The sequence below is a fragment of the Burkholderia sp. MSMB1498 genome (assembly GCF_001526245.1).
Taxonomy (GTDB): Bacteria; Pseudomonadota; Gammaproteobacteria; order Burkholderiales; family Burkholderiaceae; genus Burkholderia; species Burkholderia savannae.
The window spans coordinates 1-57,671 of record NZ_LOYJ01000103.1; the positions used below are offsets into that span (position 1 = coordinate 1).

The window sequence follows — 57,671 nt, forward strand, 5'->3', positions numbered from 1 at the left end:
GACGCGTTGGACGCGTTGGACGCGTTGGACGCGTTGGACGCGTTGGACGCGTTGGACGCGTTGGACGCGTTGGACGCATCGGACGCATCGGACGCATCGGACGCATCGGACGCATCGGACGCATCGGACGCATCGGACGCGTTGGACGCATCGGGCGCGTTGGATACGTCACGCGCATCGGGCACGCCGTACGCCGAACCCACTCGAATGGCGTCGGCCGATCCGGCCGGCTCGACCGCGCACCTCGTCTCGGCCCGACCGCCCGCCTCTGCCAAGCCGCCCCCATCGCCCGCGGTTTCCGCCCCGCGACGAAGACGCCCGCCGTCCGCATCGCGCATCGGATCGCGCCCCGTCGCCCCGAACGCGCGCCACACGATCGCCGACAGCACCGCCGACGCCGCCGCGAACCCGATCCAGCCGAGCGCCGCACGCTGCCCCGCCAACGCGGAGCCGATCAGCCCCGTCACGACGATCCCGATCCCCGGCCCGGTATAGATCACGCCGCCCCACGCAGGCGCGCCGCGCTCGGCGACGCGCCTCAGGCCCCACTGCGACGCGAACACGAACGTCCACGCGCTGACCGCGCCGCTCGCGAAGCGCACGAGCGCCCACACCCAGAACGGGCTCGCGACTCCCATCGCGAGCGTCAGCGCGACCGTCGCCGCGAGCCCGGCGCGCACCATCCGCGCCGGATCGACGGCGATGCGCGCGCAGGTCATCGCGCCGACGAAATAGCCGGCGTAGTTCGCGGACGCGAGCCAGCCGCCGTGCCGGATGTCGAGCTCGCCGCCCGCGAGCATCAGCGGCAACAGCGGCGTGAACGCGAAGCGCCCGACGCCGAGCGCGACCGCGAGCGCCGCCGCACAGGCGAGCGCCGCGTCGCGCGCCGCGCGCTCGCCGGAGAATGGATAGTCGGCCGCGCCGCGTGAAGGAGAAAGGGAGCGCATCGTTTCGAGGGCGACGCGGCCGATTCGAGGGGTCGGAAGCGTCGCGGATTAGCCAAAATCGAATCGATGCTAGCTTGACCAACCGTTCTCGAAAAATGAATAATTGAGATTCGATCCATCCCATGGAGAGAATCATGGATCTGGCGGCGCTGGCGATCTTTCGCGCGGTCGTGCGCGAGAACGGCGTGACGCGCGCGGCCGCGAAGCTCAATCGCGTGCAGTCGAACGTCACGACCCGCATCAAGCAGCTGGAGGAACAGCTCGGCGCACCGCTTTTCGTGCGCGACGGCCGCCGGCTCGTGCTGACGCCCGCGGGCGAAACGCTGCTGCCGTACGCGGAGCGCTTGCTCGCGCTCGCCGACGAGGCGCGCCACGCGGTCCGCGAGAACCGCCCTCGCGGCCGGCTGCGGCTCGGCGCGATGGAAAGCACCGCGGCGAGCCGTCTGCCCGCTTTTCTCGCGCGCTACCATCAGGCGTGGCCCGACGTCACGCTCGAGCTCGTCACCGGCACGACCGGCGAGCTGATCAGCCTGGTGCGCGAATTCGAGCTCGACGCCGCGCTCGTTGCGACACCGGCCGGCTCCGAGGCGCTCGGCGAGCCGTTCGAGACCGCGCCCGCCTTCACCGAGGAACTCGTGCTGCTGACGCCGCGCGGCCATCCGTGCGTGCGCACGCCGCGGGACGTGCTGCTGCCGACGCTCGTCGCGTTCGAGCGCGGCTGCGCGTACCGCGGTTGCGTCGAGCGCTGGTATGCCGCATACGGGCTCAAGCCCGGGCGCGTGCTCGAGCTCGGTTCGTATCACGCGATCGTCGCGTGCGTCGCGGCGGGCGCGGGCGTCGCGGTCGCGCCGCGCTCGGTGCTCACCGTCCAGCGCGAGCCCGACAGCCTCGGCGTGCATCCGATCGACGACATCGCGCCGATCGACACGATGCTGGTCTGGCGTCAGGGGCATTTCTCGGCGGCGCTCGCCGCGTTGCGCGACGCGTTGCGCGATGCGGCCGCGGCGGCGAACGCAACCGACATCGCGACGAACGAAACGGCGAAGGCCACGCGCGGGCGCACGCGGCGCGGCACGGCGGACGAAACGCTGGCCGTCTGACGTGCGCGATGCGCGCGTGCATAGCCGGCTCGCCGTGCGGCGGCGCTGCGTCACGCAACGCGAGGCAAGGCGAGGCAACGCGACATGACGCGCGCCGACGCCATGCGCGCACCGCGCACCGCCGCGCCCGTCATCGAACCCGAAAGCAAAACGGCCCAGCCGGCGCAAGCCGATTGGACCGTTTCGGTCGTTCGATCATCCGATTTTTGCCGCGACGCTCGCGGAAGTCGAAGAAGCGAAGCGCGCCGGCATCGCCGCAAGCTCATCGTCCAAGCCCGCGTTCCGCCGCGCGGGCGCACCGCGCACCGCGCCGATACGCCCCCGAAATCGCGTCACCCGCCGCCGCCGTGCGGCCGCCGTTGCGACGAGAACGGCGCGCCGAATCTCGTCGCGCCGCCCGGCCGCGTCACAGCCGCGCTTCGACCCAGCCCTTGACGCCCGCGAGCGCCGCCGGCAGATTCGCCGGCTCGGTGCCGCCCGCCTGCGCCATGTCCGGCCGGCCGCCGCCCTTGCCGCCCACTTGCTGCGCGACGAAGTTGACGAGCTCGCCCGCCTTCACCTTCTTGCTCGCGTCCGCCGTGACGCCCGCGATCAGGCTCACCTTGCCGCCGTCGACGGCCGCGAGCACGATCGCCGCGCTCTTCAGCTTGTCCTTCAGCTTGTCGACGGTCTCGCGCAGCGTCTTCGCGTCGGCGCCGTCGAGCGTCGCGGCGAGCACGTGCACGCCGCCGATTTCGACCGCCTGCTGCGCGAGCTCGTCGCCCTGGCTCGACGCGAGCTTCGACTTCAGCGCGGCGAGTTCCTTCTCGAGCGATTTCACCTGATCCTGCACCTGGCCGATCCGCTGGATCAGCTCGGACGGCTGCGCCTTCAGCGCCGCCGCCGCCGCGTTCACGCGCGCGTCGAGCGCCTGCACGTAGCGCACCGCGTTGTCGCCCGTGATCGCCTCGACGCGCCGAATGCCCGCCGCGACGCCGCCTTCCGCGACGATCTTGAAGAGGCCGATGTCGCCCGTGCGATGCACGTGCGTGCCGCCGCAGAGCTCGCGCGAGAAACCGAGATCGAGCACGCGCACTTCGTCGCCGTACTTCTCGCCGAAGAGCGCCATCGCGCCGCCCTTCACCGCGTCGTCGTACGGCATCACGCGCACGATGCCGGGCGCGTTCGCGAGCACCTGCTCGTTGACGATGGCCTCGACGCGGCGGATTTCGTCGTCGGTCAGCGGCGCGTTGTGCGCGAAGTCGAAGCGGGTCTTGTCCGCGTCGACGAGCGAGCCCTTCTGCTGCACGTGCGAGCCGAGCACGTCGCGCAGCGCCTTGTGCATCAGGTGGGTCGCCGAGTGATTGCGCGCGGTGCGCGCGCGGCGCTCGGCGTCGATCTCCGCGCGAACGACGTCGCCGATCTTCAGCGTGCCCTGCTCGAGCGTGCCGTGGTGGCCGATCACGTCGGCCTGGACCTTCAGCGTGTCGGCGACCGCGAAGCGCGTGGCCGCGTTCGCGAGCACGCCCTGATCGCCGACCTGGCCGCCCGATTCCGCGTAGAACGGCGTGTGGTCGAGCACGACGACCGCGCTCTCGCCCGCCTTCACGGCGTCGACCGACGCGCCGTCGACGTACAGCGCGACGACTTTCGCGTCGTCGAACGCGATTTCCTCGTAGCCGTGGAAGGCCGTCTTCGCGCCCGAGTAGTCGAGGCCCTGCGCCGCCTTGAACTTGCCCGCCGCGCGCGCCTGCTCGCGCTGGCGCGCCATCGCGTCGTCGAACGCAGGTTCGTCGACCGTCACGCCGCGCTCGCGGCACACGTCGGCCGTCAGATCGAGCGGGAAGCCGTACGTGTCGTGCAGCTTGAACGCGAGTTCGCCGTCGAGCGTCTTGCCACCCGCGGCGTCGAGCTCGCCGAGCGCGGCGTCGAGAATCGACATCCCGTGCTCGATCGTCTCGAAGAAGCGCTCTTCCTCCTGGCGCAGCACGTCGGTCACGCGCTGCTCGGCTTCCTTCAGCTCCGGATAGGCCACGCCCATCTCGGCGACGAGATCCGCCACGAGCTTGTGGAAGAACGCCCCCTTGCGGCCGAGCTTGTAGCCGTGGCGAATCGCGCGGCGCACGATCCGGCGCAGCACGTAGCCGCGGCCTTCGTTGCCGGGGATCACGCCGTCGACGATCAGGAACGAGCACGCGCGGATGTGATCGGCGATCACCTTCAGCGAATTGTTCGCGAGGTCGGCCACGCCCGTTTCGCGCGCCGACGCCTTGATCAGGTTCTGGAACAGGTCGATCTCGTAGTTGCTGTGCACGTGCTGCAGCACGGCCGCGATCCGCTCGAGGCCCATGCCGGTGTCGACGCACGGCTTCGGCAGGCGCGTCATGTTGCCCTGCGCGTCGCGGTTGAACTGCATGAACACGAGGTTCCAGATCTCGATGTAGCGGTCGCCGTCTTCCTCGGGGGACCCCGGCGGGCCGCCCCACACGTCCGGGCCGTGGTCGTAGAAGATTTCCGAGCACGGGCCGCACGGGCCCGTGTCGCCCATCTGCCAGAAATTGTCCGACGCGTAGCGCGCGCCCTTGTTGTCGCCGATGCGGATGATCCGCTCGGCCGGCACGCCGACTTCCTTCGCCCAGATGTCGTACGCCTCGTCGTCGTCGTGGTAGACGGTGACCCAGAGCTTGTCGGCGGGCAGCGCGTAGACGGTCGTCAGCAGTTCCCACGCGTAATGGATCGCATCGCGCTTGAAGTAGTCGCCGAACGAGAAGTTGCCGAGCATCTCGAAGAACGTGTGGTGGCGCGCGGTGTAGCCGACGTTCTCGAGGTCGTTGTGCTTGCCGCCCGCGCGCACGCTGCGCTGCGAGGTGGTCGCGCGGGAGTACGGGCGCGTCTCGGCGCCGAGGAACACGTCCTTGAATTGCACCATCCCCGAATTGGTGAAGAGCAGCGTGGGGTCGTTGCCCGGGACGAGGCTCGACGAGCGGACGATCGTGTGGCCCTTCGATTCGAAGAACTTGAGGAATTTCTCGCGGATTTCGGCGGCGTTCATAGCGTGCGGGGACGGGGTCAGGCCAAAACTGGGTTGAGCGCCGGCCGCTTCGACTCGGCGGACGGCGGCTGGATTCTGAAACGATCAATTATACGGGATAGATCCCCGCTCGCGGCCCGTGGGCGTTGGGGTGGGCGTTGGGGTGGGCGTTGGGGCGGGCGTTGGGCGAACGTTCCGTGGACGGCGTCGAGGGCCGGCAGCGGGCGACGCGGCCGACTCGGCGTAAGATCGTCGCGGTCCGGAAACGTCCGACGCGCTAGTCGAGGACGGCCGGCAAAGCACGCGAAATCCACGCCGGAAACACGCGGCCGAGCTCGAACGACGGGTTTGGGGCGACGGGTTTGGGGCGGCGGGTTGGGCCAATCGGCCAGGCCGAGTCGAGCCGCGGCGAGCTGAACTCGGCCGTGACCGGGACCAGAACCGGCGAGTCCGGTCGAGCCGAACGATCGCGCGCGATACGAGCGCGCCGCGACGGCCGCATGGCGACGCGTCGAACCCAATGTGGACGATACGCCCGACACGCCGACAATCATGCCGCGGCCACCCCCGAAAGACGCCCGGCCGCCGCGCCATTACCGACCGTTCGGAGCCATTCGGAGCCATTTTTCGAGGCCGTTGCCGGCTTCCCGGCCGTGAGCAGGCCATTGCACCGTTCGAAGCCGTTGCCGAGCGCTCGAGCGCCGTGCTCGAGCGCCCCGTCGGCTCTCGCTCGACGTCGCAACACGTTCACATCGGCATCTCGTCGGCTTTCGACCGAGCGCATCGAAGCCGCATCGGGGCCGCATCGAGACCGCACCCAAGCCGCGCCGGAACCTCGCCCCCAATCCGCTCCGCCGAAGCAGCGCCACGCGGCGAGCGGTCACAACCGCGCCGCGGGCGCTCGCGGCGGCGGCGCGCGCCTGCATCCGGCCCCGCCGCCCTCGCGTCACCGCCCTCGCGCCGCCCGCCTTCGCGACAGCCGCACCCGAATCGCTTTAAGATGCGGCGGGAGACGACCAACCGGACACGCGCCCGCGTGGCCGCGCCCCGATCGGCGCGACGCCCCTGGGCCGCGCGCCGATCGATAGCACCACCAACAGAGGAGACTGAACGAAGATGGGAGCCCTCAGCCATATCCGCGTCCTGGACCTGAGCCGCGTGCTCGCGGGCCCGTGGTGCGCGCAGACGCTTGCCGATCTCGGCGCCGACGTGATCAAGGTCGAGCGCCCGGAGAGCGGCGACGACACCCGGCACTGGGGCCCGCCGTACCTGAAAACGCCCGACGGCGCCGACACCCGCGAAGCCGCGTACTACCTCGCCGCGAACCGCAACAAGCGCTCGGTGACGGTCGACATCGCGACGCCGGAGGGCCAGCGGATCGTCCGCGAGCTCGCAGCGCAATGCGACGTCGTGCTCGAGAACTACAAGGTCGGCCAGCTCGCGAAATACGGGCTCGACTTCGAATCGCTGAAAGCCGTGAAGCCCGATCTCGTCTACTGCTCGGTGACGGGCTTCGGCCAGACGGGCCCGTATGCGCATCGCGCGGGCTACGACTTCATCATCCAGGGAATGGGCGGCTTCATGAGCATCACGGGCGAGCGCGACGGCCTGCCGGGCGGCGGCCCGCAGAAGGCGGGCGTCGCGATCGCCGATCTCGCGACGGGCCTCTACTCGACGATCGCGATCCTCGCCGCGCTCGCGCACCGCGACCGCACGGGCTGCGGCCAGCACATCGACATGGCGCTCCTCGACGTGCAGGTCGCGCTCCTCGCGAACATGAACACGAACTTCCTCGCGAGCGGCAAGCCGCCCGTGCGCTGGGGCAACGCGCATCCGAACATCGTGCCTTACCAGACGTTCGAGACGAGCGACGGCTGGATCATCGTCGCGGTCGGCAACGACGGGCAGTTCCGCAAGTTCGTCGAGGCGGGCGGCCGCGCGGCGCTCGCCGACGACGAGCGCTTCGCGACGAACCCGGCGCGCGTGCGCCATCGCGACACGCTCGTGCCGATCATCGCGGAGATGACGAAGACGCGCACGAAACGCGAATGGCTCGACGCGCTCGAGGCGCTCGGCGTGCCGTGCGGGCCGATCAACGATCTCGATGAAGTGTTCGACGACGAGCAAGTGCGCGCGCGCGGCATGCAGGTCGAGCTGCCTCATCCGAGCGGCGCGACCGTGAAGCTCGTGCGCAACCCGATCCGGATGAGCGAGACGCCGCCCGACGCGCGCAGCGCGCCGCCTCTCCTCGGCGAGCACACGGACGCGGTGTTGCGCGACATGCTCGGCTACGGCGACGCGGCGATCGCGGCGCTCAGGGACAAGCGCGTCGTGTGAGCGCGGCGCATGGGTGCGATGGCGGGCGGGCGCGCGGCTTCGATTGTGCGCCCGCGTTCTTTCTCTCGAGTGTTGGTTCTTCGCCCCGTCGCCCGCTCGCCGTTTCGCCGGTTTGCCGGTTTGCCGGTTTGCCGGTTTGCCGGTTTGCCGGTTTGCCGGTTTGCCGGTTTGCCGGTTTGCCGGTTTGCCGATTCAAACTCGCGAACTTCTATAGCTTCAAGGCTTCGGGCTTCGGCTTCGGACGTTGAGCATCGACGGTTGAACTTTTGCGTTGAGCGTTGAGCGTTGAGCGTTGAGCGTTGAGCGTTGAGCGTTGAGCGTTGAGCGTTGAGCGTTGAGCGTTGAGCGTTGAGCCCCGAGCCCGAGCTTCGAACTCCGCATTTCGCGCGCCGGAACTTGCCCCCCCTCGAAAGCCCGAAATATCCGCGTGCCGCAACCCGGGATCTCGACGCGCGGCCCGCCCCGTTCACCGCACGCGGCACCCGGCAAGCGCACCCGGACATCGACGTCGGCTTCACGTGGGATCTGCCGACGATCGCCGCCGCGCGGATCGATCGCATCGTCGCTTACGGCTTCGGCAACCGCGCGAACGCGGCGAGCGGCAACACGCCGACGAACGGCGCGAACCAGACCGCGCTGCCCGATCCGGGCCCTGTCAACGAGGCGCTCGCGGACGCGGTCTACGCGATCCGCCGGTTGAAATCCGTCAAGGTCTACGCGCAGTGGGAGATCGCGCGCTTTCTCGCGTCGAAATACCAGATGGCCGACGTCCATTCGATCGAGCCCGTCGTCGCGGCGGACGGCTCGATCACGTACCTGAGCACCGACGGCGTCGCGGCCGCGATCGTCGCGCTGGAAGGCGGCGGTGCGGCGATGGGCGGCGTCGCGGTCGTCGGCCATCGCGATCATGCGAAGCGCTGCATCCAGACTTCGCGGGCGCGCGGAATGGCCGCGGCCGCGGTCGCGGAAGTCCCGCTGCCGACGCTGTACGAACCGCAGTCCGGCCAGGCTTGGACGCGCCGCCGCGACCTGTACCTCGTGCACGACATGTACGCGCAGTTCGCGACGCTGCGCGCGAACCTGATCGCGGCCGCCTATCCGAACGGCTGAGCCGGCAGCGACCGCGACCGAGACGCCGCAGGCCGAACGCGCAGCGCCGCATGCCGAATGCTGGACGCAGTGCACGAACGCCGTCGTACGAAGGTCGAAGAATCGCAAAGCCGCAATACGGGAATCGCAGGAATCGCGGGGATCGCGGGGATCGCGGGGATCGCGAGGATCGCGAGGATCGCGAGGATAGCGGGGATAGCGGGGATAGCGGGGATAGCGGGGATAGCGTGAAGAGCAGGAGAACAGGAAAGCGGGATAGCGGGAAAGCGGGATAGCGACAGGAATGATCAACGCCCGACGTCGACCGAAAAACCGCGAACACGAGCGCGTCGCTTCGGCCGCCGACACCCGAAACGGTGCCCCCGAACAAACCAGCCGGCGAAGATGCCAATCGCGAGCCCTCGTCGAAGGGCCCCAAAACCCGACGAAATCGTGCCCGCCAACAAAACGGGCGCGCCTATGGCGCGCCCTGCTGTCCGGCTTGCGACGGGCTGACACATGCATTCGTGCAACGAAGCTGACGAAGGGCGCGAAACCGGCTAATTCGACGCCCCGGATCTACGATCCGGCACCGCCCCCGGCATTCGCCCGCGCCACCTGCTCGCCAGGAGCGCCGTGGCGGCCCCGTCCACCGCTCGGCCGCCGCGTCGAATGCCCTTTAATGCCCTTCTGCGCCCTTTAGCGCACGCCCGCGCCGACGAGGCCGCCCGCCGCCGCGCCCGCGACGGTGCCGATCGGGGCGCCCGTGATCAGGTAGCCGAGCGCGCCGCCCGCGGCCGCGCCGATGCCGGCGTTGCGCTGCGTGCGGTTCATCGCGCACGCGCTCAAGCTGGCGAGCGCCACGGCGATGACGGTGGCGCGAACGAGAAAGCTGGTTTTCTTCATCATGATGCTGCCTTCGAAACGTTGCCGCGCAAGGCACGGCGCGGCGGCATGAAACCTGTGTGAGCGCATCTTAAAAAAGCGCGATCCGGCCAGCAAGGCGATTTACCTCCCGTTACAGCGGCAACACATGCCGCACAAATGCCGGAAAAACGCGCCGCGCCGCCCGCCGCAAGGTGCGCCGCTCCTCAGGACGCTCGTCCGTCAGGTAGAATTGACGAATTCGAGCGGCGCGGCACGCGCCCTCCCCCTTTTTCTTCCCTGTTCCGCATGAGCACCGAACGCAACGACGCCACCGCGCCTTCCAATTTCATCCGCAACATCATCGACGACGACAACCGCGCGAGCAAATGGAGCGGCCGCGTCGAAACGCGCTTCCCGCCCGAGCCGAACGGGTATCTGCACATCGGCCATGCAAAGAGCATCTGCCTGAACTTCGGCGTCGCCCGCGACTACGGCGGCGTGTGCCACCTGCGCTTCGACGACACGAATCCGGAAAAGGAAAGCGTCGAATACGTGAATTCGATCATCGACGCGGTGCGCTGGCTCGGCTTCGACTGGCAGAAAGACGGCGTCGACCACCAGTACTTCGCGAGCGACTATTACGACAAGCTCTACGAATTCGCCGAGCTGCTGATCCAGCGCGGCAAGGCGTACGTCGACAGCCAGAGCGCCGACGAGATGCGCACGAACCGCGGCTCGCTGACCGAGCCGGGCACGCCGTCGCCGTTCCGCGACCGCTCGCCCGAGGAGAACCTCGACCTGTTCCGCCGGATGAAGGCGGGCGAGTTCAAGGAAGGCGAGCACGTGCTGCGCGCGAAGATCGACATGGGTTCGCCGAACATGAACATGCGCGACCCGGTGATCTATCGCATCCGCTACGCGCACCACTACCGCACGGGCGACGCGTGGTGCGTGTACCCGATGTACGACTACACGCACTGCATCTCGGACGCGATCGAGAACATCACGCACTCGCTCTGCACGCTCGAATTCGAGGATCACCGCCCGCTCTACGACTGGGTGCTCAACGAGCTCGCCGACGCCGGCGTGTTCGCGCGGCCGCTGCCGCAGCAAATCGAGTTCTCGCGCCTGAATCTCACGTACGCGATCACGAGCAAGCGCAAGCTGCTGCAGCTCGTGACGGAAGGCCACGTCGACGGCTGGGACGACCCGCGGATGCCGACCATCGTCGGCGTGCGCCGCCGCGGCTTCACGCCGCAGAGCATCCAGCTCTTCTGCGAGCGGATCGGCGTGACGAAGGTCGATTCGTGGATCGACATGAGCGTGTTCGAAGGCGCGCTGCGCGACGACCTCGACGACAAGGCGCCGCGCACGGTCGCCGTGCTTGATCCGCTCAAGCTCGTCATCGACAACTATCCGGAAGGCCAGACCGAGGAATGCACGGCGCCCGTGCACCCGCACCATCCGGAGCGCGGGCAGCGCACGTTCCCGATCTCGCGCGAGCTGTGGATCGAGCGCGAGGACTTCAACGAGAGCCCGCCGAAGGGCTATTTCCGACTGTTCCCGGGCAACAAGGTGCGGCTGCGCTACGGCTACGTGATCGAATGCACGGGCGCCGACAAGGACGAAAACGGCAACGTGATCGCCGTGCACTGCAACTACTATCCGGACAGCAAGTCGGGCACCGAAGGCGCGAACAACTACAAGGTGAAGGGCAACATCCACTGGGTGAGCGCGCCGCACGCGTGCCCGGCCGAAGTGCGGATCTACGATCGCCTGTTCAAGGAGCCGCACCCGGACGCGGGCGGCCGCAACTTCCTCGAGGCGCTGAATCCGGATTCGAAGAAGGTCGTCCAGGCCTACCTCGAGCCCGGCGCGCGCGACGCGACGCCGGAGGCGCGCTATCAGTTCGAGCGCCACGGCTACTTCGTCGCGGACCGTGTCGATTCGAAACCCGGCCAGCCGGTGTTCAACCGGATCGTCGGCCTGCGCGACAGCTGGGGCAAGCCGGCCTGACGGCCGCTTCGGCGCGCTCCGTTACTCGCGCCGCGCAAAAAATGAAATGCCCGGCTCAGGCCGGGCATTTTCGTTTGATGTCCGAGCCGGGATGGCAGCCGAGTCGGCTTTCGGCCCGCCGACCGGTCCGGATTGCCGCGGCGCGTGCGGCGTCCGGCGCGCAGGCGCGCGTGACACCGAACCTCGCGCGGACGAATCGGCCGGGCGTCGCACGCCGGGCGTCGCACGCGGGGGATCGCGCGCCGAGGCTTGTCATCATGCAACGTTCGTCATCGGCGACGGGCGGCAAGGCCGTCGCGCACGCGCGGCGCTTACCCCGGCAGCGTCCGATGCAATTGCGCGAGCGACAGCGTCGTCGCGAAAAGCCGCGCGAGGCTGCGGCTCGCGTACGCCTCCACTTCGCCCGGCTCGGTCCAGCGAAACGCGTCCATCTCCGGAATCATCGTCCCGTCGCGGCGGCTCGGGAACATCGACGTGCACGTGCAACGCGACAGGTCCGTCTCGTGCGCGGCGGCTCGCGCGGCGAACAGGTGCAGATCCTTGTCGTGCCGGTAAGCGAACAAGCCGAGATCGGTCAGGCGCGCGGGATCGAGCACGATGCCCGTCTCCTCGACCAGCTCGCGCAGCGCCGCCTGCTGCGCGGTCTCGCCCGGCTCGCCCTGGCCCTTCGGGATGTCCCAGTGCGCCGTGTCGGTCGCGTGCGCGAGCAGCACGCGGCCGGCGAAATCGAGCAGCACGACCCCGCAGGACACCGTGCGCGGCCGGCCGCGCGGCTTCATCGCGCTCATCCGCGCGTCAGGCCCGCGTCAGCGCCTCTGCAACTGCCACTTGCCGGCCTCGGTCTTGCAATAGAGCGGCCGCAGCGTCATCGACTGCCCCTTCGCCTCGATTTCCGTCTTGATCTCGCGGCACGTGCGGCCTTCCTGCTCGGTCGTGCTCGGCGTCAGCTTCGCCGCGAGCTTCGTGCCGCGGCCTTCGTTCATCCAGTCGACGGTTTCGCCGTCCTTGCCTTCGTCGCGAACCTTCTGCACGGCCTTCGCGAGCGACGCGGTGTCCGCCTTGCTGAAATAGCTGATCGGCGTGTCGTTCAGGAAGTTCAGGTTGTTCTGCGCGTGCGCGGCAAGCGCGGCCGCCGCGCACGCGGCGCCCGCCAGCGCGCGCGACAGGATCGAAACACGGGCTCGCATCGTCATGTTGTTCTCCTTTGGAAGCGATCGAACGTCCGGCGCGCGGCTTCGGCCGCGCGCCGCAAGAGCGCTCAAGGATAACTGCAACGAACGGTATTTGAAACCGATCCGGCAGCACGACGCGGCCTCGCGTGGGCCGCGCCTCAGAAAATCGACGGCGAAACCGCTTCGGGCGGCGCGCGGCGATCGGCCGCGCCGCCAGCCGCGCGCATCGCCGCAGCGCCGCGTCGCGGCCGGCGCTCGGCTCCTCAGTACTGCAAGCCGAAGCCGCGCGAATAGCGCAGCGGCCCCGTCGATCCGTCCGCGTTCAGCGCATGCACCGCGACCGGCAGCTTGCCGACCGGCCGCTCGACGCCCAGCATCGCGTCGACGGCGGCGAACAGCGACGGGCCGCGCAGCCCGCCTTCGTAGCCGTAGTACGCGTACGTCGCGAGCGTCGCGTCCGCGACGTCGTCATAGCTGATCACGTCGTACGGCGCACGCATCGTCACGTGAATCACGGTCTTGCGCCGCGCCTTCGCGTAATCCATCACGTCGCGCATCTGCTGCGCCTCGTTCGGCACCGCGACGGCGAGCACGCTGCGGCGGGCGCGGACATCCGCGCCCGCCCCCGCGCCCGCGTCGACGTGATCGAAGATCACCGAGCCCGCCTCCTCGCCGTTCGCGGGCGCCGTCTGCCGCATCAGCGCGGGCGCGGGCGGCACGATGCGCGCGCTCGGATCGCCGTTGTGCTCGACGGGCGTGACGCCCGTCGACAGCGTGCCGACGATCACGACATCCGCCGCGTCGATCGCCTGCTGCTGCTCGGGCCACGTGATCGCGCTCAGCTTCGCGCCCGTCACGAGCGGATGGCCGAGCTCGGCGAAACGGCGCCGCATCGCCTCCGCCTGCTCGCCCCACGGCGTCAGGATGAAGATGCGCCGGCCCTGCGCCTGCAGCGGCAGCGTGCCGTTCTCGTTGCGCAGCAGCGTGATCGACTTGCGCGCGATGTCGCGCTCGACCGCGCGATGCGCGGGCCCGCCGATCGACGCCAGTTCGTCGATCGGCCTGCCGCGGTCCGCCGCGACGATGCCGTTGCGCAGCTTGGTCAGCACGATCCGGCGCACCGAGCGATCGAATTCGGCGCGGTCGATCCGGCCCGCATCGACGGCTGCCGCGACGCGATCGACCAGCGCCGTCAGCCGGCCGGCGTCGGCCGCGGTGCGAAACTCGACGGGCATCAGCGCGATGTCGACGTCCGCCTGGAACACCTTGACGACCGCATCGTCCTCGTCGAAGAAATCGGCGATGCCCTTCATGTCGAGCGCGTCGGTGATCGTCACGCCCTGATAGCCGAATTCGCCGCGCAGGATGTCGTGCTGGATGCGTCGCGACATCGTCGCGGGCGCGATCATCTGCTCGCCCGTGCGCGTCGCGACGCGCGTGTCGTCGAGCGACGGATACTGGATGTGCGCGGTCATGATCATGTCGGGCGCCTCGCCCGAGTCGATCGCCTGCCGGTACGGCGCGAGATCGATCGCGTACGCGTCGGCGCGCGACTTGATCACGACGGGCAGCCCGTAGTGCGAATCGGTGTCCGTGTCGCCGTGCCCCGGGAAATGCTTGAACGTGCCGATCACGCGCTCGCTCTTCATTCCCTGCACCATGCGCCGGCCGAGCAGGCCGATCGTCGCCGGATCGTCGCCGAACGAGCGCACGTTGATGACGGGGTTGAGCGGATTGCTGTTCACGTCGACATCCGGCGCGAAGTTCACGTTGAAGCCGACCGCCGCGATCTCCGCCGCGAGCACGCGGCCCATGTCGTATGCGAGCCGGTCGTCCTTCGTCGCCTCGTAGGCCGCGCCGAGCGCCATGTTGCCGGCGAACGCCGTCGCCTCCACGCGCGGCAGGCGGAACACGTTGCCGCCCTCCTCGTCGATGCCGACCATCAGGCCGACCGGGCTGTCGGCCGCGGGCGCCGCGCGGATTCCGTCGATCAGCCGGCGCGTCTGCTCGATGCCCGTCAGGTTGTTCGAGAACAGGATCACGCCGCCGATGCCGTTCTCACGCAACGCGTCGCGCGCGGCGTCGGGGAATTCGGTCATGCCGCTCGTGCAGGCCGGCTGCCCGTCCGGGCACCAGTACCGGAACGCCATCATGATCTTCTGGCCGACCTTCTGCCGGGTCGACATGCGCTCGACGATCGCGTCCGCGCGTGATTCGATCGTCGCGTCGTCGTCGCCCGACGAGCAGGCGCCGAGCGCCGCCGTCACCGCCAGCGCGACGGGGAAATGAACCAAGCTTTTCTTGCGCATTTTCACCGAGTCCTTGCCGCGCGCATTCGCGGCATTTACGTCATTTGATTCGTGATCCGGAATTCCCTTCGGCTTTCGGTTCATCGGTACTCCGGAACTTCATGCATATCCATTCACTCTGAATTCGCATGCATCGAATTCGTCAAATCAGTGATCGACATGCGACTTCTGCCGCGAACATTCGCGCCGATTCGGCAGTGCGCGCAGCATAGCACGGCCCTTTTCACGCTGCTTTCGGTTTTCGGCACGACCAATGCGATTGCCGATATCAACCGAATCACGGCCGCGCAATGCGCGAATATGCATGCCGAACGCGTAATGAGCGATCGTTCGCCGGTTCAATGCGGACGATTGAGAAACGTGTCGTTCGATTACGTGAATTTCGACGGCCAAACACAAAAAGGCGAAGTCGTCGTGCTCGATGCGGTTGCCGAGCGCGTGCAGACGATCTTCGACACGCTCCGCCGGATGCGCTTCCCGCTGAACAAGGCCGTGCCGATCGAGCGCTATCGCGGCAACGACGTCGCGTCGATGAACGACGACAACACGTCGGCGTTCAACTCGCGGCCCAAAACGGGCAGCGACGAGTGGTCGATGCACGCGTACGGCGTCGCGATCGACGTCAATCCTTTGCGCAACCCGTACGTGTCGTTCGGCGGCGACGGCGGCGCGCGCGTGCTGCCCGAGTCCGCCGCGAAGGCGTCGATGAACCGGCTCGACGAACGGCCCGGCAAGCCGCCGAGGCCCGGCATGGCCGAGCGCGCCGTCGACGTGTTCGCGAACAACGGCTTCCTGCGCTGGGGCGGCTATTGGGACGACCCGATCGACTATCAGCACTTCGAAGTGGGCTCGCGCGCGCTCGTCGCGCAGATGGTCGGCGCGCCGCCCGATGAAGCGCGCGAAATGTTCGAGCGTTACGTCGCGTCGTATGTGGATTGCCTTACGGATACGACGCACGAGAATCATGCGGCGGCGCGCGCCGCGTGCGTCGAAGACGCGCTGCGCGAGTGACGCCGGGCGGTGGCGTCGCGCAGCCCGCCCGTTGCGCGCGTCTCAGCGATTGCCGAGCGCCGGCTTCGCTTGCGCGTCGTAGCCGTCGGTGAGCGTGCCGAGGAACGCGATCACGTCCTTGATCTCCGCGTCGGTCATCGCGGGCGGATCGCCGCGCTTGCGGTCGAACGGCGGCTCGTCGTTCAGGTTCTTCCAGTAGCGCTTGGGCAAGTCGTCGAACTTCTGGACGACGCCGTTCTTCACCGGATAGAACTTCTCGGGATGCGTGTCGCGTTGCGCGTAGAAGCGCATCACGTCCTCGAGCGAGTGATAGATGCCGTTGTGGAAGAACGTCTTCTTCAGCGCGACGTTGCGCAGCGTCGGCGTGCGGAACAGCCCGCAGAACTCGTCGCGCCCCTTCAGGTCCCGGCGTTCGGGCCCGCATGCGCCGAGATCGTGGAACGCCGGATTCCGGTTCACGGCGAGCTCGCGATTGCGCGGCACGCCGAGCGCGATCAGGCCGAAATCGCTGAACTGCGGCGGCGTGCCGTCGAGTCCGCGCCGGCTCACGTGGCAGCTCGCGCAGTTGCCCTTCTTCTCGTCGTTGAAGACCTGCAGCCCGTGCAGCTCGGCGCTCGTGAGCTGCGCGCGGCCCGCCAGATAGGCGTCGTACTTGCTCGTGTACGGATAGAACACGTCGGGCGTCTGCTCGAACGTGCCGAGCGCCTGCAGCACCGCGTCGAACGTCGCGCGGTCGTCGTCGAGCACGCGCGAGCCGAACGCGCGGCGAAACGCGTCCGCGTACGGCGCGGCCCGCACCGCGCGCGCGACCTTCGCGGGCGTGCCGTTCATCTCGAACGGCGACGTGAGCGGCACGCGCGCCTGCTCCGCGCCGCTGTCGACGCGGCCGTCCCACGTGAGGCCGCCCGTCGGACCGGCGTCGACGCTCTCGTCGCCCTCGTCGTCCGACTCGTGATAGTGCTCGCTGAACGCGGGCACCTTCTGCAGGTACTTGAGCGTCGGCACCGCGCGAAAGCCCTGCTGGCGCAGATCGTCGCCGCCGAATTGCGCGGGCAGCGCGTTCGGCGGCCCGAACGCGTGCTGCGGGCTGTGACACGACGCGCACGCGAGCTTGCCGCTGCCCGACAGCGACGGATCGAAGAACAGCTGCCGGCCGAGCGCCGTCATCTGCTTCACAGCTTCGTACACCTGCGCGCGCGTCTGCGGCCGGCGCTCGACGACGGCGGGCGCACCCGCCTGCGCGGCGGGCGCCGAAGCGGATACCGCAGCGGGCGCCGAAGCGCGCGTCTCGGCGGGGCCGTTCGCATCGCAGGCGGCGACGCTTGCCGCGAGCGCGGTCGCCGCCGCGAGCGTGCGCAGCGCGGCGAAGGTCGAACGATTCCGGGTGGCGTGTCGCAGCGGGCGGCGCATCATCGATTCGGCGGTGTCGAGTGGGAAAGGCGCGAGCGTATGTCACGAGAATGACAAATCGATGACGGTAAATCGACAGCTGAACGAAAGCATTACAACATGTTGCTGTCAAACGCTCCTTACACAATCCGCGCAGCCGGCTGTCAAAGCACATTCATGCCGCACGCCGCTTCGCGCGACGCGCGCCGGCCGGCCCCTCGATACCCACACCCCTCGTGCGACAAGAGAGATAACGAATGAACAAGCATTGGATTCGCGTGACGCCGATCGCGCTGGCGGCCGCCTTCGGCCTCACCGCGTGCGGCGGGGACGACGTCACGTCGCCCGGCCTGTCGGCAGTGAAGAACGTCGTCGTGATCTATGCGGAAAACCGCAGCTTCGACAACCTGTACGGCAACTTCCCCGGCGCGAACGGCCTGCAGAACGCGACGGCCGCGAGCGCGCAGCAGGCCGACCGCGACGGCACGCCGCTCGCGACGCTGCCGAAGATCTGGAACGGCCTGACGGCGGCGGGCGTGTCGCCCGCGGTGACGGAGGCGATGACGGCGAACCTGCCGAACGCGCCGTTCGCCATCGACGATCCGAACGGCTTCAACACGCCGATGAGCGTGACGACGCGCGACCTCGTTCACCGCTTCTACGAGAACCAGATGCAGATCGACGGCGGCAAGAACGACAAGTACGCCGCGTGGTCCGACGCGGGCGGCCTCGTGATGGGCCACTACACGGCCGATCCGTCGAAGCTGCCGCTCTGGAAGCTCGCGCAGCAATACACGCTCGCCGACAACTTCTTCATGGGCGCGTTCGGCGGCTCGTTCCTGAATCACCAGTACCTGATCTGCGCGTGCGCGCCGTATTACCCGAACGCCGACAAGAGCCCGGCCGCGAGCCAGATCTCGGTGGTCAACCCGGACGGCGTGACGCTCACGACGGCCGCGAATTCGCCCGCTTCCGCGCTGTCGGGCCCGCCGAAGTTCGTCAAATCGGGCGGCCTCACGCCGGATTTCTACGCGGTCAACACGATGCAGCCGCCGTATCAGCCGAGCGGCAACGCGGCCGCGTCGGGCGGCGATCCGAACCTCGCCGATCCGTCGAACCCGTCGACGCTGCCGCCGCAGACGCAGCAGAACATCGGCGACCTGCTGACGAACTCGGGCATCTCGTGGGCCTGGTACGGCGGCGCGTGGGGCGCGGCGCTGCAGGCCGCGCAAAGCAACACGTCGGGCGTGATCTACGGGCCGAACATGACCTCGCCGAACTTCCAGCCGCATCACCAGCCGTTCAACTATTACGCGAACCAGGCGCCCGGCAGCGCGAGCCGCGCGCAGCACCTGCTCGACGCCGGCTCGAACGGCACCACGCTCATCCAGGCGATCGACGCGGGCAAGCTGCCGCAGGTCACGTTCTACAAGCCGCAGGGCAACCTGAACGAGCACCCGGGCTACACCGACGTCGCGTCGGGCGACCAGCACATCGCCGACGTGATCTCGCACCTGCAGAAGAGCCCTCAGTGGAACAACATGGTCGTGATCGTCACGTACGACGAGAACGGCGGCTTCTGGGATCACGTCGCGCCGCCGAAGGGCGACCGCTGGGGCCCGGGCACGCGCATTCCGGCGTTCGTCATCTCGCCGTTCGCAAAGCAAGGCTTCGTCGACCATACGCAATACGACACCGCGTCGATCCTGCGCTTCATCACGCGCCGCTTCTCGCTGCCGAAGCTCGCGGGCCTCAAACAGCGCGACGACGCGCTCGTCGCGAACGGCCTCAAGCCGATGGGCGACCTGACGAACGCGCTCACGCTGTCGACGGGCAACTGAGCGCGCTACCGGATCACGACGACGCGACATCGCTTCATTGGGCGGCTTCGGCCGCCCTTTTTTTCGGCCCGCGCGCGGCGCACTCGGCGCGCCGCATCCGATCGGATGCAAGCATTCGCACGCGTGCGGCCGGGCGCGCACGGGACGCTCGCATGCGATGCCGCGCGCCGCGATGTCCGCCGCCCGATTCATCGCGTGCGGCACTCCCGCGGCACTCCGGTGCCGATCTGCATCGATCCGCGCCGATCCGGCGCCGATCCCGCACCATCCGCTCCGCCTGCCGCGCATTCCGGCCGCCGCCGCGCGCGCCGTCCGCCCTCGCGAACGCATGGCCCGCCGCGCGCCTCGTTTAGAATGCACGCTCCCTTTCCGACCGTCCCTGCCATCCAAGCGAGACCGCCATGATCATCAAACCGCGCGTACGCGGCTTCATCTGCGTCACCACCCATCCGGCCGGCTGTGCGGCGAGCGTGCGCGAGCAGATCGCCTACGTCGAGCGCGGCGGCCCGATCGGGCACGGGCCGAAGAAGGTGCTCGTGATCGGCGCGTCGACGGGCTACGGGCTCGCCGCGCGCATCGCGGCCGCGTTCGGATCGGCGGCCGCCACGCTCGGCGTGTTCTTCGAGCGTGCGCCGGGCGACGCGAAGCCCGGCACCGCGGGCTGGTACAACAGCGCCGCCTTCCATGAAGAAGCGGCCGCGCGCGGCCTGTATGCGGCGAGCATCAACGGCGACGCGTTCTCCGACGAGATCAAGCAAAAGACGATCGACGCGATCAGGCGCGATCTCGGCCAGGTCGACCTGGTCGTCTACAGCGTCGCCGCGCCGCGCAGGACGCATCCGAAGACGGGCGAGACGTTCCAGTCGACGCTCAAGCCGATCGGCCGCGCGGTGCGGCTGCGCGGGATCGATACGGACAACGAGGCGATCAAGGAAACGCTGCTTCAGCCGGCGACGCCCGACGAGATCGCCGGCACGGTCGCCGTGATGGGCGGCGAGGACTGGCGGATGTGGATCGACGCGCTCGACGCGGCGGGCGTGCTCGCCGACGGCGCGAAGACGACCGCGTTCACGTATCTCGGCGAGAAGGTCACGCACGACATCTACTGGAACGGCTCGATCGGCGAGGCGAAGAAGGACCTCGACCGCACCGTGCTCGCGATCCGCGACAAGCTCGCCTCGCGCGGCGGCGACGCGCGCGTGTCGGTGCTGAAGGCCGTCGTCACGCAGGCGAGCTCCGCGATTCCGATGATGCCGCTGTACCTGTCGCTGCTCTTCAAGGTGATGAAGGCGCGCGGCACGCACGAAGGCTGCATCGAGCAGGTCGACGGCCTGTTCCGCGACAGTCTCTACGGCGCGCATCCGCATGTCGACGCCGAAGGCCGGCTGCGCGCCGACGGGCGCGAGCTCGATCCCGCCGTGCAGGCGCGCGTGCTCGAGCTGTGGGACCAGGTGACGGACGACAATCTGTACACGCTCGCCGATTTCGCCGGCTACAAGACCGAATTCCTGCGTCTGTTCGGCTTCGAGATCGACGGCGTCGATTACGACGCGCACGTCGACCCGAACGTGCGGATGGCGAATCTGATCGACTGATTCGCGAATCGGGCAGCCGCCTCTTCGCACGGCGCCAGGCCCGGCGCCCCCGGCATCGGCATCGCGCGATGCGATGCCTGCGTCCCTGCGCGCCCGTCACACGAGCCCGTTCTCCGACGCGTACATGAACAGATCGACGTCGGACTTCAGCCCGAGCTTACCCATCGCATTGTGCTTGTGCGTGCTGACCGTCTTGATGCTGCGGCCATAGCGGTGCGCGATGTCGGTCATCGTCATGCCGGTCGCGCAGAGGCGCACGACCTCGATCTCGCGCGGGCTCAGCTGCGGCGGCGCGTCCGTCGCGCGCATCGCGAGCCCGCTCGCCGCGCCCGCGTGCGTGCCGACGAATGTCCGCCCCTGGCACACGGCGGCGAGCGCGCGCGGCAGCTCGTCGAGGTCGCCCCGCTTGCTCAGCACCGCGAGCGCGCCCGCCTGGCGCATCGTGCGCATCAGCACCGGGTTGTCGAGCATCGTCAGAACGATCACGCGCACCGAAGGATGGCCGTCGCGGATCGCGGTCAGCATCGCGAGGCCGTCCGCGGCCGGCTGGTCGGGCATCGCGAAATCGGTGATGACGATGTCGCACGGCGTGGCCGCGAGCCGCGCGAGCAGCCCCGCCGGATCGTGCGCCTCGCCGACGATCGACACGTCGGCCATGTCCGCCAGCATGTGACGCACGCCCAACAGCACGAGCGGATGGTCGTCCGCGATCAACACTTGAACGCTCATTTACCTTCCTCCTTTTGGATCGCCGCGATCGCGCGATTGCGCCGGATGCGCAACGCAGCGCAGCAGATGGTTCACCATCGCGAGCGTGTCCCGGACCGCGCCGCGGATCGCGCGGGCGTCGCCCGCCGCGAGCAGATGGTGGAATTCGTCGAGCAGCGCATCGACGTGCGCCTGGCCGAACAGGCCGTACGTGCCGCGCGCCGTGTGGCACCACGCGCGCAGCTCGCGCTCGGACAGGCCGTCGCGCAAATGGCGCGTCAGCGCATCCCGGTCGCGCTCGAGCGCGCGGCGGCACGCAAGCAGGATCGCGTCGCGCGCCGCGCCGTGCGCGGACGACGCGCCGAATCCCGCGAGCAGGCGCGTCGCGTCGATGCGCGACGGATCGAAGCGCAGCGCGGGCGCGGGCTCGATCGCATCGACGAGCGCGCGCTCGAGCGCGTCGAGCGTCGTCGGCTTGCCGATGCACAACGTCATGCCGGCCGCGACGCAGCGCGCGTATTCGGCGTCCGACACGAGCGCCGTCACGCCGACGACGGGCGTCGCGCGCACGCGCGCATCCGGATGCGCGCGGATCGCCGCCGTCAGCGCGACGCCGTCCATGCCCGGCATCCGGCAGTCGGTGAGCACGACGTCGAACGCGCCCGCCTCGAGCGCGCGCAACGCTTCTTCGCCGCCGCCGCAGAGGCGCGCGCGATGGCCGAGCGCGTCGAGCTGGTAGCCGATCACGACGCGGTTCATTTCCTGATCGTCGACGACGAGCACGCGGTACGCGCGCGGCTCGCTTCCCGTCGCCGCGCGTGCGCACGCCGCATCCCGCGCGTCGAGCGCGGCGCGCAGGCTCTCGGTGAACGCGCGCCAGCCGAGCGGGTTGCTGCTCAGCCGCACGTGCGTGCCGTCGTCGAGCCAGCCGGCGGGCTGCGCCGCGTCGGTCACGCCGACCCAGCCGATCTGCGGCCGCGCCGCGTCGACGCGCGCCTCGTCGCACACCACCGCGTCGACGTCCGTCGCGCCGCGCGCGGCGAGCCGCACGCCCGCGGCGCGCGCGTAGGCGGCGAGCGTCGCCGCGGCCGCCGGATCGCCGACGTCGATCGACACCACGCGCCCGGCGAGCGCATCCGGCGCGTAGCCGCGCGCCGCGACCGCGCAGCGGATGCGCGCCGTCGCCGTCGTTCCCCTGCCTTCCTCGCTTGACAGCGTCACGTCTCCTCCCAGCAATCTCGCGAGCTTGCGCGCGATCGCAAGCCCGAGCCCCGTTCCCGATTCCGTGCGCCGCGCGCCGCGCGCCGCGCGCACGAACGGCGTGAAGAGCCGCCGCAGCTCGTCGGCGGCGATGCCGATTCCCGTATCGACGATCGTCGCGACGATCTCGACCGAGCCGTCGGCCTCGTGCGCCGCGCGCACGCGCACCGACACGCTGCCGCGCTCCGTGTACTTGATGCCGTTGCCGATCAGGTTGACGAGAATCTGCCGCAGCCGATTGCCGTCCGTCAGCACGGCGGCCGGCACGTCAGCGTCGACGTATAGCCTGATTCGCAAGCCTTTGCGCTGCGCCTGCACCGCGAGCATCGCGGTCACGCTGTCGACGAGCTCGCGCACGTCCACGCGCGTCTTCTCGATCGCGAACTGCCCCGCCTCGATGCTCGCGTGATCGAGAATGTCGTTCAGCACGCGCGCGAGCGACTGCCCCGAGTCCTGCACGAGACTCAGCAGCCGCTGCTGCTCCGGCGCGAGCAGCCCCTTCTTCAGCAGCTCGACGAGCGCGAGCATGCCGTTGACGGGCGCGCGCAGCTCGTGGCTCGCGGTCGCGAGCGAGCCCCGGCTCGCGCGCAGCGCCGCCTGCAGGCGCTTCAGATCGCGGTGCGCCCATCCGTAGCTCAGCAGCGCGACGAGCACGTGGCTGCCTCCCCAAAGCAACGGGTACAGATGCGTCCACTTGCAGGGCGTCGCCGCGATCAGCATGCTGTCCTGCACCCGCGCGGAAGCCTGCGGCAGCGTCAAGAACGCGAGCGCTGCTGCGGAGATGCACACCAGTATGCGTCGACAGAATTTGCCTCCGCAAAAGCCGTCGCTTTTCATACCTTTATCCCATATGGAACCTCGTCAGAATACGCATCTCTTCCGTTTCCGGAAAAAACTCGCACCTCCTTTTTCTTGTCGCCGTTCCATTTATGGGTAGGGTCGTTTATCCCATCGCACGTGCGCTTTCTCCGATTCCTCGATTCGATGGCGCGCAGCGCAGAGCGGCGGCGTCCGCCCGCGGCCGGCCCGGAACGAAAATGGGACGGCCGACACGCGAAAGTCGGCGATCAACGCATGCGCAGGGCGATATTCTCGCGCCCGAATTGGCCGTTTCGGGCTTCGCACATCGTCAAATCTACGCTTCGTTCGAAAACGAAAAAAACTGTTCCGGCTTTTCCGCTCACCTCCATATCCCCCCGTCCGACTCGATTCGCATGTCCGAAACGATTTTCAGAAAACGCCGATTTTCGGCTAATAGCGCACGTCGATCACCACACTGTCCGTATACGTGCCGACGGCGGGCGTCTGCTGATCCGAGTAGATCCGCGCGGTGTACGGAAACTGCTGCGCCGATCGGCCGTCGGCCGCCGCGCCGCTGCCCGCGCGGTTCGTCGACTGCCCCCACACCGCGCCGCCGCCCGAGCCGAAGATGTCGTACTGCAGCCGGTTCGCGCCGTTCGCCATCTGCCGGCGCCCGCTCGCGTGCGGATTCGCGCCACTGGTGAGGCCGACCGTGTAGACCATCCCCTTCGTGCAGGTGAGCGACACGCTGCCCGTCACCGGCGCGAAGCTCGCGACCGTCGGCGCGGAACCGAAGTTCACGTCGGGCGCGACGATCACGCAATCGTTCGTCACGGTGAGCGTGACCGGCACGACGGCCGTGCCCGAGCCCCGGTCGCGGCCGAGACAGAGACCGAGAATGCCGATCCCGCTGCAGTAGTCCCAGCTCCACGCGATCGTCAGCGTGTCGGCGTACGTGCCCGCCGCGACATTGCTGCCCTGGATCGTGCGGAAATACAGCGGCAGCGTCTTCGCGGGGCCGCCGAAGATCCCGAGCAGGTTCAGCAACTGCCCGCTCGCCCAGTTGTAGGTCGTGCTGTAGTCGAGCTTGATCGAATAGTTCTGGTCGGCGAACGCCGCGTACGGCACCGCGTCCCCCGTCGGGCCGACGAGCTTGCCGCCGTTGGCCGACGTGATCGTCGCGTTGATCTGGTCGCCGATCACGAACAGGCCGAGCAGCGCGCCCGAGCACGACAGGCCGCTGCTCGTCGTCGACGTCGACTGCGGCTGGCTCGCGGCGACGAACGACGTGACCGTGCCGAACGACGCGGGGGCCGCGCTCACGACCGAGCACGTCGCGTGCGCGTGCATCGCCGCGAAAAGACCGAGCGCGAGCGCCGCCGCGACGCGCACGAGGAATTGGCAGAATGGCTTCATCGATGAATCCTGTCGTTATTCGCCGCACGCGAGCGGGCCGATGCGGTTCATCCTAGCCGCGTCGACGTCGGCATCGAACGTCGCTCGGCACGTGCGGCCGTCCGGCGTCGTCACGCGCAGATGATTGACCGCGGACAAGCCTTCGAAATAAGTCTCGCCCTGCCAGCCGACGAGCGCGGTCTGGCCGCTTTCCTCGTGCAGCACGCGCGAGCCGATGCCGATCGGCCGGCCCGCGGCGTCGACGAGCGAGATTTGCGCGGAGACGATCTTCTCGATCGGGAACGTGACGAGCGCGCCGCCGCGGTCGCGCACGGCCACGCGCTGCTCGACGACCGGCACGCGCACATTGCTCGGCAGCTCGAGCGGATCGATTTCGTACTTGCCCGCGTAATACGACGGCGCCCACGGCACGAGCAGATGGCCGCCGCCGTCCGTCTTGCCGACGAGCTGGTTCTCGTAGCGCACGGGCACGCCCTTGCGGCCTTGCGTGTCGATCAGCACGAACGCGTCGTCGACGCGATTCGCGGGCAGCATCGCGCCGTCCATCACGACGACCGAGCCCTGCATCTCGCCCCAGCGCGCATAGCCGCGCCCCGCGCCGTAGCCGTACGCGCCGCCCTGCACCTGGAAGTAGCGGTTGCGCCACGTCGCGTCCGCCTGCTGATAGTGCGAACCGCCCCCCGCGTACGCGAGGTTCCAGCCGAAGCCGCCGTCGCTCGGCACGCTGCGGCTGTACTGCACGCGCTCGCTGACGCTGTTGTTCTGATCGCGCGCGAGCGAGCCCGTCACGACGCCCTTGTCGCCGAGCGGCACGATCAGTTGCACTTGCGCGGCGAAGCCGTGGTCGCCGATCGTCTTGTTCACCGACGCGTAGAGCGTCGCGCGCCGCAAGATCGGACGCGTGTACGACAGGTTCGCGATCCGCGTGCGCGCGCCGTCGGCGCCGCGCACGTCGAAATAGCCGGCACCGAGCGTGCCGCCGATCGCGCCGAGATTGAGCGCGCCCGTGGCCTGCATGCTGCTGCGCACGAGCCGGTACGCGACGTCCGAAGGCAAGTCGTAGACCGACAGATCGCGAAACCCGTCGGTGCGCTGAATCCGTTGCAGCGCCACGCTGAAGCGCTGCGACGAATAGCTGTAGCCGAACGCGTACTGCCGGCCGGACGCGCCGGCGAGACGGCTCTGCGTCGCCGCGACGTTGAGCACGCCGAACATGCCGACGCCGACGTCGAACCCGAGGCCGCCGAGCGCGAGGCGTTCGCCGCCCTCCGCATGGCCTTCGATCGTCAGGTAATCGGTGAGGCCGTAGCGCGCGGTGCCCGACGCCGCGAACTTGCCGTACGAGAACGAGCGGATGCCATAGTCGCGCCGCATCGCGCCGACCGACAGCGAATAGTCCGAGAGCCCCTTCTGCAGCAGCGTGTTCGCGACGTAGAACGGAATCGTCGTCGCGACCCGGCGGCCGAGCGCGTCGGTCGTCACGACGGTCGCCTCGCCCGCGCCGTTGATGAACGGCACGTTGTTCAGCGTGAACGGCCCCGGATTCACCTGCCCCGTCGTCGTCTTGCTGCCGTTGATGAAGAGATCGACGGCGGTCGGCACCGCGGCCTGGCCCGAGAACTGCGGCAGCGGATACGTGACGATGTCGGGGCGCACCTTGAAGTCGCGCTCGATCGACACGCCGCCCAGACGCACCGCGCTCGACCACGACAGCGCGCCCGTAATCACGTCGCCCGCCGTGTACGTGAGCATGCGGTCCTGATCCGAGTAGCGCCAGGACGTGTCGTAGCGCAGATAGCGGTTGCTCGCGACGCCGCCGCTGCCGCCGTAATCGCGCCGATAGACCCCCGTGTTCGTCACGGTGCCCCACTTGTCGAACAGCCGCGCTTCGGTCCATGCGGACGTGTAGCTCGTGCCGAGCGTCGGCGAATTCGCGTACACGTCGTAATTGAACAGGAGCCCGAAGCTCACGGCCGCGGGCGTGCGGTCGTACAGCCGCCGCGAGCCGACCGCCTGCTGCGGCAGCCAGTCGGGCGGCACGCTCAGCTTCAGACGCTGCTCGCCGCTCTCGTATTCGACTTGCACGCCGTCGAGCGTCGACAGATCGACGAGCGCGTCGGGTTCGGCGTGCGTGCGCACCGACGCCTGCGCGAGATCGCCCGCGCGCGCGTAGTAGACGCCGTCCCGATAGCGGATCGGCACGATCCGCCCGGTCGACAGCTCGTTGACGACGAGCTCGAGGTACAACGTGCCGCGCGTCGCCGCGCCGCCCGCGGGCGGCAGCGCGCGGCCGAAGCTCTCCGCGAGCGTCATCGGCTCGTTCGCGCGCACGTCCCCCGCCGCCGCGAACGCCATCCCCACCGCCCACGCCGCCGCGCGCCGTCGCGGCAGTCTTCTCGTTCTGTGTTCGTTGTACCCGTTGTACCGCTTCAAGGCATTTCCCCGTCGCGACGTCGTCGCTTGTGTCGTGATGCGGATTACCGGTTCGAAGCGGCGCCGTCCACGTCGATCGCGAGATCGGCCACGCCGTTGACGGTGGCGACCAGCTTGGAATTGGAATTGAGCTTCATGCTCTCGGGCAGCGCCCAGCGCATCTGCGCGCCGGGCAGCACGTAGCCGAGCAGGCCGCGCGCCAAATCGGCGCGCGAGCCGTTCGATTCGAACGCCGCGCGCGTGATCCGCGCATGCACGGGGCCGCGGTTCGACACGACGAGCCAGCGCTTGCCGCCGTCGTGCACGATGCGCCACCGGAGGGCGGGCCGCCCCGCCGTCGCAGGGTCGCGACGCTCGTCCGGGTTCTCCTTCGTCCACAGGCCGTCGCCGTACACGAAGAGCGGCACCGAGTAATGCATCTGGAACTTCACGCCGAGCGCCGTCTCGTTCGCGGCGTTCCGCGCGTCGTCGTCCGGCTGCGGGATCTCGTCGATCAGCACACGGTACGCCTCCTCGGTGCCGGGCGCGGCGTCCGCGAGGCGGGTCAGCCGGATCAACTGGCGCTTGCCGGGCGGCACAGTCGCCATCGGCGGGCTGCCCGCGATGCGCTGCTGGCTCTCGTCGTAGACATCCTCGCCGTTCGCTTCGCGCCAGCCGAGCACGCGCACCTGCAGCGTCACCGGCCGGCGATCGCGGTTCTCGAGCCATAACGCCGCCGCGCGCTGATCGCTGTCGATCACGGGATCGATCGGCCAGATCATCACGGACGTCGCCGCATGCGCGTGCGGCGCGACCAACGCCGCCGCGGCCGCCGCGCCGACGAGCGCGCGGCGCAACATGCGTGCGGCTCGCGCCGGCATGCCGGGCGATCTCGAAACTTTCATCACGGATTCCTGATTGATTAATAACTGAGCGTGACCTGCGCGGTGTCGGTGTACGTGCCGGCGGGCGCGCCGCCGCCCGGCAGCGTCAGCGCGCCGTAGATCGGCAGCGTGATCGTCCCGGACACGGGCAGCGACACCGCCTGCCCGATCGCGATCGCCTGCGTGTGTCCGGCGTCCGAATACAGCTGATATGCGACGCGCGCGCCGCCGCTCGCCAGATTGCGCTGCGTGTTGCCCGCGCTCGCGTTCGCGCCGCCGTCGATCGTCATCTTCAGCGTCGAGCCGGGCGAGCATTCGATCTGCAATGCGCCGCCGCCGACCGCCGCGCTCGCCTGCCCCGTCGCGACGGCCGGATGCGCGCCGAAATCGAGCGTGCCGAAGCTCAGGCCGCTCGTCGGCCCGCCGCCCGCGACGCCGCAGCCCGCGACAATCTGCGCGCTGACCGTGAAGGCCTGGGTTCTGGGCAACAGCGTGTCGGCCCGGCCAATCGCCGGAACAACCGGCAGCAACGCGGCGCACAGCAGGAAAACCACTCGCTCAAAGGTCGACATGACGATCGGAATCTGGGATCGCCTCGCGGCTTGCTCGTATGCGCGCCGCGAGGCCGGACTGAACGGAGTCGATGCGCTCGCTCACCAGCCGAGCGTGACGTTCAGCACATCGACGTACGTGCCCGCGGCGAGCGCCGACGAGCTCGTCTTGTTGACGACACCGTAAAGCGGCAGCTCGAATGCGGCGCCCGGCGTCGGCACCGACACCGATTGCGGCGTGCCCGCGACGTAGTGCTGCGAGTGGCCCGCGTCCGCGTAGACTTCGTACGGCACAAAGCTCGCGCCGTTCGCGAGCGCGCGCGTGCCCGTGCCGACGGCCGCGCCCTTCGACGCGTTCTGGCCGCCGTCGATCGTCACCTGGATCGACGTGACGTCCGGCGAGCACGTGACTTGCGTCGACGTCGAGCCGCCGCCCTTCGCCGCGCTCGAGAGCTGGCCCGTGAAGCCGCTCGGCTGCGTGCCGAAGTCGAGCGTGCCGAAGTTCGTCGCGCCGACAGAACCGCCGCCCGTATCGACCGCGCAGCCCGTCGTCAGCACGAGCTGCGAGTTGACCGTCCCCGTGAGCGGGCTGGTTTGCGCCTGCACGCCTGCGCAAACCGACACGCAGGCGACGGCCGCCCAGACTTTCCAGTGAGCCTTCATCTTGTTTCCTTCTGTGTGGTGAAAAAGAACTGTTGCTGCTTACCCGCTCCGGATCACCAGTCGAGCGTGATCCCGAGCAAATCCTCGTAGGCCCCGGACGGCATCGCGCGCGTCATGCCGTTGACGACGCCGAAGAGCGGCAGCGTCACGTCGTCCTGCCGCCCGTCGACGAGAAACGACTGCGGCATGAGCGGCACGTATGGCACGCTGCGCGCCGCGTCGCGGTACACGTGGTACGGAATCCGGCCGACGACGCGCCCGTGCGCGCCGCGCGTCACCAGATAGCGGGCCGACTGGTCCCCGTTGCGGCCGCTGTCGATCGAGACCAGAAAGCCGTCGACGTCCGGACTGCACACGACGCGCACCGCGCCGTTCGACGTCGCGCGGCCGTCGGCCGTCAGGTAGTCGGACCAGAGCGGTCCGTGCGCGCCGAAATCCAGCCGGCCCAAATCCGCGCTTCCGGCAACGCCCGCGACCTCGCATCCGCGACTGACCTGCAAATTCACCTGCATCGCGCCGGTCAGTTGCCCGGCCGAGACGGTCGCGAAAGCCAGCATGAATGCCGCCCCGCCCATCGTCTGCACCACACGCTTGCGCATTTCGCTCTCCACACGATCGCCCGTTGATTTCGTCGTTGTTTTTCGATGGCCCAATCGCCGCGCGCCGGCCGCGCGCGGCGGCCCCGTCGCCTTGCGCGCGATACATGCGCCGCCGCCCGGCACTCGGCTCGCGCCGCCATGCGTTCGGACGAGCGCGGACCAACGGCGGCGCATCGCGCGCCGCCGCCGCGGCAAGCAAGATCGGATTGGAATTCGGCCGGCTCGGTTTTAATTGGTTGAAGCCGATCCGATTGGTCTACTCGATTGCGGTTATTTCGGAACCGCGCCCCGATTCCATCGAAAATATAATTGAATGGATGATGAATGGTTAGAGTAATTGTTACTATCGGAATAATCCGAGTTTAGGTAAATTTGACAATATTTAAAGATTCATTCTGGCGCGCCAAATCTCGCATTTGAAACGCGATCGGCTCGACCGGCGCCGCGTTAGGCGCGGCACGCAAGCGTCATCGAACGATCGGAAACGAAACAAGAGAAATTGGATTTATGCGACGGGAAAGATCGAATTCCGCCGATTCGGGTTCGCATCACCAAAAGATACCGTGCGCACGAAAGACCATCTATTTTGGCGAGACCAAAATTTTCGCCCGCCCAATCGATAGGGAAACCGAAATATTAAATCTTGACTTTCGCAGGCCGAAATTTCGCACATCAATTCGAATCACGAATTAATTTCCGAAATTCGTATATTGAGCAATTCGAATATTCCGACATCCGGACGATCAGCGGCGCGGGCGCGACGCGTCGCGTCGCGCCGTCGAAGACAGGCCGCGCGCGCGCCGCGGCCGGCCATTTCGCCCGCCCGCTCAGTTCGGCTGGAACTGAGGCAGCAGTTCGGCGAACCGGTCGGCGAGCGTTCGGCGCGATCGCTTCGGCCAGATGGCCGTCAACGGAAATTCGGGCAGCGCCTGCCCATCCGAGACCGGACTGAACTCGACGCCCTCGAACGTCAGCGTGCGGATCGACGACGGCAGCAGCGACACGCCGCAGCCCGCCGCGACGCACGCGATCACGGTCAGCGTGCGGTTCACGTCCTGGACGATCTCGATCGGATGGCCGGCGAGCCGGAACGCGCTGAGGATCGCCGCGCGTATCGACGGCAGTTGCTCGTGCGGGAACCAGATGAGCCCGGCGCGCGACAGCTCCCGCAGCGTGATCGTGCCGTCCGGCTGGCGCGGAAACGACTTCGGAATCACCGCGATCAGCGGATCGCGCCGGATCAGCTTCTCGTTGACGGGACCGCCGATCGCGACGGGCGTGTGCAGAATGCCGATGTCGATCTCGCCGCGCTCGAGCGCGACGACCTGCTCCGCATTGCTCATCTCGCGCATCACGAGATCGACGCGCGGCGTGGCCGCGCGCAACGCGCACACCGCGGAAGGCAGCGTATCGAACAGCGCGGCGGACACGAAGCCCACGCTCAGCCGCCCCGCCCGCTGCGCGCCGATCTCGCTCGCGCGCCGCGCGGCGGCGTCCATCCGCGCGAGGCTCAGGCGAATGTCGTCGACGATCGCTTCGCCCGCCGTCGTCAGCGCCGCGCCGCGCCTCGAACGCTCGAACAGCTTCACGCCGAGCTCGCGCTCCATTTTCGTCAGCGCGTGACTGAGCGCGGGCTGCGCGACGCCCAAGCGGATCGCCGCGTGAGTCAGGCTGCCCGTGTCCGCAATCGCAAGGAAGTATCGAAGATGCTTGGATTCCATAATCACGCAGCGCCACGAGATTGCGTTCCGACGGCCGCGCCGCCGCATCGCCGAGACGATGGACACGTATTGCGAATACACGATTTCATTCCGCGCCCGCCTTCAATAGACGAATTCGGCCGGCGCATTTTCAATCTCATCATCATTCAACCAAACAGAATTATTCGACGAACAATTTCAAATATCCGAATCAATCGTACCAAAACGATCCTGAATCCACAGACGCCGACGCCACGCAAACGTTCGCGCAACATTTCGCCTCACGCGATCGACGTCACGGCGAAATACGCAATCATAATTTTCTTTTATCAATAATGCTCGACTTCGTGATGCATATATCGTTTACCTCTCGATAAAATATGACGATATGATGCGGGCTTTTTCCAATCGCTTATGGCGACATCATTCCGGAGAGCATGAGTGAGCTGGTACAAAGAAATATCGCCCGTTGAAAGACGTACATTCAAAGGATGTTTTTCCGGCTGGGCGCTCGACGGCGTCGACACGCAGATGTTCAGCCTCGTCATCCCCGCATTGCTGACGTCCTGGGGCATCGGCAAGGGGCAGGCGGGCCTCATCGGCGGCGCGACGCTCGCCGCGGGTGCGATCGGCGGATTGCTCGCCGGCGCGATCGCCGATCGCTTCGGCCGCGTGCGCGCGCTGCAGATCACCGTGTGCTGGTTCTCGCTGTTCACGTTCCTCAGCGCGTTCGCGCAGAACTTCGAGCAACTGCTGGTGCTGAAGGCGCTGCAAGGGCTCGGCTTCGGCGGCGAATGGACGGCGGGTGCCGTGCTCCTGAGCGAGACGATGCGTGCGCGGCACCGCGGCAAGGCAATGGGGATCGTGCAGAGCGCCTGGGGCTTCGGCTGGGGCGGCGCGGTGCTGCTCTATACGCTGATCTTTTCGTGGCTGCCGCCCGAATGGGCGTGGCGCGTGCTGTTCGCGATCGGCGTGCTGCCCGCCCTGCTCGTGCTGTACATCCGGCGCGCCATTCCCGAGCCGCCGCGCGCCGACACGATCGCGTCGGCCGCCGACGCGGCGCCCGCGCAACCGGCAACGAGCATCTTCGATCCGTCCGTGCTCAGGATGACGATCGTCGGCGGCCTGATCGGCGTCGGTGCGCACGGCGGCTATCACGCGATCACGACCTGGCTGCCGACCTATCTGAAGACCGAGCGCCATCTGTCGGTGCTCGGCACGGGAGCGTATCTCGCCGTGATCATCGTCGCGTTCATCGTCGGGTGCATGACGAGCGCGTACTTGCAGGACCGCATCGGCCGCCGCAAGAACCTGATGCTGTTCTCCGCCTGCTGCGTCGTGACGGTCAATCTGTACGTGCTGCTGCCGCTCGACAACCTCGCGATGCTGCTGCTCGGCTTTCCGCTCGGCTTCTTCGCTGCCGGCATCCCGGCCACGCTCGGCGCGCTCTTCAACGAGCTCTATCCGAGGAACGTGCGCGGTCGCGGCGTCGGCTTCTGCTACAACTTCGGCCGCGTCGCATCGGCGATCTTCCCCGTGCTCGTCGGGCACATGGGGACGTCGATGCCGCTCGGCCTCGCGCTCGGCATCGACGCGGGCATCGCTTACGGGCTCGTGTTCATCGCCGCCTGGTTCCTGCCCGAAACGCGCGCGCGCGATTTCCAGTCGCCGCAGCCCGACCCGCGCATCCGCGAAGCGGCGCTGTAGGAGCCGGCCGGCATGCCGGGCGCCCGTCATTTCGTGGGTTTTTCATGGATCAGGCAAGCAACGATCCGGCAGTCGAAACGACGGGCCGCACCTGCGCCACGCGCGCACGACACATGCGCGACACGCACGACGCGCGCGATCCGCTCGTCGATGCGTGGTACGGCGACGGCATCGCGCCGATCGAAGCCGTCGATTCGCACGCGCACGTGTTCCTGCGAAGCCTGCCGCGCATTCCGAGCGCGCGGCACTCGCCGGAATACGACGCAACGCTCGAATCGTATGTCGCGCATCTGAACGCATCCGGCGTCACGCACGCGGTTCTCGTTCAGCCGAGCTTTCTCGGCACCGACAATCACTTCTTCGTCGACGTGCTGGCACGCTATCCGCAGCGCTTTCGCGGCGTCGCGGTCGTGAACCCGTGCATGGCCGAGGAGGAATTCGCGCGGCTCGAGGCGACCGACGTGGTCGGCATCCGCCTGAATCTCGTCGGCCTGCCGATTCCGGATTTCGCCGCGCCGCGGTGGCGCGCGCTGCTCGCGCGGGCGAACGCGCTCGATTGGCATGTCGAAGTACATCGGCGCGCGGCGGATCTTCCCGCGATCATTCCCGCGTTGCTCGAACAGTCGTGCCGCGTCGTCGTCGACCATTTCGGGCGCCCGGCGCCGCATCTCGGCACGCGCGATCCCGGCTTCCGCTTCCTGCTGTCGATCGCCGGAACGGGGCAAGTCTGGGTCAAGCTGTCCGCCGCGTATCGCAACATCGAATCGGGCGACGGCGCCGCGTTCGGCACGCGCGCGGCGCGCGAGCTGCTCGGCGCGTTTGCGCCGAATCGCCTCGTGTGGGGCAGCGACTGGCCGCACACGCAGCATCGCGACCGAACCGATTTCCGTGCGACGCGCTCGGCGCTCGACGACTGGGTTCCCGATCCGTCGCTCAGGCGCATCGTTCTCTGCGACTCGGCGCGCACGCTGTATCGTTTCGACAGCTAAACGATTGCATTCGACGCATCCGCACACCGCATCCGCACATCGTTTCGCCGCGCTGCTCGCGCCGCCGATGTATGTCGAAAATTTATGAATATCTCGGCTCCATCCGCTGGTTCGCGTTGATGCCGGCCATTAGAATTTCGCCATCCCAATGACGATCATCCGGCCCCTTGTCCGATGCGCTTCGCGCGCGAACGAATGTCGAGCCGACGCGCTTTCGCACGGACACCGGACATCGCCTGCGGATATCGATTTTTCACTCCGCACGCAGGCCGGGAAACGCATCGCCTGCTTGCGGAACGCCAACGCCTGACCGTGGAAGGCATCGCGATCGACGTCGAAACCCGTTCGCATTTTTTTCGTTTCAACCGCAGATCGCCGCATCGGGCCGCGCTTCATTCCGATGGGCAATCGGCTAGTCGTCATTCGTCCAACACACCCATACATTTGCCGGCCGATACGGGACGCGATCGAATCCCGACAGGCAAGGGAGCATTTTTTTGATGGAAACTTACCTCGACCTTCTGGTAGAACGAGAAGCCCTGATGATCAAACTGGATGCGGCGCGCACGCAAGCACGAAGCGCGGCGCTGTCCGAAGTGAAGCGAATCGTCGAGGAATTCGAGCTCACGACGCAGGAAGTGTTCGGCCGTGCCGGCGCGTTGCGCCACCGCGGCAAACCCAAGCCGAAGTATCGCGACCCGAAGACCGGCGCGACGTGGACGGGCCGCGGCCGCCCGCCTTCGTGGATCGCCGGGAAGGATCGCGCCGCATTCGTCGTGTAACCGCGGCTTAATGCGGCCGCGCTCGACAACGTTTGCTCGCGTCGCTAGCGCCGCCGTTCTCCCGCCGCGAAAAGCCCACACCGCTCGTTCGTTCGAGCCGTGTGGGCTTTTTCATTGGGGCCGGGCGCCAGCCGCGCGAAACACGATACGCCGCCGACGCGTTCGCCGGTTGCGGTCGGAAACCGCGTGCGAAGAAGGCAGAAAGACGATCTCGCCGTCGTGCGACCGCGAGAATCACGGCCGTCGAAGCCGATGCCCGAATGACCGGGCAACGCCGACCGCAAATCGTGCTTGGCCGAGCATGCTTCATGGTGAAGACGCGCGGCGACATGCGACGGAACATGTATCACTTGCCGCGCCGCAGCCATGCGGCATGCTGCGGCACGAAACCGAGCAACAAGCAGCGAGCGCGCTTGCCGTCGTGCCGCCCGCGATGCGCGGCTGCATCCGTCGGTCGCGTCCGTCGCTCAGAATGCCGGATGACACTCGAACGCGAGTTGCGCGTGCCCTTGCGGCCCGCTTCCATGATCAACGGATTCGCGCTTCACGCTCGCTTGCATCCCGCGCTGCGCGCAGTAGCTCGTCGCTTCGTTGACGGCCCGCTCGTGCGCACCCGCCCACGACAGCAGAATGCCGCGCGAGCTCGAATCGACGGTGTAGACGTTCGGCTTCTCGGTTGCGCTGATGTCGGACGCGCTTGAACATGCGGCCAGCAGCAGCGCGCTGACCACGATCGATAGGGACGACGATTTGAGAACGCGGAGTTTCAATTTTGACGGCGCGCTCTTCGAGCACACTGAGAACAACGGGACACGCGAAAGTATGCCCGGCTCCGCGCGATAGATCATTCCCGTCACGCTTAACAGTCCGTTTCGCTAATGCAAACAATGGCACGTGTGCGAAGCGCTTCGCCCGCGCTTTCGGGTTGCTGGCTGCGCGATAGGCGGCGATGCCGGACTGCGCATCCGACCCTCGTCGATCGTCCGCCATCCGAAGCAATGAACGCGCGTTGAATTCGCGTCGGGCATCCGCCGCGCGACGCACGTGCGACGATGTCGCCCCGAGATGCGAAACCGGCCTGCCCTCGGTTTTAGTCCGGACTGTAGTTAGAGTCAGAGGTTAAAAACTGCTGCTTCTCATCGTACGCCTGGGCGAACTGCGCAGGCGTCAGATAGCCAAGCGAACTATGAGGCCGCTCGGCGTTGTACTCGGTACGCCATTCATCAATCAGCCCCTTGGCGCGGAGTCTTTTGTCCCCGCCAGAGAAGCCAAACCGACCGCGCCGCTCGAACCGGCCAACGCTGACGCCACGGCCGTCAACCCAGCGGCTGAGCGGTCCAAATCACTCAACAGAAAATCTCCGGCCGCTCGCTCTTTTCGTAAATTTTCCAATACTCCACGCAATACCACTGCACGATTCGTATCCATATATCATCAGTCATCCATGAGATTTTTCCTCTTCCTCACCAGAATTGACCTCATCTTTAAACCCAACAGCCACCAGCCCCTTATCGAAAGTCTCACACCTTTTAAGTCGCCGTTATTTTTATATTTTTACGATCAAAACAGAGTTTTATTGCACTTCGAAGATCATCATTCCAAAATACAAAATAACAACTTGAAGCTCGATAATAGCAGCTTGGATTTGCCAGTTAGCCATAATCAGTAGACCTCCGCCCACTACCATTCCAGGTCGCTCAGCAAAAAATCTCCGATCACCCGATCCTTATGAAAATTTTTCAGCGTCCCGCGCAACACGACCAGTCGGCCCATATCCATGTCCTTCCCGCATTTCAGTACTTGAAGTACAAAATCCCCAGACCAGGTTTACCTTCTGCCTTCCTTGCGTCCCTACTTCTAGCGGGCAAATCAATCGTTTTTGCATCGCGCCATCCTAAAGCCTGAAAAATCCCCTCAGCCATATTGACAAACGGCATGAATTTTCTTGAAATACTAAATGCGATAATGGCATATATCACAAAACTAATTATGCCACCACCGCCCATTAATCCAACAAAAGCGCGCCAATCGCTGTCATGATTCACCCAGAAAATCACACCCATAACGCAGCAAGAAGCCAAAAATATGCCCCCAAAAATCCAAACAAACCATTTCAGAGTATTTATATAATGTGCGATCCGGCCACGCGAACAATGTGGATATAAAGCGATAATTCGATCACGCGGCTTGAGCATCGCGAATGCTCGATACGTACCATCTCGCAATAATTCCGCCACAACATCTACTTCGTCTCCATTATTGAAAGGGGACCACATCAACCATCCCGATATCTTTTTCCCGTCCAGCTCGAACTGAATTCTGTCGGCCTCTTCTTTCGTCCCCGCCAGGGCTGCTAGCCCGATGGCACCGCCAGAACCAACCAACGCCGCAGCCACTGCAGTCAGTCCGGCTGCCGAACGATCGGAATCGTCCAACAGAAAATCCCCCGTCGTTCTCTGCTTACTGAATTTCTCTATCGTCCCATGCAGAATCACTGCTCGATCGCAGTTCATGTACATTGCCCTCTCTTTTCATCGTCTCCTCGAACTTGAGGCCAACCGTCGGCGCGACCTTCGAGGAAACAAAACCTTGTCGATCTGGTATGTCCGCTCGACGTGCGCACAAGCAGAATTCCCGAATATCCAATGTCAACGATGAAACTTGCTCGAACCTTCGATCAATTTCAGCATGAGCCGTGTCATCTAGTCTTCGACGCTGTTCGCCGCAACGGAAACACACGCGAAACGCCATTGACTGTCGACGACGCCATCCTCGAATGAATAGATAACATTTTGCCAACGCACTTTTCGCTCGCAGGCGACGATTGCCACCGCCATGGGCACTACCGCGCACATCGATCGCGAGGTTTTCTTTCCGACTACGCTCGCTGCGCTACTCGTTCGGCCATTTGCGCGAGCCCCTCCTTTTCCTGTGCGCGCTCCATGAAGCCCAGAACCGTCACCGCGAATTCGGCGATCGACGCGGGAATACACCAGACGTTCGGATCGTTTGGCCCAACCTGGCATTCGGCCTCGATCTCTGGCGGGAACTGCGGCTCCTGGCACGTCTTGTTATGTTGTCCTTCGCGCGGCAGCTCGCTCACCGGTCTATGCGCATCGAGCCCATAGTTCCACAAGAAGCGATTGCATCCAGCCCATGTGCATAGCCCCTCGCGGCATCCAGCGCAATTTCTCGCCCCCACCATATCGCGCCAACCAAGCTTCTCGATTATCAATATCTAAAATACAGAACCCCTAACCCAGGCTTCCCTTCCTTTTTCCTTGCCATCTTGCTTCTAGCCGGCAAATCAATCTTCGCCGCGTCTCGCCTTCCTAAAACATGAAAAATTTGCTCAGCCATGTCGGCGAATGGCAAAAATCTTCTGGCCATGCTGTAGGCGATAACTCCATAAACAAAAAATTCCCCCAACCCGCCACCGATCAGTGCAATAAAAAACTCTCGCCAGATCCCCTCTCCCCAAAATGTTGCCAGCATCACAAAAAAATAGATGAGGAACACAATGAGGAATCCCCGCATAAACCACTTGAAAGAGTTCTTAAAGTGCGCACTCTTCCCACGCGAACAGTGCGGATACAGAGCAATCGTGTGGTCCGACGGTCGAAGAATCGCAAAAGCACGATAGGTTCCATCTTTCAAAGGTTCCGCCACCACTTCCACTTCCTCGTCGTCTTGAAATGGCGACCACATCAACCAGCCCGTAAAAAATTTTCCGCCCAACTCAAATTGAACCTTGTCCGCTTCCTCCTTGGTGCCCGCCAACGACGCCAAGCCGATTGCTCCACCCGAACCGGCCAGCGCCGACGCCACCGCGGTAAGTTCCGCCGCCGATCGATCCATGTCACTTAACAGAAAATCCACCGCAACTCTATTTTTTTTGAAATTCTTCAACCTTCCCTTTAACACTACAGCTCGATCGATATCCATATTTCGTTCTCTCACGCCCTTCACCACGACAGCTCCACACAACCTCCGTCTCCAACGCGGCTGTACCTCATGAACGAGCACATAGAATTCAATCAAACTCACAAACTTTCACTAATACTTGAAATATAGCTTTCCCAACCCAGGCCGCCCCTCCACTCGCCGCGCGACTTTACTTCTTCCCGGGAGATCGATTTGACTCACCCCCTTCCACCCCAAAACCTCAAAAATCCCCTCTGCCATATTAACAAATGGCATAAATTTTCTAGCAATATTAACCGCAATAATTCCATATACAACAAACAGCCCCCCCGATATCATTGCAATCAACTCAAGGACACCCAGCCAATCACTGTACCCTCTCACAAAAAACACAGCCGACAAAAGGCTTCCAAGCGTTATCACAATAAATATAAAAAATAGCATGAATAATTTCACAGCATTTTTAAAAAACGCCCACCGCCCTCGCGAACAGTGTGGATATAACGCAATCGTTCGGTCAGATGGTCGAAGTATGGCAAATGCTCGATACATTCCATCCCTCAATGGCTCAGCCACCACCTCTACCTCATCGCCGTTTTGGAATGGAGACCACATTAACCAGCCGGCAACCTGCTTTCCGTCGATTTCGAATTGAACCTTGTCAGCCTCTTCTTTTGTGCCCGCCAGAGATGCCAGTCCGACTGCTCCTCCCGAGCCAGCCAACGCAGACGCTACGGCCGTCAACCCAGCAGCTGAGCGCTCCAAGTCGCTCAATAGAAAGTCTCCGGTGGCCCGTTCCTTATGAAAATTCTCCAGTACTCCACGCAACACGACTGCACGACTAGTATCCATATATCGATCACTTATCCATGCGACTTTGCTTCTTCCGCGCCAGAAGTAGCATCATCTTTGAATCCAATAGCCACCAGAGCCTTATCGAATGCCTCATCCTGTTTTTTTAAGTCATCGTTATTTTTATATTTTTTACCTACCCCAAAAACAGAATCATTTAATGAATTCTGCAAATCATCATTCCCAAAATACCAAATAACAACTTGGATCGCAACAATAGCAACCTGGACTTGCCAACTGGCCATATACAGCAGCCCTCTACCCAACACCATGGCTCCAACACGCTCAGCCGCGACCGTTGCGACCCTCTCCCCGGCCGCTATTGCCACCTTGCGTGCAGTTGCGTCAGCGATGCCTTGGCCAATCCGATCAAGAATAACGATACGAATCTGCCGCCCGGGGGGAGTCAGAATTTCCGTGTTCAAGGCGGATTGAGATTCACACGGATGGTCGAACGAATCGATCCTCATAGAGGATGGCGAACTGGTTCATGGCTGCCTTCCAGTCATGAGCCGCGCGGCCCCAATGAGCAGTGATGTTGCGCAGTGCCAGCCAGATGCGCTTCGCCGCTGCCTCATCGGTCGGAAAGTGGCCCCGGGTCATGATGATCTTGCGCAACTGCGAGTTGATGTTCTCGATGGCGTTCGTCGTGTATATAACCTTGCGAACTGCCGGTGGAAAGGCGAAGAACGGAATCACGCGATCCCAGGCGTTGCGCCATGCCGCACTGTCCGTCGGGAATTTCTGCCCCCACGGCCCGTCGGCAAACGCATCGAGTTCTACCTGGGCCGCTTCCGCGCTGGGCGCGGTGTAGATCGGGCGAATCACTGCAGCCAGTTCCCTGGGGTCTTTCCAGCACGCGCAATCGAGGCTGTTGCGGATCAGGTGAACGATGCAGGTCTGCAACGTGGTCGACGCAAACACTGCCGCCAGCGCCTCGGGCATTCCCTTGAGGCCGTCGGTCACGGCGATCAGGATGTCGTTGACGCCGCGCGTCCTGAGATCGTTGAACACCTTCGTCCAGAACTTGGCGCCTTCGGTATTCTCGATCCACAGGCCCAGGATATCGCGTGTACCGTCGGGCAGAATGCCCAGCGCAAGGTAGACCGCCTTGTTGCGCACCACGGCGTCTTCGCGGATCTTGACCCGCAGCGCGTCGAAGAACACCACCGGATACATCGGCTCAAGCGGCCGGGCCTGCCAGGCAGTCACTTCGGCCATGACCTCGTCGGTGACCGAGCTGATGAAATCGGGCGAGACCCCGGTGCCGTATTGTTCCAGCAAAAAGCCCTGAATCTCGCGCACGGTCATGCCCCGGGCATACATGGCGACGATCTTGTCGTCGAAGCCCGTGAAGCGTCGTTCGTGTTTGGGAATCAGCAGCGGTTCGAAGCTGCCGTCGCGATCGCGCGGGACCTCGATACGAATCGGACCATCCTCGGTCAGGACTGTCTTGGCACCCGTGCCGTTGCGCTGGTTGGTGACGGCGCCGGGCGTATAGCCGAGATGATGGCTCATCTCTCCACCCAGCGCCCGCTCGATCAGGGCCTTCTTCAGGGCCAGCGTCGCGGCATTGATCGCTTCAGCCGTCATCGGCCCGTTGCCGAACTGTTCAAGCAACTCGGCAGGAATCGCCGGCAGCTCCGCCGGCTTGGCTTTCGGTTTGCGAGGCATATGTTCTCCTAGCGAGCATGATATGCCTTGAACACGAAATTACTGACAGTCCCTTCGTGCGTGATCCCCACGCCATCCCAAAGCGCCAGCATCATCGGCGCGCATGCCGCGCCCTTTTTTTCCGGCTGTTGCTCTCGGTTTGAGTGACAGCGATCAGGTTGATAACATATAGTCGCCAATTTCTCTCGTCGACACTGCAAATTAAAATTCTCACATGACATGCCATTCAGAACCAAAAATATACGACACTTATATCAATATCTAAAATACAACGTCCCAAGACCGGGCCGTCTCTCGGCCTTCCTCGCCGCCTTACTTCTAGCCGGCAAATCCACACTCTTCACATCACGCCAACCCAAAGATTGGAATATTCCCTCAGCCATAACAACAAATGGCATAAATTTCCTAGAAATTCTATAGGCAATAATGGCGTAAATCACAAGACTAATCAGCCCCCCTCCCCCCATCAATCCCACGAAACTCCTCCAATCGTCATCATGGTTAACCAAAAAAATTCCCGCCATAACGCCACACGATCCCAAGAAAATAAAAGCGAATGCCATAAAAAACCACTTCAGGGAATTTTTATAGTGCGCAATTCTCCCTCTCGAACAATGCGGATATAGAGCAATGGTACGATCTTCAGGTTTGAGAACGGCAAAACTTCGATATGTACCATCCCGCAGCAATTCAGCAACTACTTCGACTTCGTCGCCATTTTTGAATGGCGACCACATCAACCACCCCGTTATTTTCTTACCGTTAAGTTCAAATTGAACCTTATCAGCCTCTTCCTTGATCCCCGCCAGAGATGCCAATCCGACTGCTCCTCCCGAGCCAGCCAGCGCCGCCGCGACCGCGGTAAGTCCCGCAGCTGATCGATCGGCATCGCTCAGAAGAAAATCTCCCGTCGCTCGCTCCTTACTGAAATTACTTACGACCCCTCGCAAAATCACCGCTCGTCCATTATCCATATGCGCTCCTACCCGTTTTGCTTCGCTTTTCCTGTCTCCACCGTCTCTTCAGCTTTGAAGCCAACAGCCACTAACGCCTTGTCGAATGCTTCATCTTGCTTCTTAATATCCGATACCATTTTATATTTCCCCTCCCTCCCGAACACCGAATCGAGTATCGCGTTCTGCAAATCATCATTGCTTAGCGTCCAAATCACGACTTGAATAGCGATAACAGCCACCTGCATTTCCCAGCTAGCCATAAACAAGAGCACTCTACCCATTACCATGGCCCCAACTCGTTCGGCAGCGACAGCTGCGACTTCCTGACCCGCCGCAATGGCTGCCTTGCGCATGGTCGCATCGACAATACCTTGCCCGATACGGTCGAGAATAACGATACGAATCTTTCGACCGGTAACGTTCGATGCAATTCGCTCGAAAAATGGTGCCGATGAACTCAAAGCAGTTAAACCGAATGCTACCGTCGCTCCAAATCCGAAAATGCCTTTACCAGCATAAAGAAGGCCGATCAGCCCTTCGCCATTATTCCATTTCCCCCTGGCGTCCATGAAATCGAGCATCATCCCGACGCCTCCAGCAATCGCTCCGCAATACCCACCGATTATTTTGAGATTCTTGGCTCCCTGTTCGAACTTGAGTGCCTCCAAAGGCTTAAGCGCAACCTCCGCTGCTGCCCCCGCTACCGAAAAACACGCTCCCCCCAACTCCGCCCAATCCCGCTTTTCCTTATCCTTCTTATTGATCAGCTTGATCAGAGCAAACACCTCGATCAGCCCGATCACGCCTACGAGACCCACGCTCTCGCGCACCTTGATCGCGCGCCACCGCCTGGAAAGAACATTCGATCCTTCGGTCTCGGCGACGGCCGAGGTGGCCATTCGAAACGCCTCCGGCGAACTTCTCCCCATTCGGCGTTGAGCCTGATATTCACCGAGGAACTTGCTGCGCAGTTGCGGCTCGATTTTAGCTTGCAGCAGAACGAGTTCTTTCACCTCGTCGCTCTTGATGCCCACCCTCAGCATGAACACGGAGTTGATGATCGCCTCGCTCACCCCGTTGCCGAGATTCTGCAGGTTGAATCCCTTGAACGAGAACCGCTGAAAGATGAGGTGCCCTACGCTAACCGCGGCCTTGTCGACGCCCTTATCGTGCATCGCCTGATCGACGGCATTGAGCTGCTTGGCCTGCTTGCTCATCTCGTCCATCTTTCCGTAGAACTCCGCGAACTTCTTCAGCTTCTCGCAGGCCTCCGCGAATGCATTGAAGCCTTCTCCCGCCATGCCCAGCAGCGTGGTCTTGTGCGCCTCCGCCCGCGCCAGCGCCAGCTTGAGCGCTTCCTTCGACTCCTTCTGATTGCTGGCCACCATCCGCCAGATCAAACTTTCCGGCTTGGTCGGGTCGAGGCGGTCGATCAACTTGTTCAATGCCGCAACGCCGCTCGAATCGGCACTCAGCCCGACGATCGCATGGAAAATGACGAACTCGAACGCCACCCCGTCGAAGCCGTTCTGATCGTGATAATCTTCGAGCGCGGCGAGAAAGAGCGGCGCGTCCAGCCAGTTCGCGACATCCGCCGTACGCTGCGCGAGCAACGCTTGCTTCTGGTCCTGAATGCGTTGATACAGGATGCGGAACACGTCGATACGCTTGACGTTCCCTTTCGCGCTTCCCGGTTTGCCCGATGTATCGTCCGCCAGCTTCTCGCGGTACTTTGACCAATCTTGCACGCTCCCGGTAGCGGTGTCCTGATCGATCCTCCGGGCCCGATTTTCCTCGATCCTCGGCTTGGCCTCCACATACTTGCGCGCGCGAGTCATCGCGTCCTGATACGCAGGCGAAGAAGGCGCCGCGCGAAACTGCGTGATCTGCCTCGCGTACGACGGCGGCACGCCGTTTTCCCCCATCCACTGGTAGTCGCTCCAGAACTGCTGATCCGCCGGCGTCTTCGCGGCCGCCTTTTGCTTCGCAACCGCGTCCGGGTAATACCAGCTCGTGCTGCCGGGCGTCGCGGGGCTATGGTCGAATGTCGCCTTTCTGCGCGCGCCGGCTTCCACCGCGAGCTTCGCCTGATCGATCCATTGCAGCGCATTGATCCTGAGCGCCTGCTCGTCGCAATACTGCAGAAAACGCGCCTGCGCGTCGTTTCGGAAGCCGTTCAATTCGTGCGTGATCCCCACGCCATCCCAAAGCGCCAGCATCATCGGCACGCATGCCGCGCCCTTTTCTTTCCGGCTGTTGCTCTCGGCATGCTTCACCAACTCGGCCGCCGGGCTCAGCTTCGCGCCTGCCGCGGCCTTGTTGCGCATGGTCCACGGATAACGCGACGTGCAAGTCTGCAGACGGGCGTCCCGAAACGCTCCCAATTCGCCGAAGCTGACGGCCTCGGGCAGCTCCGTGCTTTGCAGGCCGACGGGCTCCCCCTTTGCGGTGGTCGCGACAGCAGGCGCATATTCGATGACGTGTTGCAGATTGGCCTCGGTCAGCGGCGCCGAATACGTTCCCGTCTTCGGCGCCGATATCCACTTCGCGGGCTCGATGAGCTGCATGCGCTTTTTGCGCAGGCTCGCCGCCTGCGCATCCCGCGCGCCGTAGCGTTTGACGGTGTCCCGACTCCACGGCCATTCGCTGAACGCGACCCAGACGTTGCCGCACTGATGCGGCTTTTCGATGACGAGATATTGGAGGCGCGACGCGCTGTGCCCTGTGCGTCGACATGCTTGCGGCGCATCGATTCTTTTCGCGCTCGCGGTATCCAGTTGCTTCCACAACGAGCCATCCGGTGCAACCGAATACACTTCCCAATAGTACGCACCGCGAGCGCCCAGTTCGTAGAACAGATAGACGAAACCCTCGCGCAGTTGGCGCAAGCCGTACTTGCCTTGCGTCAACGCCACACCCGTGACGCTCTTGTCGTCGAACGAACCGAGTGCCGGCGCGCCGAACGATTTCGGCACCACCGCATAGCGCGACGGGTAGACCGCCAACCCCTGAAGCTTGCAAACGTCGCAACGATCGTCGCTTCCCGCCATTTTTCATTCCTTGATCAATTGATGGGCGCGGCTCGGCGAGCCTCGCGAATCTCGTCCCACTGCGCGTCGTCCAGCTCGGCGACGGCGCGACTGTAGTAGACGCCCTCCGGACGCGCGCGCAGCAACGTCTGCATCAACGGATGCAAATCGAAGTCCGGCCCCGACTCGAGTGCGTGAAACGCGAACAATTCCAGATCGGCCGGATCGCTCAAGCCATATCGCCGCGCACGAAGCAAACTGTCCGGCATGCGGGCGAAGTCTTCACGTCGAACGACACCGCCGTCCGCGCGCATGCGCATCCACGCACGATTGATCGGCCTGACATCGGACAACGCCATCCACTGCGCGTCGTCGAACCCGACGAAGCGGCCTCGCGCCGGAGCGCGCTCGCCCGCAATCGCGCATGCGTGATCCGTCAGTTGTCCCCAGCGATCCACGGTGCACCATCTGGCAATGGGGCCCAGCAGGCGGCAACGTTGATCGTCGCGACACACCCGCCATACGCCCTCGAAAGCCGCCGGGTCGGCCAACGCCAGCAGTCTCTGCCCCGGTCGATCGGAACGCTGCTGAATCGCCACGTTCGCGATGTGATGCGCGATTTCCGCCAATGACGCATCGCCGAACAACAGCGCGCCGATACGATGGCCTCGCCCCTCGGCCAGCGCACCCGGCCGCCAATCCTCCAAGGCCGCTCGCAGTGCGATGCGACACGCGTCGATCGAATGCTGACGCATGAAATCCAGCTCGACCAATGACGGCCAATAATCCGAATCAATCTGCCCCGGACGCAGTTGCACGTCGAGCGTCGAATGTGCGCCATCTGCGCGCAGCGCCTTCGATACTTCGGAGTCTGCCTCCTGAAGCATCGCCGGCCCGATCAGCAACACGATGCGCGTGGCGCCGCCTTGCGCCGCGCATCGCTGCTGCAGTTGCCCCAACAGCGCGTCCTCGGGCGAAGCCGATTCGCGGCCCGCAATCGCGTCGCTCGCTCGCGGCTCTGAAAGCATCTGTTCTCGAACCATGACTTATAGATCCGCGAATGCGGCACTGGAAGAAACCATGTCGCTCATCGTCTGCGGACAGTCCTTCGACGCACCCTTGCCCAACGCATTCTGAGCACTCGCACTCTTCGGCCCCGTCAACTGATGCGCCGCCGCCTTGAAATCCGCGCGTCCCGGTGCGCCGACCACGATGTCGTTGCCTTCCATCTTCAGATAAGCCTTCGCCGCGGTCAGCAACACACGCTGCTGCGCCTGCACGGAAGCGCTGCCCTGCGCGCTCGCGACCGTCACGGCCTTCTGCGCGCTCGCGCTCAGCTTGCCCGCGTTCTGCGCCTGGACGCTCACCGAGCCCGTCGCCGCATGCAACGCGATGCCTTGCCCCGCCACCGGCCGCCCGCCGCCCGCAGCGCCTTGCGTATACAGCGAAACGCCATGATTCGCGACAACGCTCGTCTTGCCCTTCGCCGTCAACTGCACGTCCTGTCCGGCGCTCAGCACAGTTTCAGCGCCCGACACCCACACGTGGCTCTTCGCCGACATCGCAACGAGCCCAGCCTCGCCGTGCGCGACGAGATGCGGCTTGCTCCATGCGATTGCGCTGCCGCTCCCGCCGCCCGTCGCATCGCCGCCACCGCTGCCCTCGCGCGTCACGCCGATCGCCTCGCGGCTCCGCTCGACGCCCTCGACGGCCGGCAACGACTTGCCCGCCGCGCCGCCCGCGTTGCCCGCGTTGCCCGTCGACGCAGGCGGCGTATCCGCTGCGCTCGGCGCCTGCACTGCCGTACCGTTGCCCGGCTCGGCTCCATGCTTCTGCGCAAGCTCCGCGAGGCTTTGCAATGTCTGCCGATGTTGCGCGAGCACCTGGCTCGGCGCGCTCGCGTCCATTTGGCTCACGCCGGGCGCCGTGCTGATCAAAAGCCCCGCGCCGCCGCGCAGCGCGCCGGCCGCATCCGTCGCGAGTTCCGCGCCGTAGCCGCGATCGGCCTGGCGCTGGTTGTCCTGGGTCTGCTTGATGTGCCCAAGCGTGAGGCCGCTATTGCGATCGGTCGTGTACAGGCGCGCGCTCGATTGGCCCGCGGTGTCATCGAGCATGAACTGCCGGTAGCCGCCCGTGCCTTGCTGGCTCATGCTCATGTCCTGGGTCTTGAAGCCCGTCAGCACGGCCGCATGCGTATTGCCCGCAAACCACGCGGCCGCGTTGCCGGTGCTCCCGCTCGGGCCGCCCGCTTGCGCGTTGTGCTGCGCGTCGGCGTTGCCCTGACCGTTGTAGAGCGCGGCCACTGCGACCGGTCGATCGGGCTGGCCTTCGAGCCACTCGGTCCACACTTCCTGCCCGATGCGCGGCACGCTCACGCCGCCCCAGTTGTCGCCGCCGACAGGCGTCAGCACGCGCGTCCACGTGCCGGCGCTCCGGTCCGCCGGCGCGTTCGCCGCATGCGGATGGTCCTCGCGGCTCGCCGCTTGCTGGCCGCGCTGCGCGTGATGCTGAATCCGTATCCGGTGATCCCGATCGGTGTGAACGGGATCGCCCGAGCCCACGACGATCGTCGTCTGAGCGCCCGGCATCACGGCGACGGGATGCGCGCGCGCGCCGTGCCCGGATGCGGCAAGCGGCCGGTATGCCTGCTCGACGGGCAGCGCGACGAAGCGATTGCGATAAACGGCGTCATCGAGCGTCAGCTGTCCGCCATGATGCGTGTCGACGCCAAGCGCCGCGTGCAGCGCGTTCGCCGCGCCGCGCAGTGCGGGCGCGGCGCCGGTCATCGAAGGGATCGTGCCGAGACGTTGCTCGATCGCGCTGCGCACCGTCGCATCGACGTTCGCGCGCGCCGAATGCTCGACCCGCAGGCAGACGAGCGCGTCCGACGCGCCGAGCGTCGGATGATGCGCGATCGCGAAACGCAGCCCCGGGCGCAGATCGCGCCGCGTGCTGCGGCCTTCGCTTTGCAGCGCGGCCACGCGTTGCGCGTCGAGTTGCTGCTGCGCGCGCCGATCGCCGATCGCGCCCGTCTGGAACGCATACGGGCCGGCGACGTCGCGATCCTCGCCCGGCACGACCGCGCCGCTCGCGCGCGCGCCCGTCGGCCGCGTCGACAGGCTGCGATGATCCCAGCTCGCGCGCGCGACGCTGCCGATCCGCCAGCGCCGCGCATGCATGAAGTGCTGGATGCAGCCTTGCGGATCGTCGTCACTCGTCTGGTGGAAGCCGACGATCTCGGGTTCGTCGGGCGCGAAACGCTGGTTCGAATCGGCAAGCACGAGCGTGTGCTTGCCGAGGCTCGACGCGCGCGGATCGCCCTCGTGCTCGAACCAGTAGAAGATGCCTTCCTCGGCCCAGAGCCGCTCGAGTAAGGCGAAATCGGATTCGCCAGCCTGCGCGGTCAGGCTGCGCTTCGGGTACTTCGTCGCATCGGCGAGCGCCCACCGCCATGCAGGCGCGATCGCGCCGCGCATGTAACGGCGGAACACCTGTTCGCTGATCTCGACGACACTCGCGTTCAGATAGTTGTAACTGTCGATGCGCTGGCGCAGCAGCGCGAGCCACGGCTCGACGACGAGCCGCATGCGCGCGAGGCCGCCGTTGTAGCCGATCAGTTCGGCGGCGATCACGTGGCCGTGAAACGGCCGGCGCGCATCGCGCCCTTGCGCCGCCTGCCACTCGATCAGGATCGGCGCGCCGATCAATTGCGCGAGCGGTAGCGACGGGTTCTCGGCGAGCGCGGTGAGCTGGAAACGGAAGCCGCCGTGATCGAGCGCTTCCCAGCCGTGCAGGCTCTCCGCGACGAGCGCGTTCGCGCCGAGCGGCGTCGTGATCCAGAGGAAACGGTCGTGCTGCGACCAGCCGCCGAAGAGTGCTTGCAGAACGTCAGTTGGGATCGACATGGCTTGTCCGTTCAGTGGGCCGGGCGCGCGACGATCCGCGGGGCCGGGTTCATGTATTGGGGCGCGGCGCCACGTGCTCTTGCGACTCGGGGCACGGGTTGTTCGTCGCTGCGCGTATGCGCGCTCGTCTCCTCGGCTGCCGATGCGCATGATGTCCGCATTGCTCGCCGTTCGCGGCGCTCGCTATCCACGGCGCGCTCGTGCGCCGTTGCCCCGCGAACGAACGCGCGTGCGGACACACGCGAACGAAGCAATGCGGGCCACTGCAGGAAGCGAGAGACGTGGGTGCGGAAATTCATCGATAGTCCGTTCAACATGTAAATGTTCGATGCCTTCATCGGGACGGCGCGCACGGATCGCCACATCCACGCACCCGCAACGCGGAGTCAGCATCGAACGCGTGGGGCATGCAACGTTATCGAATATCATGAGTTGCATATCCGGCCGATGCGCACACCGTCATCTTCCGTTCGAGCACGAATCCTTATTTTCAGAACACAACACGACGCGCCCACCATCGCCCTGCTTCCCGGATATGCAGAAGGCTCCTCTATATATGGGCTCCTCAGCCTTCCCTCCGGGCATGACCGCGAAGTTGCACCACTTGCCGATATCGAACCGCTTCGGTGGCGTCGGCACCGTTGCCCCGGGAATCGATTGACCGTAAACGATGCAATCGCCGCGCTTCAGATACACGGGAGGAGCGTTGGCCGGCACTCCGGCCTGCCAGTAGACGACCATCTGGACTGACAGGTCCTGTCGCTCTGCTCACTCCGATGAAGCCAAGCCGCATTTCGGATTTCCCATCTTCATCTCGCCTCGGAAGGCAAGCAGCCGGCTTTCCATCGATCCGCATGACATCGAGCCTAATCGGGCCTTTTGACATTGCCATAGCCGACGCAAAATCGGCGCACGACACAATACCCATCAAGCATTCCAGAAGAACTCTATGCATGCTCAAGGGTTTGTCGACATGAGCGACCGATCGGCGACGTGATGGCTTGCTTCCGATGGCGAAGTGGATGCGAACGCGGCGCGTACAAGCCCTGCTGACGCGACGTCGGATCGCTAAACCACGCAAGAAATCCACGTGACGCCGAGCGACTCGTATCCGTATATGCGCCACCACTGCTTGCGCTGGGTTCAGAGAGACGCTCATGCGGCTATTTTCCGCTCGGGCACGGATCCTGATCCTCCTCGGGCAACACGACGCGCCCGCCGCCGTCCGGCGTCGGGCGCACGCAGAACCCACCCCTGTATATCGTGGTCCCGTGTTCGTCGGACGTGATGACCGAGAAGTTGTACCACTTGTCGACATCGAATGACCTCGGCGGCGTCTTCAATGTCATCCCTGGCATCGTCTGGCCGTACACAATGCATTCGCCGCGTTTCAAATAGACGGGCTGCTCGTCGTCCGACGCTTTGATGCCCCAATAGATCACGGCCGGAGTAGTTGGCCCTGTCGCCCTACTGATTCCCGCGACGTAGAGACGTACCGATTGCCCGCCTCCGTTATCGTCTGCAGGAATACAAGCCACCGGCTTTCCATTGATTCGCTTCAGTGCGATACGAATCGGCCCCTTCGACATCGCCGCAGCATATGAAATGCAACAGATCGACAATACGAATATAACGCTATTTCGGAAGATTCGACGCATCCTTCGGATCCTGTAAAAAAGGAGCAATAACCTGTCTCATTTGATTCTTGCTTCCAGGCGTAGCGGAAAATACATCGACGTAGCTGTCCATAACGATGAGCGCATAGTAATCCGCCACAATATTGCCTTGCTGCTCCATGTTGAAATCGCGAAATACTTGGCCGGGTTCGATTTTGTATTCGTATGCCCCCTGTCCTCGAATCGTGACCGTCAGCGCATGCCAGCGCACCGCATATCCTCGCTGATGTTGCCAGACGTGCGTCATCTCGTGCATGAACCAACCGAATTTGGAAGGCCCGTCTTTCTTGGAGACTGAAAAATCCTCCTCGAAATCCTCCTCGAGGAAATACATGTTGTTGTTCGGCGTCACGGCCGTATGCTTGCTCTGCAAGTTGAACCAGAAATAGCTGCCCTTGTGCACGCGCACCGCGCTGTAATCGATGCTGTCCTGGAACACGGTTTTCGCCATCTCGATCTCGCCCTCGGTCAGCGGCCGGCTCTCGCCCTTGACCGTGACCGATTTCTCCGAACTGCCCACCAGCATGTTGTTGGTCCCGATTCCCTTGATGTCGACCTTCACCGACGGCGGCGGCACATCCGACGTTCTCCCGCAGCAGTCGACGACCTGCGTCGGCGTGAGCGTCGCCGACTGAATCGACGTCGGTCCGTCCGTCGACACGCGCTCGGTTCTCCCGTTGTCGTCAGTGACGCCCGACACGGTCGAGCCATCGGCGAGCTTCAGCTTGTACGCGACGTTGCCGAGCGGCTCGCCGTTTTCGTTGACGAAGCGAATCTGTTCGTCGAACAGCGCGAGCGGCGCGGGAATCGGCAGCGGCGGCAGCGACACGCTCTCCGACGCGGGCCCCGGAAACGGATGCGCGCCCGACTTCACGAGGAACTGCCCCGGCGTCTCGACCGTGATGTCGCCGCCCTTCAGCGTGATCCGGTTCGGCCCCTGCTGCAGCACGATCGCATCCTTCGCGAGCACGTCGACGCGGTTGTCGGTCGATACGATGCGCACCGACTGGTCCGCGAGAATCTCCATCGTCGACGTGTGCGCCTCGACGCTCACCGGCCCGTCGCTCGCGATCGCCTTCAACCCGCCCGCGGCGCTGTAGAGGCTCACGGCATCGCCCGACGCAGCCGCGACCGTCGCGGCGGCCGCCACGTGCGCATCGCCCTGCGCGGTCAGATGCACGTGCTGCGCCGCATACGACGCCGCGCTGTGCGGCGTCGTCAGCACGATGTTCTCCGGCGACTCCATCAGCACCGCCGGCACGGCGAAGCGCTCGACCGGATCGCCGCCGTCGCGCTGCGAGCCGCTCGCCTTCGTCGCGCTCTGCCCGTTGACCGCGCCCGTGTACTTGCCGTCTTGCGCGGGATCGATCGCCTTCAGGAAATCCGCTTGCGCGGCATTGGCGGCCAATTCGCGCGCGTGCGCGGCGGCAGCGGTTTCGCTCATGCCCTGCGCGGTCTGCACCGCCTGCTTCAATTGCCCGACGCTTTGCGCGACGTCCATTTGCGTCGACGTAGCGAGCCGCCGCGCGGTGCTCGACACGAGCACGCCTTCGCCCGCGCGCACGACGCCCCACCCCTGCGTCGCGAGCTCGAACCCTTCGCCGCGATACGCGCCGCGCACCGAGCCCTGCTGCTCGATCAGATAGCCCTGCGCGAGGCGGCTGTTCGCGGTCGAGTTGCTCAGCTCGTGCCGCAGTTGCCCTGCGGCGTCGTCCATCACCCAGCGGCTGCCGGACTGGCCGTCGAGCGTCTGCGTCTGCAGGCCCGTGAGCGTGCCCGGATGATTCGCGTCGCTGCCTTCGCCCGCCGCGAACGGCGGCTGCACGCGTCCGCCGTAGACCTGCCCGAGCACGACGGGCATGTCGATGTTGCCCGATTCGAAACCGATCACGACTTCCGCACCGACGCGCGGCGTGAACGCATGCCCGAAATTCGGCCCGGCCGATGATTCCGCGACGCGCACGAGCACGCCCGACCGATGGTCGCCCGGCGCATGCCCCGCCGGGTTCGAGCGGCTCGCGGTGTCGGTCAGGCCGCCCGGCAGCGGCGCGGCGCCGCGCATCCACGGAAATTGCACGCGCACCTGATGATCGCGCGTGCTGCTGACGCGGCTGCCGGATTCGCCGACGACGATCGCCGTCTGCACGCCGTGCACGGTCGGCCGTTCACGATATGGCGGCACGATCGCCGTGCCCTCCGGCACCGCGACGAAGCGGTTGCGGTACAGCCCCTTGTCGAGCTCGCCGCGCCCGAGCAGCGCGCCGATGTCTGCGCCGAGATTGTTGACCGCCTCGTGCTCGATCGACAGCGGCACGAACGTGATCGCCTTGCCCAGATAGCCGGTGAGCGTGTGGACCTTGCCGATCTCGAGCGTGCGCGACGATCCCGCTCCGTAATGAATCAGCTTCGGCAGGCGCAGCGCGTCGAGCCGCTGCTCGGCGAAGCGCTGAGCGTCGTCGATCGTCTCGAAGCGGCCGGCGCGCTGGCCGTCGTAGATTTCGCGCACGGGCAGCACCGGCGCCTTGTCATCGGGCTGCCGCTGCGCGTGCCCGGCGAGCGCGAGCAATTCGTCCGCCTTCCAGCTCGTCGCGACGACACGGTCCGGCACCATCTGATGGCGCTCGGAGAATTGCGTGATCACGCCGTCCGGATCGCCGACGTCCTGATGGCGGTACGCAATCGCGCTGCCGCGCGGGAACTCGGCGCGACGATCGAACACGACGACCGTGTGGTCGCCTGACGCGTCCTTGCCCGCGTCCTGCGCATGCTCGATCCGCAGCGACAGGCCCGCTTCGGCGAGCTGGCGCAGCACGAACGCGTCGTCGGTCTCGCGATACTGGCCGCGCAGGCTGAACTTGCGCAGCGGCTCCTTCAGCTCGTAGCGCCGATGCGCTTCCGGATAGTCGCCGAACACACGCTCGCAGATGTCCTTCGTATCGACGTCGACGAAATACAGGCAATTGCGGCGCAGGCGCAGCAGCGCGAGCCACGACTCCATCGTGATGCGATAGCGCGTGATCTCGCCGTCGCTGTCCGCGTATGCCGCATGCGTGACGTAACCGTTCCAGCTTCGCTCGCCCGCGCCCGTCGCAATCCGCAGCCGCGCCGCGTGGCCGATGAGCGGCGTCAGGTCGAGATACGGCTCGCTCGACAGCACGTCGATCTCGAAGCGGAACGATTCGTCGACGCCCTCGCGCCCGTGGAAGCGTTCGACGACGAACGCGCCCGGCATTGCGGTATCGATCCGGATGTGGCGAGTCGTTTGCGAATAGCCCGTCAATGCTGCGACTAAATCCATGTCAGTTCCCGGTACTCGTGTGCGTTCGCGCTCGGCGATTGCGTTCGATGCGCGTCATTGCGCTGGCTTCGCCCGGCGCGCGGTCGCCGACCATTCGCATGCGTTCGTTCATTGGAACAGCACGCCGATGCCCTTCATGTCGACCTGGCGTTGCATCTGCATCCGCATGCCCTCCATTTCCTCCTGCATCGTCGGCACGCGCGGCTGATCCCAGCGCACGCCGTTCACGAACACGGTCCGCCAGCGCAGGAAGCCCCACAGGAAATAGAACTCGCGGCCGCTCGTTTGCAGCGCGAGGCCGCCCGTCACCTTCGGGTCGGTGAGCACGGCGCTGTCCGTCGGCGCGCTCGGGTCCTTCGCGGCGCGCGCCTGCTTGGCCGACTGCATCGCGGCGTCGTAGCGCTTCAGCAGGTCGGCTTGCGGCGCGGTGAGGGGGGAGCGGGGCTCGGGCTCGGGCGGAAGCCCACCGACGGGCCCCAATCCCGTGGAACCCACGCCCATCGCTTGCGTAATCTGCCACGGGCCGGGCATGCCCGTTTCTACACGTTTTTTCCAGGCAGCGTGCGCACGTTCGAAGTCGGCTTGCTTGGCCTTAATCTCCTGAATCTGCTTATGGTTCCACACGTCGTCGTCGTCGCCCAGCGGCTTGAACCAAGAGCGCGAATCGTGCATGTAGTTGTCGTACAGCACGCTGATCGGCGCTTCGGGAGGGTCCATGTTCCAGTCGCTGCGAACTTGTTGCCACTGCTCCCACTTCTCATTGAGTTGGGCTTGCACCAATTTGACCACTTTGTCGCCGAATAGCACGGTCGCAGGGGTGGCCCCCGGAATGAAAACTTCAGCAGCGGCCGCGGCCGGAAGTAGTGACGTGGAGACAACAGCGGCTGTTTTCGGATTCTCGCTGGCCCATTTCGTAACAAACTTCTTCACGTATCGGGTGACCGTCGGGCCGCCGGCTTTCTCGACCTCCAGCAGATCGTCCCATTCCTCCTTCAACTCCGCATTCGCGCTGTCCAAATCCGCTGCATCTTGCGGGTAGCTTGCCTGCGCAGCCTTGAAGCTCGGCTGCGCGCGCATGTCCTTGAGCCGCATCTTGCGCCAACGAAGATACAAGCCGTAATGGCAGCGCATCAGGCCAGGAGTGCCGTGGTCCTTCTCGTAGTAGTAGTTCTCGCTCGCTTTTACGTAGGCTTCGAAAGATTGTTTTAGTCCTGCTGAAATCTTGAATGAAGCGGTGACGTCCGCGCCGATACCTGGTCCCTGGATATCCAAAGGCACACCTGCCTTACGTGCTTCCCGGTACATATCAAGCAGCGGGACTTGCGAAAGTTTGTCGGCATCGTCCTGACCGCGCCCCTGTTCGCCTGGCCCATAGCCGCCGCCGACGTCCGAGTGAACGCCCGGGTAGACGATCTCCTCACGGCCGTCCATCGAACAATCGATAAGATCGAGTGGAAATGATCCACGAGGTTCATGTGCGGCCACCATGTGCACACAACGGCGCACGTAGTAAGGCACGGCCATCAATTCCTTGCGCCCCCATCCCCCATGTCCGTCGAACAAGGTTGCAGCGGCGCTCTGAGCGATGCCAACCGATGCGACCGTATCAAAGATGCCGAGAAAATCGTATGAAACCGGCACCCCGCACAAACTGAAATCGGGATCGAGTGCGTCAGCAAGCCAATTCGAAAAAGTGCGCGCCTCCGCTGCGCCGCGCGAAAATCCGAATACGTACAGCCGAATGCGTTGCAGCTTCGGCTTTCCTTTGACCAGCAGATCACCGATGCGCTCTTTTAACTGGGTACGACGATCCAGCAATACCTTGCGGCGCTTGCTGTCCCAATCTTGCACGGCTGCATTCCACTTCGACGAATCCAACTCGTCCTTGAGCTGCGCCCAATTCGAATCCCAATCCCAAGTCAATTCGACGCCATTCTGCTCGGCAGCAATCAGCTTGAGCGCCCCCACACCAGAATTCGCGCGCAATTTGATGTCGCCTGCGCTTCCCGGTTTAGGTGGTGTGCCGCCAAGATCGATGCCCTTGAAATTCATGTCGAGGCTCATCGATTTTACGATTTCCTTATCCTTTTTTCCTAACGCCACGGTTAACGAGTTACCGTAAACGTAGGTATGTAATGCGTTGTGAATTTGCAAAAGTGCCCAATTGATACGCCCTTCCCCTGCCCATCCCGCTGCCGCACCTGCCGCCGCTTGCAATCCGACACCGTAATCGCCGATCTGGTCAGTAAAAGGAGTACCGACTCCTGCAACGTAGATGCGATAGTGATATCTGTCGGCAGGAAAAGTATCACTCAGACGAGCCACATTGCTATGCTTTTGCCCGGTTCTGTCACGATCCGCATTATTGCGTGTGCCATCAAAAAAAATCCCAACGTGCAGTGTCTTGCAGCAACTCATGCCATCGTCAGATTGGAGTCTGCGCAGAATCGCGTCCTGCTCTTCCTTCGTGACGACATTAGCATCAGGACGCTCGACAGAAGCGAAACGAATGCTCATGGCTTGATCCTTTTATCGGGAATCGGACAACGTGGATCACTGTTCAGTATCGTGAAATTTCCCGGGCAAGCCTCATTTGGCGCCTGTAACCCCTCCGGGAAACCAGAAAATCCAGGCATCCACTGTGATGCATATACTTTAATTCTATCGCCCGGAAAAAATAATACCCATAAAAATCCATCCGAAAAATACTCGTATTTTTCGACAGGTACAACACGACCTGCTATCGACTTAGGATCTTTTTTAAACATATCGTCATTGCGCCACTCGACTGTGACAGTCAGCCCAGGGCGCCATTTATTCGGCAAGGAAACGCAACAAAAAATTCTGCCACCACCACTACCAATTCGAGATGGGACATTCCCTCCCCACGTCCCATCGACATAAAATCTGCCGATTGGAATCTCGGTATAGTTAAGCGCATTCAACTTCAAACTCATCATGTCGTCTTCCGACTGAGTGACATCTTCACGTTCCGTAGCGAGGGGAACGGCTGCCCTGTCTGTTGCGCGCGAGCAACCCGCGCCGGCCAGAAACACAATCAGGAATATGGTCAATCTGATAAAAGTCTTCATTGGGCCAAAGTGCAAATTCATGACTTAATTCTCTTATCCGGATGAGAGCAACGCGGGTCGTCGTTCCTCAGCGTGAAGTGGCCCGGACACGCCTCGTTCGGCGCTTGCAG

The 57,671-nt window shown here is 64.9% G+C and carries 45 protein-coding genes and 2 pseudogenes (1 of these 47 running past the window's edge); 11 read left to right on the forward strand and 36 right to left on the reverse strand.

Going from position 1 to position 57,671, the window contains the following annotated elements; translation table 11 throughout:
* Nucleotides 1-947, reverse strand: a 947-nt coding sequence (locus WS91_RS23295; protein ID WP_156432447.1) for a YbfB/YjiJ family MFS transporter, incomplete at its 3' end; no start/stop codon positions are given.
* Nucleotides 948-1,081: 134 nt separating this feature from the next.
* Between WS91_RS23295 and WS91_RS23300 the strand changes: the two genes are divergently transcribed.
* The gene (locus tag WS91_RS23300) at nt 1,082-2,047 is read left to right on the forward strand and encodes a LysR substrate-binding domain-containing protein (RefSeq protein ID WP_059671122.1); all 966 of its coding nucleotides are present in this window, start codon (nt 1,082-1,084) and stop codon (nt 2,045-2,047) included.
* A 406-nt stretch (nt 2,048-2,453) separates the two neighbouring features.
* On the opposite strand, the gene alaS is transcribed toward WS91_RS23300, so the two are convergent.
* A complete protein-coding gene (gene alaS / locus WS91_RS23305) occupies nt 2,454-5,078 on the reverse strand; it encodes an alanine--tRNA ligase (RefSeq protein WP_059671123.1) in 2,625 nt (874 codons plus the stop codon).
* A gap of 1,095 nt (nt 5,079-6,173) precedes the next feature.
* On the opposite strand from alaS, the gene WS91_RS23310 reads away from it, so the two are divergent.
* Both WS91_RS23310 and WS91_RS23315 read left to right on the forward strand, forming a co-directional pair.
* Complete coding sequence (locus tag WS91_RS23310) at nt 6,174-7,394, forward strand: CaiB/BaiF CoA transferase family protein (RefSeq protein ID WP_038751335.1); 1,221 nt, start codon at nt 6,174-6,176, stop codon at nt 7,392-7,394.
* Nucleotides 7,395-7,790: 396 nt separating this feature from the next.
* Nucleotides 7,791-8,504, forward strand: a complete 714-nt coding sequence (locus tag WS91_RS23315; protein ID WP_082758301.1) for a hypothetical protein — start codon at nt 7,791-7,793, stop codon at nt 8,502-8,504.
* 678 nt (nt 8,505-9,182) lie between these two features.
* Here WS91_RS23315 and WS91_RS36950 read toward each other — a convergent pair.
* Complete coding sequence (locus WS91_RS36950) at nt 9,183-9,392, reverse strand: ornithine acetyltransferase (protein ID WP_059671124.1); 210 nt, start codon at nt 9,390-9,392, stop codon at nt 9,183-9,185.
* A gap of 264 nt (nt 9,393-9,656) precedes the next feature.
* On the opposite strand from WS91_RS36950, the gene WS91_RS23325 reads away from it, so the two are divergent.
* Nucleotides 9,657-11,366 carry a glutamine--tRNA ligase/YqeY domain fusion protein gene (locus WS91_RS23325; protein ID WP_059583030.1) on the forward strand — a complete coding sequence of 570 codons (1,710 nt, stop codon included), beginning with the start codon at nt 9,657-9,659 and terminating at the stop codon, nt 11,364-11,366.
* Between the two features lie 311 nt (nt 11,367-11,677).
* Here WS91_RS23325 and WS91_RS23330 read toward each other — a convergent pair whose 3' ends face one another.
* The 4 genes from WS91_RS23330 to WS91_RS37555 all read right to left on the reverse strand — a co-directional run bounded on the left by WS91_RS23330 (nt 11,678) and on the right by WS91_RS37555 (nt 15,153).
* Nucleotides 11,678-12,154, reverse strand: coding sequence for an NUDIX hydrolase (locus tag WS91_RS23330; protein ID WP_059641686.1), 477 nt, complete (start codon nt 12,152-12,154; stop codon nt 11,678-11,680).
* Nucleotides 12,155-12,172: 18 nt separating this feature from the next.
* Nucleotides 12,173-12,559, reverse strand: a complete 387-nt coding sequence (locus WS91_RS23335; protein WP_038751339.1) for an RT0821/Lpp0805 family surface protein — start codon at nt 12,557-12,559, stop codon at nt 12,173-12,175.
* 242 nt (nt 12,560-12,801) lie between these two features.
* Nucleotides 12,802-14,847, reverse strand: coding sequence for a glycoside hydrolase family 3 protein (locus tag WS91_RS23340; protein WP_059671157.1), 2,046 nt, complete (start codon nt 14,845-14,847; stop codon nt 12,802-12,804).
* A 147-nt stretch (nt 14,848-14,994) separates the two neighbouring features.
* Nucleotides 14,995-15,153 (reverse strand): hypothetical protein, encoded by a 159-nt coding sequence (locus WS91_RS37555; protein WP_226383047.1) that lies wholly within the window; start codon nt 15,151-15,153, stop codon nt 14,995-14,997.
* Nucleotides 15,154-15,165: 12 nt separating this feature from the next.
* Here WS91_RS37555 and WS91_RS23345 point away from each other — a divergent pair, with 12 nt between their 5' ends.
* Nucleotides 15,166-15,858: a M15 family metallopeptidase gene (locus WS91_RS23345; protein ID WP_231752071.1), complete on the forward strand. Its 693-nt coding sequence runs from the start codon at nt 15,166-15,168 to the stop codon at nt 15,856-15,858.
* A gap of 42 nt (nt 15,859-15,900) precedes the next feature.
* Here WS91_RS23345 and WS91_RS23350 read toward each other — a convergent pair whose 3' ends face one another.
* Complete coding sequence (locus WS91_RS23350; RefSeq protein WP_059671126.1) at nt 15,901-17,271, reverse strand: cytochrome-c peroxidase; 1,371 nt, start codon at nt 17,269-17,271, stop codon at nt 15,901-15,903.
* Nucleotides 17,272-17,504: 233 nt separating this feature from the next.
* Here WS91_RS23350 and WS91_RS23355 point away from each other — a divergent pair, with 233 nt between their 5' ends.
* Nucleotides 17,505-19,088 (forward strand): acid phosphatase, encoded by a 1,584-nt coding sequence (locus WS91_RS23355; protein WP_059671127.1) that lies wholly within the window; start codon nt 17,505-17,507, stop codon nt 19,086-19,088.
* 401 nt (nt 19,089-19,489) lie between these two features.
* On the forward strand, nt 19,490-20,683 hold the full coding sequence (fabV, locus tag WS91_RS23360; protein ID WP_038751343.1) for an enoyl-ACP reductase FabV: 1,194 nt from the start codon (nt 19,490-19,492) through the stop codon (nt 20,681-20,683).
* A 96-nt stretch (nt 20,684-20,779) separates the two neighbouring features.
* Here fabV and WS91_RS23365 read toward each other — a convergent pair whose 3' ends face one another.
* From WS91_RS23365 to WS91_RS23400, 8 genes are all read right to left on the reverse strand, one after another.
* On the reverse strand, nt 20,780-21,412 hold the full coding sequence (locus WS91_RS23365; RefSeq protein WP_038751344.1) for a response regulator transcription factor: 633 nt from the start codon (nt 21,410-21,412) through the stop codon (nt 20,780-20,782).
* Complete coding sequence (locus WS91_RS23370; RefSeq protein ID WP_038751345.1) at nt 21,413-23,488, reverse strand: ATP-binding protein; 2,076 nt, start codon at nt 23,486-23,488, stop codon at nt 21,413-21,415.
* A 414-nt stretch (nt 23,489-23,902) separates the two neighbouring features.
* Nucleotides 23,903-24,868 carry a Csu type fimbrial protein gene (locus tag WS91_RS23375; RefSeq protein ID WP_059671128.1) on the reverse strand — a complete coding sequence of 322 codons (966 nt, stop codon included), beginning with the start codon at nt 24,866-24,868 and terminating at the stop codon, nt 23,903-23,905.
* A 15-nt stretch (nt 24,869-24,883) separates the two neighbouring features.
* On the reverse strand, nt 24,884-27,223 hold the full coding sequence (locus WS91_RS23380) for a fimbria/pilus outer membrane usher protein (protein ID WP_442854980.1): 2,340 nt from the start codon (nt 27,221-27,223) through the stop codon (nt 24,884-24,886).
* 122 nt (nt 27,224-27,345) lie between these two features.
* Nucleotides 27,346-28,185 carry a fimbrial biogenesis chaperone gene (locus WS91_RS23385; RefSeq protein WP_059583010.1) on the reverse strand — a complete coding sequence of 280 codons (840 nt, stop codon included), beginning with the start codon at nt 28,183-28,185 and terminating at the stop codon, nt 27,346-27,348.
* A gap of 17 nt (nt 28,186-28,202) precedes the next feature.
* Nucleotides 28,203-28,736: a Csu type fimbrial protein gene (locus WS91_RS23390; protein WP_059583007.1), complete on the reverse strand. Its 534-nt coding sequence runs from the start codon at nt 28,734-28,736 to the stop codon at nt 28,203-28,205.
* Between the two features lie 81 nt (nt 28,737-28,817).
* Entirely contained in the window at nt 28,818-29,378 is a 561-nt protein-coding gene (locus tag WS91_RS23395; protein WP_038751350.1) for a Csu type fimbrial protein, read from the reverse strand.
* Between the two features lie 53 nt (nt 29,379-29,431).
* Complete coding sequence (locus WS91_RS23400; protein ID WP_038751433.1) at nt 29,432-29,977, reverse strand: Csu type fimbrial protein; 546 nt, start codon at nt 29,975-29,977, stop codon at nt 29,432-29,434.
* A 23-nt stretch (nt 29,978-30,000) separates the two neighbouring features.
* On the opposite strand from WS91_RS23400, the gene WS91_RS34270 reads away from it, so the two are divergent.
* Nucleotides 30,001-30,309 (forward strand): hypothetical protein, encoded by a 309-nt coding sequence (locus WS91_RS34270; RefSeq protein WP_231752072.1) that lies wholly within the window; start codon nt 30,001-30,003, stop codon nt 30,307-30,309.
* A gap of 495 nt (nt 30,310-30,804) precedes the next feature.
* Here the strand turns inward: WS91_RS34270 and WS91_RS23405 are convergent, their stop codons facing one another.
* On the reverse strand, nt 30,805-31,698 hold the full coding sequence (locus WS91_RS23405; protein WP_038751435.1) for a LysR family transcriptional regulator: 894 nt from the start codon (nt 31,696-31,698) through the stop codon (nt 30,805-30,807).
* A 420-nt stretch (nt 31,699-32,118) separates the two neighbouring features.
* Here WS91_RS23405 and WS91_RS23410 point away from each other — a divergent pair, with 420 nt between their 5' ends.
* On the forward strand, nt 32,119-33,384 hold the full coding sequence (locus WS91_RS23410; RefSeq protein WP_038751352.1) for an MFS transporter: 1,266 nt from the start codon (nt 32,119-32,121) through the stop codon (nt 33,382-33,384).
* A 44-nt stretch (nt 33,385-33,428) separates the two neighbouring features.
* Complete coding sequence (locus tag WS91_RS23415; protein ID WP_059583002.1) at nt 33,429-34,373, forward strand: amidohydrolase family protein; 945 nt, start codon at nt 33,429-33,431, stop codon at nt 34,371-34,373.
* Between the two features lie 129 nt (nt 34,374-34,502).
* Here the strand turns inward: WS91_RS23415 and WS91_RS34280 are convergent, their stop codons facing one another.
* Nucleotides 34,503-34,769, reverse strand: coding sequence for a hypothetical protein (locus tag WS91_RS34280; RefSeq protein ID WP_186448532.1), 267 nt, complete (start codon nt 34,767-34,769; stop codon nt 34,503-34,505).
* 104 nt (nt 34,770-34,873) lie between these two features.
* Here WS91_RS34280 and WS91_RS23420 point away from each other — a divergent pair, with 104 nt between their 5' ends.
* Nucleotides 34,874-35,155, forward strand: a complete 282-nt coding sequence (locus tag WS91_RS23420; RefSeq protein ID WP_038751354.1) for an H-NS histone family protein — start codon at nt 34,874-34,876, stop codon at nt 35,153-35,155.
* A gap of 467 nt (nt 35,156-35,622) precedes the next feature.
* On the opposite strand, the gene WS91_RS23425 is transcribed toward WS91_RS23420, so the two are convergent.
* The 18 genes and pseudogenes from WS91_RS23425 to WS91_RS23475 all read right to left on the reverse strand — a co-directional run.
* Nucleotides 35,623-35,886 (reverse strand): hypothetical protein, encoded by a 264-nt coding sequence (locus tag WS91_RS23425; RefSeq protein ID WP_038751355.1) that lies wholly within the window; start codon nt 35,884-35,886, stop codon nt 35,623-35,625.
* A 416-nt stretch (nt 35,887-36,302) separates the two neighbouring features.
* Nucleotides 36,303-36,410, reverse strand: a pseudogene (locus tag WS91_RS38230) (integrase core domain-containing protein); the annotation flags it as partial.
* 538 nt (nt 36,411-36,948) lie between these two features.
* A complete protein-coding gene (locus WS91_RS34295) occupies nt 36,949-37,674 on the reverse strand; it encodes a putative type VI secretion system effector (RefSeq protein WP_226383050.1) in 726 nt (241 codons plus the stop codon).
* Between the two features lie 359 nt (nt 37,675-38,033).
* On the reverse strand, nt 38,034-38,258 hold the full coding sequence (locus WS91_RS23430) for a hypothetical protein (protein ID WP_226383135.1): 225 nt from the start codon (nt 38,256-38,258) through the stop codon (nt 38,034-38,036).
* 128 nt (nt 38,259-38,386) lie between these two features.
* Nucleotides 38,387-39,127 carry a putative type VI secretion system effector gene (locus WS91_RS34300; RefSeq protein ID WP_231752073.1) on the reverse strand — a complete coding sequence of 247 codons (741 nt, stop codon included), beginning with the start codon at nt 39,125-39,127 and terminating at the stop codon, nt 38,387-38,389.
* Nucleotides 39,128-39,211: 84 nt separating this feature from the next.
* Nucleotides 39,212-39,931 carry a putative type VI secretion system effector gene (locus WS91_RS36220; protein WP_156432449.1) on the reverse strand — a complete coding sequence of 240 codons (720 nt, stop codon included), beginning with the start codon at nt 39,929-39,931 and terminating at the stop codon, nt 39,212-39,214.
* Nucleotides 39,932-39,942: 11 nt separating this feature from the next.
* Nucleotides 39,943-40,356, reverse strand: coding sequence for a hypothetical protein (locus tag WS91_RS37560; RefSeq protein ID WP_226377127.1), 414 nt, complete (start codon nt 40,354-40,356; stop codon nt 39,943-39,945).
* Between the two features lie 13 nt (nt 40,357-40,369).
* Nucleotides 40,370-41,605 carry an IS256 family transposase gene (locus WS91_RS23440; protein WP_038751359.1) on the reverse strand — a complete coding sequence of 412 codons (1,236 nt, stop codon included), beginning with the start codon at nt 41,603-41,605 and terminating at the stop codon, nt 40,370-40,372.
* A gap of 254 nt (nt 41,606-41,859) precedes the next feature.
* Nucleotides 41,860-42,579 (reverse strand): putative type VI secretion system effector, encoded by a 720-nt coding sequence (locus WS91_RS34315; RefSeq protein WP_081989887.1) that lies wholly within the window; start codon nt 42,577-42,579, stop codon nt 41,860-41,862.
* A gap of 8 nt (nt 42,580-42,587) precedes the next feature.
* Nucleotides 42,588-45,611, reverse strand: coding sequence for a T6SS effector BTH_I2691 family protein (locus WS91_RS23445; RefSeq protein WP_059671130.1), 3,024 nt, complete (start codon nt 45,609-45,611; stop codon nt 42,588-42,590).
* A 14-nt stretch (nt 45,612-45,625) separates the two neighbouring features.
* The gene (locus tag WS91_RS23450; RefSeq protein ID WP_231752074.1) at nt 45,626-46,633 is read right to left on the reverse strand and encodes a hypothetical protein; all 1,008 of its coding nucleotides are present in this window, start codon (nt 46,631-46,633) and stop codon (nt 45,626-45,628) included.
* 3 nt (nt 46,634-46,636) lie between these two features.
* The gene (locus tag WS91_RS23455) at nt 46,637-49,495 is read right to left on the reverse strand and encodes a type VI secretion system Vgr family protein (RefSeq protein WP_059671131.1); all 2,859 of its coding nucleotides are present in this window, start codon (nt 49,493-49,495) and stop codon (nt 46,637-46,639) included.
* A 459-nt stretch (nt 49,496-49,954) separates the two neighbouring features.
* Nucleotides 49,955-50,450: pseudogene (locus WS91_RS37565) on the reverse strand (hypothetical protein).
* Between the two features lie 208 nt (nt 50,451-50,658).
* Nucleotides 50,659-51,153, reverse strand: coding sequence for a hypothetical protein (locus WS91_RS23460; protein WP_059582987.1), 495 nt, complete (start codon nt 51,151-51,153; stop codon nt 50,659-50,661).
* Nucleotides 51,131-54,469, reverse strand: coding sequence for a type VI secretion system Vgr family protein (locus tag WS91_RS23465; RefSeq protein WP_059671132.1), 3,339 nt, complete (start codon nt 54,467-54,469; stop codon nt 51,131-51,133). The genes WS91_RS23460 and WS91_RS23465 overlap by 23 nt, the downstream gene beginning before the upstream one ends.
* Nucleotides 54,470-54,577: 108 nt before the next feature.
* Nucleotides 54,578-56,986, reverse strand: coding sequence for a T6SS phospholipase effector Tle1-like catalytic domain-containing protein (locus WS91_RS23470; RefSeq protein WP_059582980.1), 2,409 nt, complete (start codon nt 56,984-56,986; stop codon nt 54,578-54,580).
* The gene (locus WS91_RS34330) at nt 56,983-57,582 is read right to left on the reverse strand and encodes a DUF3304 domain-containing protein (RefSeq protein WP_081989889.1); all 600 of its coding nucleotides are present in this window, start codon (nt 57,580-57,582) and stop codon (nt 56,983-56,985) included. Before WS91_RS34330 ends, WS91_RS23470 begins: the two co-directional genes overlap by 4 nt.
* Nucleotides 57,579-57,671, reverse strand: the 3' portion of a protein-coding gene (locus WS91_RS23475) for a DUF3304 domain-containing protein (protein WP_059671133.1). 501 nt of this gene lie beyond the right edge of the window; the window shows 93 of its 594 coding nt (coding positions 502-594); the start codon falls outside the window, past its right edge; its stop codon occupies nt 57,579-57,581. Before WS91_RS23475 ends, WS91_RS34330 begins: the two co-directional genes overlap by 4 nt.

Excerpts from the sequence above, each read along its gene's own strand:
- WS91_RS23300 (WP_059671122.1), top strand. The coding sequence starts at position 1,082 with ATGGATCTGGCGGCGCTGGCGATCTTTCGCGCGGTCGTGCGCGAGAAC.
- alaS (WP_059671123.1), bottom strand. The coding sequence starts at position 5,078 with ATGAACGCCGCCGAAATCCGCGAGAAATTCCTCAAGTTCTTCGAATCG.
- WS91_RS23310 (WP_038751335.1), top strand. The coding sequence starts at position 6,174 with ATGGGAGCCCTCAGCCATATCCGCGTCCTGGACCTGAGCCGCGTGCTC.
- WS91_RS36950 (WP_059671124.1), bottom strand. The coding sequence starts at position 9,392 with ATGATGAAGAAAACCAGCTTTCTCGTTCGCGCCACCGTCATCGCCGTG.
- WS91_RS23325 (WP_059583030.1), top strand. The coding sequence starts at position 9,657 with ATGAGCACCGAACGCAACGACGCCACCGCGCCTTCCAATTTCATCCGC.
- WS91_RS23330 (WP_059641686.1), bottom strand. The coding sequence starts at position 12,154 with ATGAGCGCGATGAAGCCGCGCGGCCGGCCGCGCACGGTGTCCTGCGGG.
- WS91_RS23335 (WP_038751339.1), bottom strand. The coding sequence starts at position 12,559 with ATGACGATGCGAGCCCGTGTTTCGATCCTGTCGCGCGCGCTGGCGGGC.
- WS91_RS23340 (WP_059671157.1), bottom strand. The coding sequence starts at position 14,847 with ATGCGCAAGAAAAGCTTGGTTCATTTCCCCGTCGCGCTGGCGGTGACG.
- WS91_RS37555 (WP_226383047.1), bottom strand. The coding sequence starts at position 15,153 with ATGCATATTCGCGCATTGCGCGGCCGTGATTCGGTTGATATCGGCAAT.
- WS91_RS23345 (WP_231752071.1), top strand. The coding sequence starts at position 15,166 with ATGAGCGATCGTTCGCCGGTTCAATGCGGACGATTGAGAAACGTGTCG.
- WS91_RS23350 (WP_059671126.1), bottom strand. The coding sequence starts at position 17,271 with ATGATGCGCCGCCCGCTGCGACACGCCACCCGGAATCGTTCGACCTTC.
- WS91_RS23355 (WP_059671127.1), top strand. The coding sequence starts at position 17,505 with ATGAACAAGCATTGGATTCGCGTGACGCCGATCGCGCTGGCGGCCGCC.
- fabV (WP_038751343.1), top strand. The coding sequence starts at position 19,490 with ATGATCATCAAACCGCGCGTACGCGGCTTCATCTGCGTCACCACCCAT.
- WS91_RS23365 (WP_038751344.1), bottom strand. The coding sequence starts at position 21,412 with ATGAGCGTTCAAGTGTTGATCGCGGACGACCATCCGCTCGTGCTGTTG.
- WS91_RS23370 (WP_038751345.1), bottom strand. The coding sequence starts at position 23,488 with ATGAAAAGCGACGGCTTTTGCGGAGGCAAATTCTGTCGACGCATACTG.
- WS91_RS23375 (WP_059671128.1), bottom strand. The coding sequence starts at position 24,868 with ATGAAGCCATTCTGCCAATTCCTCGTGCGCGTCGCGGCGGCGCTCGCG.
- WS91_RS23380 (WP_442854980.1), bottom strand. The coding sequence starts at position 27,223 with ATGGCGTTCGCGGCGGCGGGGGACGTGCGCGCGAACGAGCCGATGACG.
- WS91_RS23385 (WP_059583010.1), bottom strand. The coding sequence starts at position 28,185 with ATGAAAGTTTCGAGATCGCCCGGCATGCCGGCGCGAGCCGCACGCATG.
- WS91_RS23390 (WP_059583007.1), bottom strand. The coding sequence starts at position 28,736 with ATGTCGACCTTTGAGCGAGTGGTTTTCCTGCTGTGCGCCGCGTTGCTG.
- WS91_RS23395 (WP_038751350.1), bottom strand. The coding sequence starts at position 29,378 with ATGAAGGCTCACTGGAAAGTCTGGGCGGCCGTCGCCTGCGTGTCGGTT.
- WS91_RS23400 (WP_038751433.1), bottom strand. The coding sequence starts at position 29,977 with ATGCGCAAGCGTGTGGTGCAGACGATGGGCGGGGCGGCATTCATGCTG.
- WS91_RS23405 (WP_038751435.1), bottom strand. The coding sequence starts at position 31,698 with ATGGAATCCAAGCATCTTCGATACTTCCTTGCGATTGCGGACACGGGC.
- WS91_RS23415 (WP_059583002.1), top strand. The coding sequence starts at position 33,429 with ATGGATCAGGCAAGCAACGATCCGGCAGTCGAAACGACGGGCCGCACC.
- WS91_RS34280 (WP_186448532.1), bottom strand. The coding sequence starts at position 34,769 with ATGAAGCGCGGCCCGATGCGGCGATCTGCGGTTGAAACGAAAAAAATG.
- WS91_RS23420 (WP_038751354.1), top strand. The coding sequence starts at position 34,874 with ATGGAAACTTACCTCGACCTTCTGGTAGAACGAGAAGCCCTGATGATC.
- WS91_RS34295 (WP_226383050.1), bottom strand. The coding sequence starts at position 37,674 with ATGTACATGAACTGCGATCGAGCAGTGATTCTGCATGGGACGATAGAG.
- WS91_RS36220 (WP_156432449.1), bottom strand. The coding sequence starts at position 39,931 with ATGGATACTAGTCGTGCAGTCGTGTTGCGTGGAGTACTGGAGAATTTT.
- WS91_RS23440 (WP_038751359.1), bottom strand. The coding sequence starts at position 41,605 with ATGCCTCGCAAACCGAAAGCCAAGCCGGCGGAGCTGCCGGCGATTCCT.
- WS91_RS34315 (WP_081989887.1), bottom strand. The coding sequence starts at position 42,579 with ATGGATAATGGACGAGCGGTGATTTTGCGAGGGGTCGTAAGTAATTTC.
- WS91_RS23445 (WP_059671130.1), bottom strand. The coding sequence starts at position 45,611 with ATGGCGGGAAGCGACGATCGTTGCGACGTTTGCAAGCTTCAGGGGTTG.
- WS91_RS23450 (WP_231752074.1), bottom strand. The coding sequence starts at position 46,633 with ATGGTTCGAGAACAGATGCTTTCAGAGCCGCGAGCGAGCGACGCGATT.
- WS91_RS23455 (WP_059671131.1), bottom strand. The coding sequence starts at position 49,495 with ATGTCGATCCCAACTGACGTTCTGCAAGCACTCTTCGGCGGCTGGTCG.
- WS91_RS23460 (WP_059582987.1), bottom strand. The coding sequence starts at position 51,153 with ATGCGTCGAATCTTCCGAAATAGCGTTATATTCGTATTGTCGATCTGT.
- WS91_RS23465 (WP_059671132.1), bottom strand. The coding sequence starts at position 54,469 with ATGGATTTAGTCGCAGCATTGACGGGCTATTCGCAAACGACTCGCCAC.
- WS91_RS23470 (WP_059582980.1), bottom strand. The coding sequence starts at position 56,986 with ATGAGCATTCGTTTCGCTTCTGTCGAGCGTCCTGATGCTAATGTCGTC.
- WS91_RS34330 (WP_081989889.1), bottom strand. The coding sequence starts at position 57,582 with ATGAATTTGCACTTTGGCCCAATGAAGACTTTTATCAGATTGACCATA.